The sequence below is a fragment of the Xanthomonas sp. CFBP 7698 genome, from assembly GCF_003600855.1.
Classification (GTDB): Bacteria; Pseudomonadota; Gammaproteobacteria; order Xanthomonadales; family Xanthomonadaceae; genus Xanthomonas; species Xanthomonas cannabis.
The window spans coordinates 1014192-1071167 of the sequence record NZ_PRDN01000002.1 but is presented as its reverse complement, the minus strand read 5'-3'; the positions used below and the strand labels follow the sequence as shown (position 1 = coordinate 1071167).

Below are 56976 nucleotides of genomic sequence, written 5' to 3'. Positions count from 1 at the left end.
CAGCGTTCCGGTTTGCAGCCCACGCTCAAGGTGCATGTCTGGATACCCGGCCACTGGGCCGGCGAGGTGGCGCCCGGCGATCAGGCCGCCTGGTTTGCGGCGTATCAACGGGCGCTGCTGCCGCTGGCGCAATTGGCCGAAGACGAACACGCCGAGGCGCTGGTGGTCGGCACCGAACTGCGCAAGCTGCAGGAGGCGCCTCACTGGCCCGAGCTGGTGGCCGCGGTACGCAAGGTCTACCACGGCAAGCTGCTCTACGTGGCCGATGGCATGGAGCATGCGGAGAGCTTCCGTTACTGGTCGCTGTTCGATGCGGTCGGCACCAGCCTGTATCCGCGCCTGTCCGAGGCGGGCGATGCCCGCACGGCAGAAATGAACGCCGCCGCGCAGCGCCTGCAGCAGCTGGGCCAGCGCGTCGGCAAGCCGGTGTGGGTGGCCGAGCTGGGCCTGCGCTCGGCACGTGGCAGCCTGGCCGCACCCTGGGAAAGCCCGGAGCAACGTGCCGCCGCAGTGGACACGCAGCTGCAGCTGCAGGTGCTGCAGCAATGGCGCAAGGTGCTGCAGGCGCATGGCATCGACGGGATTGCGCTGTGGTGCTGGTACACCGACCCCAAGGCCGGCGGCCCGGGCGACAGCGACTTCACCGTGCAAGGCAAGCCGGCCCAGCAGGTGCTGGCGCGCTGAGGCGACCAGCTGCGCCTGCGGACGGCGTGCGCGGCGGTGGATCGAGTGGGAGGCTTGGCGCGCAGCTGCCTGCGGCAGCGGCGGCAACGGCCGATGGTCGGCACGCTGGGCGGGGCGCGTGCGCGTGGCAGCCGGCGCGTTGGAGGCCCTGCACGTCCCGCCAGCGCCGCTGCGGGCATAATCCGGCGGCATGATCATCCATTCGCTGCTCGACACCGACCTGTACAAATTCACCATGATGCAGGCGGTGCTGCATCAGCACCCGGCCGCGCAGGTGGAGTACCGCTTCAAGTGCCGCACCCCTGGCGTGAACCTGGCGCGGTTCATCGATGAGATATCGCGCGAGATCGATGCGCTGTGCCGGCTGCGCCTGCGCGAGGATGAAGTGGATTACCTGCGCAGCCTGCGCTTCATCAAGCCGGACTTTGCCGACTTCCTGGTGCTGTTCCATCTGGACCGCAAGTACCTGCAGCTGTCGGCATCGACCACCCATCCGGGCGAGATCGAGCTGACCATCCGTGGCCCGTGGCTGCACACCATCCTGTTCGAAGTACCGCTGCTGGCGATCATCAACGAGGTGTGGTTTCGCAACACGTCCGAGCCGGATTTCGAGGAAGGCCGCAGCCGCCTGCGCGCCAAGGTCAGCAGCCTGCGCAGCATGCCGGCCGGCTGCAAGATCGCCGATTACGGCACCCGGCGGCGTTATTCGCGGCACTGGCACGGCGAGCTGCTGCCGCTGCTGCGCGATGGCCTGGGCGAGCAGTTCGTGGGTACCAGCAACGTGTATTTCGCCAAGCACTACGGGTTGACCCCGCTGGGCACGATGGCGCACGAATACCTGCAGGCATTTCAGGCGCTGGGGCCGCGGCTGCGCGATTCGCAGGTCGCGGCGCTGGAGTCCTGGGCGCGCGAATACCGCGGCGACCTGGGCATTGCGTTGTCGGATGTGGTGGGGCTGGATGCGTTCCTGCGCGATTTCGACCTGTACTTCTGCAAGCTGTTCGACGGCATGCGCCACGATTCCGGCGACCCGTTCGAATGGGGCGAGCGGGTGATCGCGCACCTGGAGGCGCACCGCATCGATCCCCGGACCAAGGTGCTGGTGTTCAGCGACGGCCTCAATATCGACAAGGTGATGCAGCTGTACCAGCACTTCCACACGCGCTGCCGGCTGGCCTTCGGGGTGGGCACCAGCCTGACCAACGACCTGGGGCCGACCCCGCTGCAGATCGTGATCAAGATGGTCCGCTGCAACGGCCAACCGGTGGCCAAACTCAGCGACTCGCCCGGCAAGAGCATGTGCGAGGACGTCGGCTACCTGCGCTACCTGCGTGATGTGTTCGGCCTGCCGCCAATGCCGGGCGACAGTGGCACTGCGCGTCAATAGGTGACGCCCGCCGGCAGGCAGAACGGTGGACAAGCCACCCTGGTGTAGGGGAATCGCCAGAAAAAATGAGAACCCCATCGCGCTTGCACGTTGGCTGACGTTAACATTGGCATCACGCCGCCATCACATTTGATGCGGCGGTCGCTTCTGACGTCCCACCTTGCGAAGTCCGTTGATGCCCGCACTCGACCCGTTATCGCTGTACCGCGCGCGTCGCTGCTCCCGGCAGTGGCTGGGCTTCGTCCGCGCCATGGCCGAGGAGTTCGGCGCCGAGTTGCCCGAGCACGATCTGGCCACGTTGATGGCGCGGATCGGCCGTCGGTTTGCGCGCGAGCACAGGCTGGCGCCCTGCAACGCGCTGGCCGAGGTGCAACAGGCCGCCAACGCGATCTGGGACGGCTGCGACTGGGGCCAGTGCGCGATGGACGAGCACGCCGACCATGTACAGATCCGGCACGGCGGTGCGCCGCTGGGCGTGGCGCTGGATGGCGCCGCCTGGAGCGACGGATTCCTGCAGGGCGTCTACGAAGGCTGGTTCCAGCAACTGGGGATGCTGGCGGGCCTGTCCGTACAGGCCGTGCCGGGAGAGAGCGTCGACCTGCGCCTGTTGGTGCTGGCGCGGACGCCATGAACAGCGGTCATCGGACAAGGAGAATGTGATGGCGCCAAAGAACACCAGAAACACACCGGGACACGACGATGTGTCCGGCCTGTTCGCACGTCTGGGGACGCAGGCGAGTCAGGGGTACCAGGATTTCGCCTATCCCCAGTTGCCGCCGCGCAAACCCGGCGGCCTGCCTGCCGGCGCGCCGGTCGCTGGCGCAGCGGTGCCGGATGCGACCGACGCGGTGGCGCCGCCCGCGCCAGCATCGCCAGCTGTACCGGTAGCCGGCACGCCACCTGCTGCGCCGCCGTCACCGGTGCTGCAAGCAGCTGCGGCGGCGGAACAGACCGCAAGCCTGCAGCGCAGCGATGCGCTGGCACCGTTACGCAAGCTGCGCCAGCTCGACGAGCCCGGCCCGCGGGGCCTGCCATCGCCGTCGCGGCCTGCGCAGACGCCACTGGAGCAGCTGTTTCAGCGCCTGCTGCAGGCCGACGCCCGCAGCAACGCGCACAGCCCGCTCAAGCGCCTGCGTTCGCGTTGATGCCTGCCCACCCGTAACGCCCGGCACGCGTAGCGCGCGTATCCCGGTGCCGTACCGCACGTCTGCCATGTTTTTCAGGATTGCCCGATGACCGTTGCCCACCGTCGTTCCGTCTCGCCGCTGCCCACGCTGGCAACCTGGGCGCTGTGGCTGCTGGGCGCGCTGCTGCTGGTCTTCGTGGTGGCCGTGCCGATGGACGTCACCCAGCAGCTGGTGTTCTCCGGCGTGCTGTTCGCCGTGGCGCTGGCGGTGCGCAAGCGCGGCGGGCGCGTGGTGGTCCTGATGATGATGGGCATGTCGCTGGCAGTGTCGTGCCGCTACATCTGGTGGCGCATGACCCAGACCATGGGCCTGGGCAGTGCAGGGGATTTCATCCTCGGGCTGGGCCTGCTCGGCGCCGAGCTGTATGCCTTCGTGATCCTGGTGCTGGGTTACTTCCAGGTGCTGTGGCCGCTCGATCGCAAGCCGGTGCCGCTGCCGGCCGACCAGCGCCTGTGGCCGAGCGTGGATGTCTTCATTCCCACCTACAACGAGCCGCTGTCGGTGGTGCGCACCACGGTGTTGGCCGCCAGCGTGATCGATTGGCCGGCCGGCAAGATCACCATCCATCTGCTCGACGACGGCCGCCGCGACGCGTTCCGCGAGTTCTGCGCCGAGGTCGGCATCAACTACGTCACCCGTACCAACAACGCGCATGCCAAGGCCGGCAACATCAATGCCGCGTTGAAGAAATGCAGCGGCGAATATGTGGCCATCTTCGACTGCGACCACATTCCCACCCGCAGTTTTCTGCAGGTGGCGATGGGCTGGTTCCTGCGCGACACCGGGCTGGCACTGGTGCAGATGCCGCACTATTTCTTCTCGCCGGATCCGTTCGAACGCAACCTCGACACGCATGGCAAGGTGCCCAACGAGGGCGAGCTGTTCTACGGGTTGCTGCAGGATGGCAACGACCAGTGGAATGCCACGTTCTTCTGCGGTTCGTGCGCGGTGATCAAGCGCAGCGCACTGGAAGAAGTGGGTGGGGTGGCGGTGGAAACCGTCACCGAAGATGCGCACACCGCGCTCAAGCTGCAGCGCCGCGGCTATCGCACCGCGTATCTGGCGGTGCCGCAGGCCGCAGGTCTGGCAACGGAGAGCCTGTCCGGGCATGTGGCGCAGCGCATCCGCTGGGCGCGCGGCATGGCGCAGATTGCGCGCATCGACAATCCCTTGCTGGGGCGCGGGCTCAAGCTGTCGCAGCGGTTGTGCTATCTCAACGCGATGCTGCATTTTTTCTACGGGCTGCCGCGCATCATCTATCTCACGGCGCCGCTGGCCTATCTGTTCTTCGGTGCGCACGTGATCCAGGCGTCGGCGCTGATGATCCTGGCCTACGCGTTGCCGCACCTTCTGCAGGCCAACCTGACCAACCTGCGCGTGCAGAGCCGCTTTCGGCACCTGCTGTGGAACGAGGTCTACGAGACCACGCTGGCCTGGTACATCTTCCGCCCGACGCTGGTGGCCTTGCTCAATCCCAAGCTGGGCAAGTTCAACGTCACCCCCAAGGGTGGGCTGGTGGCGCGCGGTTATTTCGATGCGCAGATCGCCAAGCCCTATCTGTTCCTGCTGCTGCTCAACCTGGCCGGTGTGGTGGCCGGCGTGCTGCGTCTGGTGTATGTCGGCGGCAGCGGCGAGCAGCAGACCATCTGGTTCAACCTGGCCTGGACGCTCTACAACATGGTGCTGCTGGGCGCCACGATCGCCACCGCCAGCGAGACCCGCCAGGTGCGCAGCGCGCATCGAGTGCCGTTGGATATCCCGGTCACCCTGTATCTGCCCGACGGCAGCGTGTTGCCGAGCCGTTCGGTGAATTTTTCCACCGGCGGCATGGCGATCAAGCTCGCGCAGCCGCAGCCGATCGAGCCCGGGTCGGCGGTGCAGATTGGCCTCAGTCACCGCGGTGTAGAGCAGACCTTGCCGGCGGTGGTGCGCCAGGACCGCGACGGCCAGGTCAGCATCCAGTTCACCGCGATGTCGATGGAACAGGAACGCTGGCTGGTGGCATCGACCTTTGCGCGCGCCGACATCTGGCTGTCGCAATGGGGCCAGCACGACCGCGATTCGTTCTGGCGTTCGATGGGCCAGGTGCTGGCCGCCAGTGCGCGCGGGTTCGGGCGCCTGGGCCGGCATATGGCCGACAGCGCACGCCAGGGCTTCCGCCCGGCACGTGCTGTGGATCTGGAGTCGTGAGCGTGATGCCTGGTGTTTCCCTTTCCCTTGCCAAGAAACCACTGATGCGAATTTCTCCGCCGCTGTTGACCTGCGCGCTGACGTTGCTGGCGGGCCTGGCGCAAGCGCAGCAGGCTGCGCCCACCTCCACCGACGGACCGGCCGGCAGCACTGCACAGACCGCCACCGCAGCGCCGCTGGCACCTGCCGCACTGGCGCCGCTGCCAGGCGGCAGCACGCGCGCGGCCTCGCTGCGCGATCTGGGTATCGACTACGAAATCACCTTGCGTGGTGTGCAGGGCAGTGCCGGCGTGCCCTTCAGCGTGCGCAGCGACGAGATCGTCACCGCCGCCACGCTCAATCTGCGATACAGCTACTCGCCGTCGTTGTTGCCGGACCTGTCGCACGTCAAAGTCACCGTCAACGGCGTGACCGTGGCGACCTTGCCCGCCGACAAGGCCAATGCCGGCAAGTTGCTCTCGGCCGATCTGCCGATCGACCCGCGCCTGATCACCGACTACAACCAGCTCAACCTGCAGTTGATCGGCCATTACACGCGCGAGTGCGAAGACCCGGACCACAGCAGCCTGTGGGCGAATGTGGATGCGGCCACCAGCCTGTCGCTGACGACCACGCCGCTGGCGCTGGCCAACAACCTGGCGTTGCTGCCGGTGCCGTTCTTCGATGTGCGCGACACGCGCCGGCTGGAACTGCCGTTCTACTTTCCGCAGCAGCCGGACCTGGCCACGCTGCAGGCGGCCGGCACGGTGGCCTCGTGGTTCGGCACCCTGGCCGGCTATCGCGGCGCGGTGTTTCCGGCATCGACCACCAGTCTGCCGGCGACCGGCAACGCGGTGGTCTTCGCCACGCCCGACACCTTGCCTGCGCAGTTCGCCACCGCCGACAGCGGTGTGGCCGATATCCGCGGTGCGACGGTAGCGGTGGTGGTCAACCCCACCGATCCCAACGGCAAGTTGTTGCTGGTGCTAGGCCGCAACACCGAGGACCTGCAACGCGCGGCCACGGCGCTGGCGCTGCACGCGCCGTTGAGTGGTGCGGTGGCGCGTATCGGCGAGCTGTCCGCGCCGGCGCCGCGCCAGCCCTACGATGCTCCCAAGTGGGTCTCCAGCGAGCGCCCGGTACGCTTCGGCGATCTGATCAGCCAGCCCGGCGCGCTCAACGTCACCGGCTATCACCCGGACCTGATCCGGGTTGGCCTGCAGCTGCCGCCGGACCTGTTCGTGTGGGAGCGCGACGGCATTCCGGTGGCTTTGAAATACCGCTACACGGTGCCGGAGGCAGACAACAAGTCCGCGCTCAATGTCAGCATCAACCGGTCGTTCGTGACCACGCTGCCGCTGACCGGCCGCCCGTTCGCCGAATCCACGCCGATGCGCTGGTGGAACAGCCTGGGCACGCGCGGCAGCATGCCGGTGCATCAGGACCTGACGCTGCCGGTGGGCGCGTTTTCGGCCAATAGCCAGCTGCGTTTCCACTTCTTCTTCGATCGCCCGCAAGGCGAGGCGTGCAAGAACTCCTTCCCTGATGTGTCGGGCGCGATCGATGCCGATTCCACCATCGACCTGAGCGGCTTCCATCACTACATGGCGATGCCCAACCTGGCGGCCTTCGCCAATGCCGGCTACCCGTTCACGCGCCTGGCCGACCTGTCCGAATCGGCGATCGTGCTGCCCGACAATCCGGGCGACCAGGATCTGGGCAACGTGCTGACCCTGCTCGGACGTTTCGGGGCCTCCACCGGCTACCCGGCGCTGCATGCGCAGATCATCGCCGCCAGTGCCGTGCAGCAGCATGCCGACCGCGATCTGCTGCTGCTCGGCAGCGCCGAGTCGCAGCCGTTGTTCAAGCAGTGGCGCGCGCAACTCCCGGTGAGCCAGGACGGGCAGAGCCGACGCGTCGGCCTGACCGACTGGCTGTTCGAGAAACTGCCCGGCTTCCTGTCCTTCGATGCGCGCCGCACCGACCTGCCCACCACCAGCGAGATCGCATTGCAGCCGCAGCCCGACGACGTGCTGTTGATGGGCTTCGAATCGCCGCTCAAATCCGGTCGCAGCGTGGTCGCGTTCCAGACCGAAGACCCCGCCAACATGGGCCGCCTGTTCGATGCCTGGTTTGACCCGACCTTGCTCAAGGACTTCCAGGGCAGCGTGGTGGTGCTGCAGCAGAAGAAGGTCACCAGCCTGGTCGGCAACCAGACCTATTACGTGGGCCACCTGCCGCTGCCGACCTGGCTGCGCTGGTACTTTTCGCACCATCCGGTGTGGCTGGCCTTCACCGTGGTGCTGCTGGCGCTGCTGCTGGCCCTGGCCGCGCGCGTCCTGCTGCGCCGGCACGCCGCCGAGCGCCTCAACGAAGGCGGCAGCGCATGAAGACCGGTGCCCACGTCACGACGATGACGCGCCGCTCCCTGCTGCGTGCCGGCGCACTGGCCGGCCTGGCCGCGGCGCTGCCGGCCGGCGCCAGGCCGGCAGCGGCGCAGTGCGGCAGCTGGCCGCTGTGGAATGCCTTCGTGTCCAGGCACATCCAGCCCGATGGCCGGGTGGTGGATTTCCTCAACGCCGATCAACGCTCCACCTCCGAAGGGCAGTCGTACGCACTGTTCTTCGCCCTGGTCGCCAACGACCAGGTGCTGTTCGACAAGGTGCTGGGCTGGACCCGCCACAACCTGTGCGGCGGGCGTCCGGACCTCAACCTGCCGGCCTGGCTGTGGGGCCGCGACGACAGCGGCAGCTGGCGCGTGCTCGACCCCAACACCGCCAGCGATGGTGAGCTGTGGATTGCCTACGCCCTGCTGGAAGCCGGCCGGCTGTGGAACCGCCCCGGCTACGTCAAGGCCGGCCAGCAGATCCTGCAGCTGATGCGCACGCAGGAAGTGGTTGCGCTGCCCGGCCTGGGGCCGATGCTGTTGCCCGGCCGCAGCGGATTCGTCGAGCCGGGCCGCTGGACCCTCAATCCCAGCTATCTGCCGATCCAGCTGCTGCACCGTTGCGCCAATGCCGATCCCAAGGGTCCGTGGGCGGCGATCGCCGGCAACGCGGCGCGCGTGCTGCGCGAGAGTGCACCGGTCGGCGTTGCGCCGGATTGGACGGTGTGGGACGGCAAGGCCTTCGGTGCCGATCCCAAACGCGGCAACCTCGGCAGCTACGACGCCATTCGCGTGTACCTGTGGGCCGGCATGCTCGATGCCGGCGAACCGCTGCGGGCGCGGTTGTTGCAGGACCTGTCCGGCCCGTCCGACCTGCTCGCCGCCGGCACCGGCTTTGCCGAAAAGACCGACACCGCGCGTGGCGTGGGCAGCGGCACGCTGCCGGTCGGGTTTTCCGCCGCGCTGCTGCCATACCTGAGCGCGCGGGGTCAGCCGGCACTGCTCAAGGCGCAGGCGCAGCGCATCCCCGCGGCCGCCGAGCCCGCGGCCGCCGCGCTGCCGTATTACGAACGCACGCTGGCCCTGTTCGGACAGGGCTGGCTTGAGAACCGCTACCGCTTTGCCGCAGACGGGCGCCTGCTGCCTGCCTGGAGAACCCCTACATGCTCCGCAAACACCTGACGCCGCTCTATCTCGCCGGCCTGCTCGACCTGTGCCTGCTCGCCTGCCCGGCGCAGGCGCAGACCAGCGCCACCCAGCAACTGGTGGGGCAGGGCAACTACTGGCACGACCAGGGCCGCGACGATCTGGCCGCCGATACCTGGAAGAAGCTGCTCGGCATCGACCCGGACCAGCCCGACGCCCTGCTCGGCCTGGCGCAGATCGATCTGGCACAGGGGCGCCAGTCCGAAGCGCGCAAGCGCCTGCAGCAACTGGACGCGGCCCACCCGCAATCGCCGCAGGCCCAGCGCCTGCGCGTGGCGATCGGCGCGCGCGGCACTGCCGCCGCTGGCGAAGACCCCAACCTGCGCAACGCCCGCCGCGCCGCCGCGGCCGGGCGCTACGTGGAAGCGGCGCGCAGCTACGAGGCCGTGTTCGCCGGCAAGCCGCCGCCGCCGAACCTGGCACTGGAGTACTACCAATCGCTGGCCGGTACGCCCACCGGCTGGGAACGCGCCCGCAACGGGCTGCGCACGCTGCAGGCCAGCGAACCGGGCAACCCGTCGCTGCAGCTGGCCCTGGCCCAGGTGCTCAGCTACCGCGAGCCCACCCGCCGCGAGGGCATCGCGCAATTGCGCGCGCTGGCCCAGCGAGCGGATGTGGGTGGCCCGGCGCGCACCAGTTGGCGTCAGGCGCTGCTGTGGCTCAATGCGAGCAGTGCCGATGCGCCGCTGTATCAGGCCTTTCTCGCCGGCACCCCGAACGATGCCGAAGTCACCGCCAAACTCGGCCAGCTACGCGAACAGCGCGCCGCTGCGGCCGCGGCACCCGCCGATCCCAATGGCATCGCGCTGGGCGAGGGCTTTCGCGCGCTGAGCGCCAACAATCTGAGCGTGGCCGAACAACGCTTCACCCAGGTGCTGCGTGCCCGTGCACGCGACCCGGAAGCGCTGGGCGGGCTGGGTTCGGTGCGCCTGCGTCAGCAGCGCTTTGCCGAAGCACAGGAATTGCTGCGCCCGGCCGCGGCCAGCAACGGCAAATGGAAAAGCGCACTCGACAGCGCCCGCTACTGGCAGCAGCTGCAGCAGGCCGAGGCTGCGCGTGCGCGTGGCGACATCGCCCAGGCACGCCAGCTGGTGGAGCAGTCGGTACAGTTGCTGCCCAACGAACCGGCCGGCCACGTGGCGCTGGGCGGCTTGCAGGCCGCCACCGACCCGGACGCGGCCGAGGCCAGTTATCGCAAGGCGCTGTCGCGCGATGCCGACAACGCCGGCGCCTTGCAGGGCCTGGTCGGGCTGTACAGCCGCCAGGGCCGCATGCAGGAAGCCAGCGACCTGTTCAATCGGCTGCCGGCGGTCGAACGCGCCAAATCCGGCGGCCAGGCGCTGTTGCGTTCCAACGTGCAGCGCGCCCGCGCCCGCCAGTCGCTGGAGGCCGGCGATGTCGTCAGCGCGCAGGCCGAGCTGGAAACGGCCATGGTCGAACGCCCGGGCGATGCCTGGATCCGCCTGGATCTGGCGCGTCTGTACCAGCAGGCCGGTCGCCCCGATCAGGCGCGCAGCGTCATGGACGGCCTGCTTGCCGTGCATGCCGATCAACCCGAAGCCCTGCATGCCAATGCCTTATTCGCCCAGGAAAGCGGTGACTGGCAGGGCGCCTACGACAGCCTGGAGCGCATCCCGGCCGCCGCGCGCACGCCGGAGATGACCCAGCTGCGCACCACCGCCTGGATCGAACTGCAGGCGCGTCAGGCGCGCCTGCTGGTGGAACAGGGCCGGGTGGGCGAGGCGCAGCAATTGCTCGCGCGCACCGAAACCGCGCTCGGCAACCAGCTCGACGACCCGCAACTGCTGGCCGCCCTGGCCGGCGCACACGCCGACGCCGGCAACACCCAGCGCGCGCTGGTGCTGGCGCAGCGCCTGGTCACCGGTGCCAATCCGCGCACCGAAGACCGCCTGCAATACGCGGGCGTGCTGCTGCGCGCACATCAGGACGCCGAACTGTCGGCCGTGTTGCGCCAGCTGCAATCCACCACCATGACGCCGGCGCAGCTGCGCCGCGCCCAAGCGCTGCGCAGCGCCTACACGCTGCGTCAGGTGGATGCGTTACGCGAGCTGGGCAATCTGGAAGCTGCCTACGATGCGCTGTCGCCGATCCTGGCGCAGCAGCCGGACAACCGCGATGCGCAGGCCGCATTGGCCCGCCTGTACGCGGCCTCCGGCGATCAGCGCCAGGCCCTGGCGATCTATCAGCAGATCCTGCAGCGTCATCCCGACGATCTGGACGCGCTCACCGCCGCCGCCAACAGCGCGGCCGCGCAGTCGGATCTGCGCAATGCCGAGCGCTATCTGCAACGCGCACTGGCGCAGGCACCGCAGTCGCCGGATGTGCTGGCGGCTGCGGGCCGGGTGTATCGCAGTGCCGGCAAGAACCGCGAGGCCGAGCAGTATTTCCGCGCCGCGTTGGCCGCGCAGCAACGCCAGGCCGGGCAGCTCGACAACGGCCTGCCGGCCGCGCGCGGCCCGGCTGCAGTGGCCAGTTCCGGCCGCCCGCTCAATCCGTTCTCCGGCATGACCGGCGCCATGCCGCGCTCGCCGGCGCTGGTGTCCGAGCGCATGGACGCCGGCAGTGCCTATCCGCAGACCGCGTTGGCGCCGCTGCCCGCGCAACCGGCCGCTGCCCGCTTCGCTGCGCCCGTTCCCGCGCCTGTGACTGCCGACGCGTATGCCTACGCCGGCAACAGCGCCGATCCCCTGCCGCCGCCGGTGAGCGACAGCGCAGCGCCGGCTGGCCGTTCGCGCCTGCCCGCACGCAGCACGCCGACGCTGGCACCGGCCGACGACCTGCGCCCGCGCGGCGTCGCGGCGCAGGCACTGCTGCCGGCCAGCAGCGGCAATAGCGTGCTCGACGAATTGCGCGCCGTGCAATCGGAAAACAGCGACAACCTGGCCGGTGGCGCGCTGTACCGTTCGCGCGATGGCGAAGACGGCCTGGGCCGCCTGGACGACATCGAAATGCCGCTGCAGGCCGAGTTCGCGGTGGGCGAGGGCAAGCTCGGCGTCACGCTCACGCCCACCGTGGTCGATGCCGGCACGCTGACCACCGACTACGCGACCGCCAGCCGCTTTGGCGCCGGCCCGCAGAGTGCAGTGAACGATGCGCTGGCCGCCGATCGCAGCCCGATCGATGCATTGGTCAGCTCGTCGGTGTACCAACTGCTTGCCACCCAGGGCGACACCGCGGCCACGCGCGAGCGCCTGCGCCGGTATGCCTTGGGTACCGGCCTGTTCGGCGAGCTGCTCACCGAAAACAACAACAGCACACCCGCCGCCCTGGCCGCCCTGGCCAATCAACCGTTGCCGGCGTATCTGCTCAGCGTCAACGCGTCCAACACGTCGATCGCGCAGCTGGCACGCGACATCCTCGGCAACACCGCCATCAGCGCGCAACTGGCCGCCGGCGATGGCGCCGCACTGCAGGCGCTGGCCAGCAGCAGCGCCGCCGCGCAGCAGACGCCCGCAGCGCTGGCGGCCACCCTCAACAGCATGGCCGCCACCGGCAACGGCGCGCGCCGGCTCAGCCAGGACGACACCGGCGTGGGCGTCGGCGTGCGCTACCGCAACGGTGGGTTCAGCGCCGACGTGGGCAGCACGCCAATCGGCTTCCAGGAGCAGAACGTGGTGGGCGGGCTTGGCTATCGCGGCGAACTCGGCGAAGCGGCGGGCTGGTCGGCCGATGTATCGCGGCGCGCCGTCACCGACAGCGTGCTCTCGTTCGCCGGCGCGCAGGATGCACGCAGTGGTCGCGAGTGGGGTGGGGTGACCAGCAACGGCATCGCCCTGTCGGCCAACGCCGACAACGGCCTGCTCGGCGGCTACGCCAATCTTGCCGCGCATCGGGTGACCGGCACTCACGTGGCCGACAACGACCACCGTCAGGCCGATCTCGGTTTCTACGTGCACGCGCTGGAAACGCAGAATCAGTCGCTCACGGCCGGCGTCAATCTGACCGCCATGCAGTACGACAAGAACCTCAGCGGCTTCACCTACGGCCACGGCGGTTACTTCAGCCCGCAGGAGTATCTGGATCTCGGCTTCCCGGTGCACTGGAGCGGGCGCAGCGCGGGGCAGAGCGTCAACTGGAAGCTCGATGCCAGCATCGGCGTGCAGCATTTCAAGACCGACCCCACGCCGTACTTCCCCACCGACCCGGGCCTGCAGCAGGCCGCCTACGACGCCGCATCGCTGGCCGCGCTGCTCGGTCTGGTCGACCGTTACACCGACCCGGTGTACGCGGGCGAAAGCCGCACCGGGGTGTCCTACAACCTCAGTGGCGCCGCCGAATGGCAAGTGGCCCCGCAGTTGTTCCTGGGTGGGCGCATGACCTTCAACAACGCACGCGACTACAACCAGTTCAGCAGCAATCTCTATCTGCGCTTCGTGATGGATCGCCTGGGCGCTGCGCTGGGCCGCGCACCGCAGGTGCTGACCTCGCCATATGCTGCGGATCGCTGAGTCAGGCAACGAGGTAAGGCGAGTGAGGCCAGGCGTCTTGTGATGCCATGCAACCGGGCGTGTGCGCATCAGTGAAGCACGCACCGGTTGCCGTCGCGCAGCCGTATCGCATCGCGGCCCGTAGGTGACCTGCCATCAATGCCGTGCATCGGCGCGCGTTGCCGCAGGCAATGCCGTTCTGATCGCGGATAAACGAACGGCGCCTCGCGGCGCCGTTCGCATCTTCTCCAGCCACATGCGCCTAGCTTACGGGCGCACCTTGGTCGCGCAGACGAACGTGGCAGCCTGCTGCACACGACTGATCGCACCCTGGTCTTCCAGCTCACGGATGTGGTCGTTCATGCAGGTCAGGTAACCGAGGCGGTTGCCTGCGTTCTGCGTCTTGCACAGGCTGCTTTCGGCCGTCAGGTTGGCGCCGACGATCAAGCCGCCCGGCTCCACGGTGGGCACCAGCGTGTTGCAGCTGCCCAGCCGGGTCAGGCCACGGTTCAAGGTCCAGCCGATATCGGCAAACATCGCCGGGGTCAGGTCGATATTCAGGTGTGCCTGCACCTCCGGCGTGTCGAACGGCTCCATCAACGCATTCGGCTGCAGATCGGTATCGAAGTGCGAGAACGTCGACCCGCCGGCCACCACGCTGGGGGCGTACAGGCGGGTGCGGCCCGCGGTGTCGGTGCCCTGCAGCAGCTCCGGGTCCTCGTACAGCCCGGCTACCACGGCGGCGCTGCCCTTCAGGCGTGCGCCGTCGGCCTGCGAGACCATGATCGCCGGAATGGTGATGTCGGTGATCGGTGGCGCGGCATTGCCCATGGTCTGCACGCCGGCGACGTTGTTGGCCACGATCACGCCCACCGCACCGTTGAGCTGGGCGTTCTTGACCTTGATGGCGAAGGCGCAGGTGCCGCGGTCGATCAACGCCACCTTGCCGGCCACCGCCGCCGCATTGACGAATGGCGTTTCGCAGCCATCGCTGCTCGATGCGGCGGCAACGCCGTCATCGACGGTGACGACTGCACGCGCCGGGAAGTTGCCCGCGGTGGCCAGCGGCCCGAAGCTGGCAAAGCCCACCTCGAACTTGCCCGCCGCAGCGCTGGGCGCGGTCACCCGCAGCAGGGTGCGCGGATCCAGGATCAAGGCCGCCTCGCGATTGACGCCGGTCCCGGCCCACACCGTGCGGCCCGGCGTGCGCATCGCTTCGGCGCGCAGGGCATTGGTCATGGCCGGGTCGTCGAAGCGCTTGTTCTGCACGTTGTCGAAGGCCTGCGAGGTGTAGACGTCGGTCAGGCCGCTGCCCGAGCCGAGCACACCGGTGGTCTTGTTGAGGAAACCGGCAGCACCCAGGCCATGGCCGATCTCGTGCATCACCACGTTGAGGAAGTTGATCTGGCCTTCCGGCGTCTTGCCGTCCAGACCCAGGTACCAGCCGGAGCCGGCCAGGCAGTCGTCCTTGCCCAGGTCGCCGTTGAACTGCGAGAACACGTCGGCCGGATCGGCCGGGTCGGGCACCAGGTCCTGTCCGGCGATTGCATCGCCAAGCGCAGACGGGTACAGCGTGTTCGGCTTGGCGCCGGGGAAATTGTTGACGATCCAGTTCGGGCCGGCCTGGCCCAGCGTGCCGCCGGTGGCAGTGCAGTTGAGGCGCGCGAACGAGGCATAGACCTTGATCTCCACGTTGCTCTGCAGCACCGCACCCCACAGGTCCATCGCGTACTGGTAGGCGATCCGGCGCTGCTCGCCCACCGAGCGCCCGGGATTGCCGCCCAGCGGCGTGGCGGCGGTCGGGTCGTTCAAGCCGACCACGGTGCCGGCATCGCCATTGATCAGCGTGACGGTGGCAGCCGAGGCCTGCAGCGGAGCGAGCGCCGCACCCACCGCCAGGGACAATAGCAACAAGGGCTTATTCATGCGGCAGCGCTCCGTGCTCGGCGTGGGCAGGTTGGGTCTGGGCGTCATCACTGTGTTCGATCACGACACGGCCATCTGCCTGGCGGGTGGCGGTCAGCGAACTCATTTGCGTGGCCGGCAACTTGCGCGCCACGGTGCCGTTGGGCAGGCGGCGTTCGGTGGCGCGGGCGGCCGCTTCGGTCTGCGGCAGCGTCGGGCGGGTCGTCGCACGACGGGACGCCGCACCGGTCTGCTGGGCCTGTTGATCCAGCGCCGCGCTTTCGGCATCGGTCAGTGGGCGCAACTTGCCGGTGACCGGGTCGATGCCGACCTTGGAACTGGCGGCGACGTCCTGCGCCCCGGCCACAGCCGGCAGGCAGGCAACGCACAAGAGGCCGGACAACATCCATCCGGGCTTGCGAAAGCTCATCATTGTTGGGGTTTCCTTGGGGTCCAACCAGAGAAAGAACGCCGTGCAACAACCGGTGTTCGGGAGAATCCTTCCGATTTAGTCTGTTCATGACTGAATCATGAATCCGTGACTTGTGTCAATCTTTTGACAGCCGGGGCGCTGGAAGCGAAGGTGTGGCCTGAAAAAGTCAGCTTGCGGCTTGTGTTTTGCTGGTTTTCAAAGTCAAGCAAGCAATGCTGGGCGGGCCGGGTCAGAAATTTGGCGCCAAGGCCGGCCGACGCGCGCGTGTTACCCAGGTGCAAGACGGCTGCGCGGTGGCTCTGGCACTTTACGGATCAGGCTGATCGCGGCGTGTGGTTTTCTGAGAGGGCGCCAGGAGCACTCCGAGCACGACCCGGAGGATGAGTGAAGAGCGCCGGAGCAGGGGGCGCGAACTCCGCCGGCGCCCCGTCTTCAACTACGCGAAGACGGGAGAGGAGCAAGGGCGAAAAAAGGAGGGCGCCCGGCGCATCAACGGATCCGCAACGGCTCCCTTCTCCCATCGGGGAGAGGCGCCCCGCATGGCATCAACGGATCTGCATCGGCTTCCTTCTCCCATCGGGAGAAGGTGCCCCTCAGGGCGTCAACGGATCCGCAACGGCTCCCTTCTCCCATCGGGAGAAGGTGCCCCGCAGGGGCGGATGAGGGTACGGGCGAAGCACTATTGGAGTTCGGGGACACGTGGGCTTCGCCCCGTACCCTCACCCCAACCCCTCTCCCGCAGGAGAGGGGCCTGCAGTCCTGCTGCATCGAGACCTTCGGCATTGAGACAGTGGGCTGGAAACAGCAAACAGCAAACAGCAAACAGCAAACAGCAAGCAGCTACTAGCCAACGAGCTAACAAGCGAAAGCAGACTTCAGAACGCAGACAGCAACAGCAAGCAGCAAAGAGCAAAGCGATCAAGTCCCAAGCTGACAAGTGCCCTTAAAAAGTGTTGGTGTTGGCGCTCAGCGCTTAGCGCTACGAGCTACGAGCTAAGCGATAAGCGATAAGCGATGGTGCTGAGTGCTAACTACTGAGCACCAGTGCGCGTAGCTCACGCATCCCCGTACACTGCGCGTTGAGCGTGTCGCTGCGTCATCAGCGATCGCAAATCCAGTCTTTATCGAACCAGTCAAGCCGCGCATGCACGTCGTCATCTATCACAACCCTGCCTGCGGCACGTCCCGCAATACCCTGGCCTTGATCCGGCATGTCGGTATCGAACCGCAGATCGTCCACTACCTGCAGCAGCCGCCGGACCGGCAGACGCTGCGTTCGTTGATTGCCGACGCTGGTCTGTCGGTACGCGAGGCCATCCGCCAGAAGGGCACGCCGTATCTGGAACTGGGGCTCGACGACCCCGCGCTGGACGAGGCGGCCCTGCTGAGCGCCATGCTGGCGCATCCGATCCTGATCAATCGCCCGTTCGTGCAGTCGCCGCTGGGCACGCGCCTGTGTCGTCCATCCGAGCAGGTGCTGGAGATATTGCCGCCGGCCACCGGCCCCTTCGTCAAGGAAGACGGCGAGCGCGTGCTGGACGACACCGGGCAGCGGATCGTGCGCTGAACGCTGCGGTGCCCGGCAGGAGCGCGGCAATCGAGTCGCGGTGTGACGTCCAGGCCGTCATGTACCTCGCCGTGGCATGGCGGCACCGCATGCAGCACTGTGTTCGGCGACCGTCGCCGGACAAGGCGGCATCTGTGTCTTGAGGAGGCAGGCCGCTCCGCTCACCTCAAGGTACGCCACACGCCCTAAGATCGCTGCACCGTTTATCAGGAGCATCCGCATGATTCGCGAGATCATCCGCATGGGCGACAAGCGCCTGCTGCGTGTCGCGCCCCCGGTGACCAACCTCGGCAGTGCCGAGTTGCAGGCTTTGGTGGCCGATATGTTCGAGACCATGGACGATGCGCGCGGCGTGGGCCTGGCCGCGCCGCAGATCGCGGTGGACCTGCAGTTGATGGTGTTCGGTTTCGAGGCCAGCGAGCGTTATCCCGAGGCGCCCGCGGTGCCGCGCACGGCGTTGGCCAATGCGCAGATCGAGCCGTTGTCCGAGGAGATGGAAAACGGCTGGGAAGGCTGCCTGTCGATCCCCGGCCTGCGCGCGGTGATCCCGCGTTACCGCTACATCCGCTATCGCGGTTTTGCGCCTGACGGCAGCCCGATCGCGCGTGAGGCCGAGGGCTTCCATGCGCGCGTGGTCCAGCACGAGTACGACCATCTGGTCGGCCGCCTATACCCCTCGCGCATCGAAAACTTCGACACCTTCGGGTTCGAAGATGTGCTGTCGTACGAGCTGTAACATCTGGGGCGACCGCCGCAGCTTGCGGTGTTGCCGCAGGCAGTACCTGGCGGCCGGCTTCATCGATCCAGGCGCGCAGCATCCACAACCGCGCAGCCGCCGGGACGGAAAACGACAAGGGCGCCTGACGGCGCCCTTGTCGTGCTTACTTCAGCGCCTTGAAGCGCAGGCGTTTCGGGCCGGCGTCATCGCCCATGCGGCGACGCTTGTCTTCTTCGTACTCGCGGTAGTTGCCCTGGAAGAACTCCACGTGCGAGTCGCCTTCGAACGCCAGGATGTGCGTGGCGATGCGATCCAGGAACCAGCGATCGTGCGAAATCACGAAGGTGTTGCCGGGGAATTCCAGCAAGGCGTCTTCCAGCGCACGCAGGGTTTCGATGTCCAGGTCGTTGGACGGTTCGTCGAGCAGCAGCACGTTGCCGCCCTGCAGCAGCGTCTTGGCCATGTGCAGGCGACCGCGCTCACCGCCGGACAGCGAGCCGACCATCTTCTGCTGGTCCTGACCCTTGAAGTTGAAGCGGCCGATGTAGGCGCGCGACTGGATCTCCACGCCATTGATGTTGAGGATGTCCAGCCCGCCAGCGATCTCCTGGAAGACGTTGTGGTTGCCCTCCAGCGCGTCGCGGCTCTGGTCCACGTAGGACAGCTGCACGGTGGGGCCGACCACGATCTCGCCGGAATCGGGCTTCTCCTGCCCGGTGATCATCTTGAACAGGGTCGACTTACCGGCACCGTTGGGGCCGATGATGCCCACGATGGCGCCGGGCGGCACGATCATCGACAGGTTGTCGATCAGCAAGCGGTCGCCGAACTTCTTGGAGACGTTCTTGAACTCCATCACCGAGTTGCCCAGGCGCTCGCCCGGCGGGATGAAGATTTCATTGGTCTCGTTGCGGCGCTGGTAATCCACCGACTGCAGTTCTTCCAGGCGCGCCAGGCGTGCCTTGCCCTTGGTGCGGCCGCCCTTGGCGTTCTGCCGCGACCATTCCAGTTCCTTCTGGATCGCCTTCTGGCGTGACTTTTCCTGGTTGTCTTCCTGCTTGAGGCGCTCGTCCTTCTGGGTCAGCCAGTCGGTGTAGTTGCCCTTCCACGGAATGCCGCGGCCGCGGTCCAGTTCCAGGATCCACTCGGCGGCATTGTCCAGGAAGTAGCGATCATGCGTCACCGCCACCACGGTGCCGGTGTAACGCGCCAGGAACTGTTCCAGCCATTCCACCGACTCGGCGTCCAGGTGGTTGGTGGGTTCGTCGAGCAGCAGCATGTCCGGCTTCTGCAGCAGCAGGCGGCACAGCGCCACACGGCGCTTCTCGCCGCCGGAGAGCTTGCCCACGATCGCTTCCCACGGCGGCAGGCGCAGCGCATCGGCGGCCACGTCCAGCTGGTTTTCCAGGGTGTGCGCATCGCCGGCGGCCAGAATCGCCTCCAGGCGCTCCTGTTCCTTGGCCAGCGCGTCGAAATCGGCGCCTTCCTCGGCATAGGCCAGATACACCGCATCCAGCGCGGCCTGGGCCTGCAACACGTCGCCCACGCCTTCTTCCACCGCTTCGCGCACGGTGTGCTCGGGGTTGAGTTGCGGTTCCTGGGCCAGGTAGCCGACCTTGATGCCGGCCTGCGGGCGGGCTTCGCCCTCGAAGTCGGTGTCCACGCCGGCCATGATCTTGAGCACCGTCGACTTGCCCGCGCCGTTCAGGCCCAGCAGGCCGATCTTGGCGCCCGGGAAAAAGCTCAGCGAGATGTCCTTGATGATCTGCCGCTTGGGCGGGACCACCTTGCTGACGCGGTTCATGGTGTAGATGTATTGCGACATGGGTGCTCCGTGGACGCAGGCAGCCCGCCGGCCGAGGCCGGAGGCAGCGGAAAAGGGATTGCGCCGATTATACCGGCAAGTGCCGCGAGCCCGGCAGGCGACAGCGCAGCTAAACGGCAGCCTACCTATTACCTGAATAGGCGTTTTCGTAACCGATTCCAGCAAGAATGCGTTAAGGCGAGCGGCGTCTTAATGAAATTGCGACATCGCAAACAGGAGCTGGGCCATGAACCGCAAACGCATCGTTACCGCTGTGCTTTCCTCCATCCTGGCGCTGGGCTGCGTGGCCCCGGCGGCGTTTGCCGGCGACTGGGACCGCGACCACGACCGCCGCGGACATGACCGTGGCCATCGCGATCACCGTGGTGACCGCGGTGACTGGCGCAACGATCGCCGCGAGTGGCGGGATAACCGCCGGGCCGACCGTCGCGAATGGCGCGACGACCGCCGTTACTACAGCAACGGCTACCGCGAGGGGTATCGCGACGCCCGCTACCAGGACCGTCGCTACGACCGCAACCGGGTCTATGTCTACGACCGCCCGGCGTACTACCGCGCCGGCCCGCCGCCGCGTCCGTACTGGGCGCGCGGTCAGCGCTATCACGGCCCGGTCTACGTGATCAATGACTACGACCGCTACGATCTGCGCCGCCCACCGTACGGCTACCGCTGGCAGCGCGATGACCGCGGCAACCTGCTGCTGGTCGCGATTGCCTCCGGCATCATTGCCGACCTGGTGCTCAACAACTAAGCCGCTAACAACGCTGCTGCGCAGCCGTCAGGCGGGCGCGGCCGGCGTTCGGAATCCTCGTGTACCAAGCGTACACATCGGCTGCGGCGCGTCGCCACACCCACCTGACGACTGCCGGCGACGTTCTGTTAGCCGCTCTAGGCCGGCGGTGCCCGGTTCGCCTGTTGGGCAATCGGGCCGGTCATCACACAAGGGCGCACGTCGGTGCGCCCTTGCTGTTTCGCGGCGCATGCGTGGCGCCGGCCGCGCGCCAGGCGCCAGGCATGCGATTGGTCACCCGTGCGGCGGGGGCTTACAATCGGCGGCCCTACTGGCTGCAGCTGCTCCGGAGCTTTGCATGTTCTCGCGCGACGTCCGACTGGAAACCTACGACCCCGAACTGGCCAAGGCCATCGCCGCTGAAGTCGGCCGCCAGGAGGATCACGTCGAGCTGATCGCCAGCGAAAACTACTGCAGCCCGCTGGTGATGGAAGCGCAGGGCAGCCAGCTGACCAACAAGTACGCCGAAGGCTATCCGGGCAAGCGCTACTACGGTGGCTGCGAATACGTCGACATCGCCGAGCAGCTGGCGATCGACCGCATCAAGCAGGTGTTTGGCGCGGGCTCCACGGAAGATATGTATGCAAATGTGCAGCCGCATAGCGGCTCGCAGGCCAACCAGGCGGTGTATCTGGCGCTGCTGCAGCCGGGCGACACCATCCTGGGCATGAGCCTGGCCCATGGCGGCCACCTGACCCACGGCGCCAAGGTCAATGTCTCCGGCAAGCTGTTCAACGCCGTGCAGTACGGCGTCAACGAGCAGGGCCTGATCGATTACGACGAGGTGCAGCGCCTGGCCACCGAGCACAAGCCGAAGATGGTCGTGGCCGGTTTCTCTGCGTATTCGCAGAAGATCGACTGGGCGCGCTTCCGTGCCATCGCCGACAGCGTCGGTGCCTACCTGTTCGTGGACATGGCGCACATCGCCGGCCTGGTGGCTGCCGGTGTGTACCCCAGCCCGATGGAGCACGCGCACGTGGTCACCTCGACTACCCACAAGACCCTGCGCGGCCCGCGCGGCGGCATCATCGTGGCCAAGGGCGCGAGCGAGGAGTTGCAGAAGAAGCTGCAGTCGATCGTGTTCCCCGGCATCCAGGGCGGCCCGCTGATGCACGTCATCGCGGCCAAGGCCGTGGCCTTCAAGGAAGCGCTGGAGCCGGCCTTCAAGACCTACCAGCAGCAGGTCGTCAAGAATGCCCAGGCCATGGCCAACACGCTCATTGCACGCGGCTACAAGATCGTCTCCGGTGGCACCGAAAATCACCTGATGCTGGTGGACATGATCGGCCGCGATGTCTCCGGCAAGGAGGCAGAAGCTGCGCTCGGCACGGCCCACATCACCGTCAACAAGAACTCGGTGCCCAACGACCCGCGCTCGCCGTTCGTGACCTCGGGCCTGCGCCTGGGGACCCCGGCCATCACCACGCGCGGCTACAAGGAACAGGACAGCATCGACCTGGCCAACTGGATCGCCGACGTGCTGGACGCACCAACCGACGAAGCAGTGCTCGCCAAGGTCCGCGATGCGGTGACCGCGCAGTGCAAGAAATATCCGGTGTATGGCTGAGATGGGAATGGGGAATAGGGAGACGAGAATGGTAGAAGCGACGCTGCGATAGCTTTGCTGTTCCGATTCCCTATTCCCCTTTCCCCATTCCCGGACGTCTGATGCACTGCCCCTTCTGCCAGCACAACGACACCCGGGTGATTGATTCGCGCGTGTCCGAAGACGGCACGACGATCCGTCGGCGGCGCGAGTGCGAGGCCTGCGGCGAGCGTTTCAGCACCCTGGAAACGATCGAACTCAAGTTGCCCACCGTGGTCAAGAGCGACGGTGGGCGCGAGGCGTTCGATGCGCGCAAGTTGCGCACCAGCTTCGACCGCGCGCTGCAGAAGCGCCCTGTCGCCGAAGAACAGATCGAAGCGGCGGTGCGGGCGGTCGTGCATCAGCTGCGCATGTCCGGCGAACGCGAAGTGGGTTCGCTGCGGGTAGGCGAATACGTGATGGTCGAGCTGCGCAAGCTCGATCACGTCGGCTACGTACGCTTTGCCTCGGTGTATCGCAGTTTTCAGGACGTGGCGGATTTTCGCGAAGAGATCGAAAAGCTCGAACGCGAACTGCCGGTCGGCAGCGAACAACTGCCGCTGCTGGAAGCGGCACTGGAACGCGCCGGCAAACCCGGCAAGCGGTGAGCGCGATGCGCATCGCCTGCGTTGCAGAAACGCCGGACGATCTGCCTGCGATTGCGCAAGCGCATCTACAGGCCTTCGGCGCGTTGTTGCCGGAGTGGAACCTCGGTGAGGCGCTGAGCGAACTGCGCAGCCATACACGTGATGGCGTCATCCCGACGACCTGGGTGGCGCTGGATCGGACGCAGTGGCTCGGCTCGGTGAGCCTGCTCGAAAACGACGACGCCCGTATGCGGCAATGGTCTCCCTGGCTGGCCTCGTTGTACGTGCGGCCGCAGGCACGCGGGCAGGGCATCGGCGAGGCACTGGTGGCGCATTGCGTGCAGGCCGCCGCGCGTCTGGGCGTGCCGCTGCTGTACCTGTACTGCCAGCCGGCCCTGGTGCCGTTCTACCAGAGGCTGGGATGGCAGACGCATACCGAATTCTTGCTGGGGCCGATGCAGATCGTGGTGATGTGCATTGCGCCGGGAGTGCAACGCAATGACTGAGACCACGACGGGCGCGAGTGCCGACGACCACCGCTGGATGGCGCAGGCCTTGCGCCTGGCCGAGCGCGGCGCCTACACCACGCGCCCCAATCCGATGGTGGGCTGCGTGATCGTGCGCGACGGCGTGTGCGTGGGCGAAGGCTTCCACCAACGCGCCGGCGGCCCGCATGCCGAAGTGTTCGCATTGCGCGCAGCCGGCGAGCTGGCGCGCGGGGCGACCGCCTATGTCACCCTGGAGCCGTGCGCGCATTACGGGCGCACGCCGCCGTGTGCGTTGGCGTTGATCGAGGCAGGCGTCACGCGTGTGGTCGCGGCGATGGCCGACCCGTTTCCACAGGTCAATGGCGGCGGTTTCGCGCTGCTGCGCGAGGCTGGAATCGCGGTGCTGAGCGGGGTGATGCAAGCCCAGGCGCGCCTGCTCAACCAGGGCTTCCTGTCGCGCGTGGAGCGTGGCCGGCCGTGGCTACGGGTCAAACTCGGCGCCAGTCTGGATGGACGCACCGCGCTGGCCAGCGGCGAATCCAAATGGATCACCGGAAGCGACGCGCGCGCCGATGTGCAACGTTGGCGCGCACGTGCCGGCGCGATCCTGACCGGTGCCGGCACCGTGCTGGCCGACGATCCGTCGATGACGGTGCGGCTCGGCGACGACACTCCGTTCATGCCGCCGTTGCGGGTGGTACTGGATGCCGGCCTGCGCAGCTTGGCGTGCAGGAACATTCGCCACGGCGATGCACCGACGTTGTATCTGCATGGCGATGCCGTCGCGCCGACCGCGGTGGATGGTGCGGAGTACGCGGCATTGCCGCTGCACGCTGGTCGCTTCGATCTGGCTGCGGTGCTGGCCTTGCTGGCCCAGCGTGGCATCAACGAAGTGCACGTGGAAGCCGGCGCCACGCTGGGCGGTGCGCTGTTTCAGGCCGGGTTGGTCGATGAGCTGTTGGTCTATCTGGCCCCGGTGTTGCTGGGCGACACCGCACGGCCGCTGCTCGCTGGCCTTGGCATCGAAACGATGGCGCAGCGGCATGCATTGCAGCTACGCGATGTGCGTCAGCTCGGGCAGGATCTGCGTCTGCGCTATACGCCGCTCGCGATGGCGTGAGCGCCGCAAAAAGGAAGGCCCCGCATGCGGGGCCTTTCATTGCCGGCAACGCGCGTGATCAGAAGCTGGCGCGGACACCGACGCGGTACTGGTTGGCGTTGTCGATGAACTCGACTTCGCCGACCAGGCCCCAGGTGGTGGTGAAGTTGACCTGGCCGCCGAGGGTGCCGACGAATTCGCCTTCGTCCACGTCGCTGCCGTCGATGTAGCCGGCCTTGATCCAGGCTTCGGTACGCGGCGAGGGCTTGCCACGCAGGCCCAGGTTGCCGAAGCCCAGGGTGCTGGTATCGGACGAATCGCCAAGCGAACGACCGCCGCGACGCAGATCGGATTCGACCTTGGAGCGCAGCACGCTGATGTCGGCGGTAAATTCGACGCGCTCGGTCATTTCCTGGCGGTAACCGATACCCAGATTCGCCTGCTGCAGTGTGCCTTCGAGCACGAAGCCGGCGCCCAGGTTGAAGTCCTTCTCGGCACGCTGGTAGCCAGCGAACACGTAGACGGGCTCTGCGATCTGCCACGAACCGCGGATGTAGCCGCCATCCAGGTCGTCCGAATCTTCGTTGACGCTGATCTCGGTACGGTTCCAGCCGCCTTCGACGTAGCTATAGCTCAGGCCTTCAGCAGACGCGGCAAACGGGGCGGCGGCCAGCAGGGCAGCCAGAATCAGGGTAGTGCGCATTGAGTGGTCTCTCCGAAATGATGTCCGTGTCTCCACCCCGTTGCGGGGCGGGAGGGCGACGTCTCCCGTCGCGGGGCGCAATTTAACAGACTCTTCACAAAGCTGGCTATGGGGGATTTCCTGACATGACGCAGCGTCCTGTCAGCCATGGCTTTTCAGACAGCTGAGGGCAGAACAGGCGCTGCTAAACTGCGGGGGCCGGTTCGCCGGCACTTACGAACGTCTTCAGGGCGGGGTGCGATTCCCCACCGGCGGTAGGCACGCGCAAGCGTGCGAGCCCGCGAGCGCTTCGCCGCGATGGTTGGCACTGCATGTGTCGGGCATCGCGCGAAGGTCAGCAGATCCGGTCCAATGCCGGAGCCGACGGTATAGTCCGGATGAAAGAAGACGGCCACCGCGCAGCCTTGCGGCTGTGCGCGCGCCTGTTTGCTTTGCCTTGTGGCGTTTTTCGCTCAACTCCTGCGAGAAACGACTATGTCTTTGCATCACCCGCTGCGCTGTAATGCACCTGTCCACCGCCCGACTTCCGCGCAGCGCTCGCTGCAGAAGGGGGCGCGCTGATGTTCACCGGAATCATTGAAGGCGTCGGCCGCCTGGCCGCGCGCCAGCCGCAGGGCGGCGATGTGCGTTTCACCTTCGCCACCGGCAGCCTGCCGTTCGAAGCCGTGCAGCTGGGCGAGAGCATCGCGGTCAATGGCGTGTGCCTGACCGTGATCGCGTTCGACGCAACCAGCTTCCAGGCCGATGCGTCCACCGAAACCCTGTCGCTGACCACATTGGGTGCGTTGCCCGAAGGCGCGGTGCTCAACCTCGAACGCGCGATGCGGCCCACCGACCGGCTCGGTGGGCATCTGGTCAGCGGGCATGTGGATGGTCTGGGCCAGGTGCAGTCGGTGCATGGCGATGCACGTGCGCAGCGCTGGCGGTTTGCCGCCCCATCATCGGTACTGCGCTATGTGGCCAAAAAAGGCTCGATCTGCGTGGACGGCGTCAGCCTGACCGTCAATGAGGTGGACGAAGACGGGTTCGAGGTTGCGCTGATCCCGCATACGGTGGCCAACACGGCGTTTTCCGCGACCGCGGTGGGCGCGGCGGTGAATCTGGAAATCGACCTGGTGGCGCGCTATGTCGAGCGCCTGCTCGGCGCGCGGGGTGCGGCATGAACTTCGCACCGGTTCCAGAGCTGATCGAAGAGTTGCGTGCCGGGCGCATGGTGGTGATCGTCGACGACGAGGACCGCGAAAACGAAGGCGACCTCATCATGGCCGCCGAGCTGGTCAAGCCGTCGGACATCAACTTCATGGTGACCCACGCACGCGGGCTTGTGTGCCTGTCGCTGACCCGCGAGCGCTGTGCGCAGCTTGGGCTGGCGCCGATGGTGCGCAACAACACCGCGCAGTTCCAGACCAACTTCACCGTCAGCATCGAGGCGGCCGAGGGCGTGACCACGGGTATTTCAGCCTACGATCGTGCGCACACCGTGCGTACCGCAGTGCGCCCGGATGCCCGGCCGCAGGATCTGAGCCAGCCGGGCCACATTTTCCCGCTGATTTCCCAACCCGGCGGCGTGCTGACCCGTGCCGGCCACACCGAGGCCGCCAGCGACCTGCCGATGCTGGCCGGGCTGGAGCCGGCCGGCGTGCTGGTGGAAGTGCTCAACCCGGACGGCAGCATGGCGCGCCGCCCGCAGCTGGAAGTGTTCGCACGCGAGCATGGGCTGAAGATGGGCTCGATCGCCGACCTGATCGCCTACCGCCTGGCCAACGAGCACACCGTCGAGCGTGTGGACGCGCGCGAGATCAGTACCGAATTCGGCCCGTTCCAGCTGGTGACCTACCGCGACCGCATCGCCCACGACCTGCACTTCGCCCTGGTGCGCGGCGCTGCTGATCCGGCCACGCCCACGCTGGTCCGGGTGCAGGTGGAAAACCCGCTGGCCGACCTGCTGCACTGGCAGCGCGAGGATTTCGGCGTGGCCGCCACCGATGCCTTGCGCGCGATCGCCGCCGAAGGGCAGGGGGTGATGGTGGTGCTGTCGGCCCCGCGCGACAGCGAATCGTTGTTGGCACGGCTGCGCCAGCAGCCCGAAGCTGCGGCCAACGCCAAGGACGTCAGCCAGTGGCGGCGCAATGGCGCTGGTGCGCAGATCCTGGCCGAGCTGGGCCTGGGCAAGCTGCGCGTGCTCGGCACCCCGCGCCGGCAGGTGGGTCTGGCCGGGTTCGGGCTGGAGGTGGTGGAGTACCTGGAGTGCCATCCCGGCGAGGGCGTGCGCTCGGTGCCGCCGTCTGCGGTCCCCTGAGCTGGCGGCGAGCCATTGCCGCCGTCAGCTCATCCGCCCCAAACACCCCGGCCGCTGCCGGTGCTGGCCGGGCTGACGGCGCGCAGCCGCCAGTTGTGTCGCGGCCCGGCGTCGGCGGCCGGTTCCCACCGTGGGCTGCGCCAGCTGGCGGATCGGCGGCGAGTCGTCGCCCCGTCTGTTCTTGCATCGGAAGGCCGGGTCTGCTTGGGCGGACCCGGCCTGCACGCGGCGGCCGGGCCTGGCGCGGCAGCTGTTAAACTTCCCGCCCCCTCGAGTTGCCGACCCGCATGACCCACTACGAAGGCGATCTCCGCCCCACCACCGCGCGCTTTGCGATCATCGCCAGCCGCTGGAACGCCCGCATCACCGACGTGCTGGTTGCCGGTGCGCGCCAGAGCCTGGCCGGCAACGGCATCGGCGAGGACGCCATCGACGTGATCCGCGTGCCCGGCGCCTGGGAAATCCCGATCGCCGCCAACCGCGTGGCGCAGTCCGGCCAGCATGGCGCGATCATCGCGCTGGGCTGCGTGATCCGTGGCGACACCCGCCACTACGAGCACGTAGCCGACCTGTGCGCCGAAGGCCTGATGAGCGTGCAGTTGCAGACCGGCGTGCCGGTGCTCAACGGCGTGCTGGCGGTGGAGCGCGTGGAAGATGCCGAGGCGCGTGCCGGCGGCAGCCACGGCAACAAGGGCGAGGAATGCGCGCTTGCGGCGCTGGAACTGGTGAATTTGATGGAGTTGTTGCCATGAGCAAGTCCGGTGGACATGCCCGCCACGGCCGTCGCGACGGCATCGACCCGGTGCTGCGTTCGCGCGCGCGCCGCCGCGCCCTGCAGGCGGTGTATGCGTGGCAGATTTCCGGCGGATTCGCCAAGCAGGTGATCGCCCAGTTTGCGCATGAGCAGGCGCACGAGGTGGCCGATCTGGCGTACTTCGAAAGCCTGGTCGATGGCGTGATTGCCAATCGCGTGGAGCTGGATACCGCGCTGACGCCGTATCTTGACCGCGGCGTGGAAGAGGTCGATGCGATCGAGCGTGCAGTGCTGCGCCTGGCGGCCTACGAGTTGCTGTACCGGCAGGACGTGCCGTACCGCGTGGTGATCAACGAAGCGATCGAAACCGCCAAGCGCTTCGGCTCCGAACATGGGCACACCTACGTCAATGGCGTGCTCGATCGCGCGGCGGTGGAGTGGCGCAAGGTGGAGTCGGGTGCCAGCGGCGCCTGAGCGCCGCGAGAATCGGGAGTGGGGAATCGGGAATCGTAAAAGCCTGCGTTCCCGCGATGTCCCGATGCATTTGCGATTCCCAATTCTCGATTCCCTATTCCCGTCCCGATGCCTGAATTCGATCTGATTGCCCGTCTGCGCGCGCGCATTGCCACGCGGGCCGACGTGCCGTTGGGCATTGGTGACGACGCGGCATTGCTGCAACCGCCGGCAGGCGAGCAACTGGCCATCACGGCCGATACGCTCAATGCCGGGGTGCATTTTCCGCTTGAGACGCGCGCCGACGATCTCGGCTGGAAAACGCTGGCCGTCAATCTGTCCGATCTTGCCGCGATGGGCGCGCAACCGCGCTGGTGCACGTTGTCGCTGTCGTTGCCACACGACGATCTGGCCTGGGTGGAGGCATTTGCCGATGGCTTCTTCGCGCTGGCCGATGCGCACGAGATTGCCTTGGTCGGCGGCGATACCACGCGCGGGCCGCTGTCGTGTGCGGTGACTGCCATCGGCAGCGTGCCGCCGGGTGCGGCGCTGCGTCGCGACGGCGCGCGCGTGGGCGATGACGTGTGGGTGACCGGTGCACTCGGCGAGGCGGCGGCGGCGTTGTCGTTATGGCAGGCGGGTCAGTTGGATGTCACGCGCGTGGCGGCTGATCCGGTGCACGAACGCTGGCGCGGCCGGCTGCTGCGTCCGCAACCACGGGTGCTGGCCGGCCTGCGCTTGCGGGGTCTTGCGCACGCCTGCGTGGATGTCTCGGACGGTCTGCTGGCCGATCTGGGCCACTTGTGCGAGCGCAGCGGTGTGGGCGCACAGTTGGCGTCAGCGGCCTTGCCGGCGATGTCGCGCAGCGCGGGAATCAGCGCACTGCAATGCACCGGCTGGCAATTGGGCGGCGGCGACGATTACGAGCTGTGTTTCACCGCCGCGCCACAGCACCGCGACGCCGTGCTGCAGGCGCTGGCATTTGCCGACGTCGCGGCCACACGCCTCGGCCGGATCACGGCCGCGCCTGGCGTGGTGGTGCACGACGCCGAGGGCCGTGCCTGGCAACCGCCGCAGCGCGGATACCAGCATTTCGTCGGCTGACCCGTAAGGATTGCTGCAGGCGCGAATGCTGCGCTGCGGCGCGCAGCAGCGGGTGCTTCGATCATCGGACCGAGTGACGTTGTCTCGACGATTTCGTGGCCCTCATCGCGCAGCTGCAGCGCCAATTTCTCTGCTGCTTGCGCAGCAACCGCAGGCACGATCGCCCCGGCAGCGACGCGCGTGCGCATCGAGTCGGGCCGGGATTCGAGAATTGCGAATGCCGTGTTCGCCACATCCGCTCGTTGACACTTCTCCCGCAGGCGAGAAGTGGACGTGCCCTGCCGTGCCGATCCGGATCTGAGACAGGCGATTGCCTGCGCCAACGGGGACCAGGCTGGCCCTTATCTTCGCCTCCCCATTCCCCATTCCCGATTCCCGATTCCCGATTCCCGATTCCCGATTCCCGGCCCTTGAGCCCCACCGTACCGTCTGGTACGTTCGCTCGGCGCTCTCCCCCGAACCACGGATGCATGGCAATCGCCGCTGGGCCATCCCGGCCCGGCCTCGCGTGGGAGAGAGCAGCATGAACAGGGTTTGGATCCGAGGCATCGCCGCCATCGCGTTGCTGGTGGCGGCGGCGTCAGCAACTGCGGGCGCTTTCAGCAAGACCTACGAACGCATCCCCGGCTGGGACGGGGCGCCGATGGGCGCACTGGTGCTGGTGCCGCAAGGACAGGGGAGCGGGTCGTTTCCGCTGATCGTGATGCCGGCCAGCTGGTCGTTGCCCAACCTGGAATACCTCGGCCGGGCTACCCAGCTGGCCAGCGATGGCTACGTGGTCGTCAGCTACACCTCGCGCGGGTTCTGGGACTCGGCCGGGCAGATCGACATTGCCGGGCAGGACACCGTGGAAGACGTCAGTGCGGTGATCGATTGGGCATTGGCGCACACGCCCTCCGATCCCGATGCGATCGGTGCGTCGGGCATCTCCTACGGCGCGGTCATCAGCCTGCTGGCCGCCGAGCGCGACCCGCGCATCAAGGCAGTGGCGGCGCTCAGCGGCTGGGCGGACCTGGAGGCGTCGCTGTATTCCAATCGCACCGTCAGCCAGCAGGGTGTCGGTCTGTTGGTGGGCGCAGGCGCGCTGACCGGGCGGCCGGGGCCGGATCTGGCGCAGATCGGCGCACGCGTTGCGCAAGGCGATTACGACGGCGCGGTGCAGGGCTTCCTGCCGCGGGCCGCCTCGCGCAGCCCGGCCACCGACGTGGCGGCCCTCAACGCGCGCGGCACCGCCGTGCTGCTGGGCAATGCCTTCAACGACGGGCTGTTCCCGCCGAACCAGACGATTGCCTTCTTCAATCAGCTGCGCGGTCCCAAGCAGTTGCTGCTCAGCCAGGGCGATCACGCCACCACGGAGTTGCCCGGCGCGCTGGGGCTGCCGAACGAGGTCTATACGGCGGCCACGCGCTGGTTCGATCGCCATCTCAAACAGCTGCGGAACGGCGTGGACGCCGAGGCACCGGTGCGGCTGTCGCCGCGCGCCGGACAATGGCTGGCATATGCGGATTGGGCGGCGGTGCAGCAGGGCAGCACGCGCCTGGGACTGTCCGCACCGACCGGCGTGCTCAGTCCGACCGGTGGGTTGATCGGCGGCACTGCCAGTGGCTGGCAGTCGCGCATCGCCACTGATGTGCCGACGGTGGCAGACTCCGGCGTGGTGCTGGTCAGCGGCCTGCTGCAGGGCATCGGCGTGCCGGTGACCACCTCGATTCCGCTGGTCAACCGCGCCGGTGCTGCGGTATGGGTAGGCTCGCCATCGAGCGGTACGCGGCGGCTGGCGGGCAGCCCGTCATTGCGAGTGACCGTAGTGCCCAGCCAACCGAAGGTGAGCCTGTTCGCGTATCTGTATCGCATGGACGCCCTGGGCGTGGCGCACCTGATCACGCATGCGCCGTATTCGCTGCGCGATGCAACGCCCGGCCGCGCGGTGACGCTGGACTGGCAGCTGCAAGCGGCAGCAACAGAGATTCCTGCGGGGCAGCGGCTGGTACTGGTGATCGATACCCGCGATGCGCGTTACACGGATGCCAGCGACGGCGGCGGCACGGTGACATTCTCCTCGCCGGTGGCGACGCCTTCGGTGTTGAACCTGCCGCTGCGTTAATGCGTCGACCAGCGTGCGGCGCATGGCGTTTTCGTGGAGTGGGGTGGGCCTGGGTTCCGCATGCGGAGGTATCGGATGACACGCCAGGGTTCGGAGCCAGGCAACGCCATGACCTCAAGAACCTTCCGCTGGCGAATGATTGCTAGCCTGGAGGATTGAGCTTCAGAGCTTCAGAGCTTCAGAGCTTCAGAGCTTTAGAGCTTTAGAGCGTCAAAGCTGCAGCTCTGCACCGTTGCTGCAGGGCCCTTGCCCGCCCACCATCGCGGGACACGCTGCAAGTACGTCCATGTAAGCTCCGTGGCGGCATCCATGCCGCCAAGGGTCCCGCGACGGTGGGCGGGCAAGGACCAGTCAAGTTGGCTGGTTCGCAAAGTTCTCAACAAGCAACGGTAAGCCGCGACACGCTGTCTTGATTCTTCAACAAAACCACCAGCTAACTGTTTGGCGTGGTGTCCTCGCCGCTTGCGGGACCGTGTGGCGGCATGGATGCCGCCACCGAGCCTCCACGGACGGATTCACGGCGTGTCCCGCAAGCGGTGAGGGCGCCGCGCATTCGACCAGACGTGAAGACAGCCAAGCGATCGCGATGCGCACAGTGCAGCCGTCTCGAGCTGACTGCTCAATACCGGCAGATCAGGTGGAAAGCGGATCATCTTCGCCTTTGCTGCAGGGCCCTTGCCCGCCCGCCATCGCGGGACACGCTGCAAGTACGTCCATGTAGCTCCGTGGCGGCATCCATGCCGCTCAAGGTCCCGCGACGGTGGGCGGGCAAGGACCAGTCGCGTTGGTCGGCATGCAGGCTTTCGACAGAGCAACCAGCCAATTGTGCGACGCGGTGTCTTCGCTCTTCAGTGAAACCACCAACCAACTGTCTGGCGTGGTGTCCTCGCCGCTTGCGGGACCGTGTGGCGGCATGGATGCCGCCACCGAGCCTCCACGGACGGATTCACGGCGTGTCCCGCAAGCGGTGAGGGCGCCGCGCATTCGACCAGACGTGAAGACAGCCAAGCGATCGCGATACGCACAGTGCAGCCGTCTCGACCTGACTGCTCAATACCGGCAGATCAGGTGGAAAGCGGATCATCTTCGCCTTTGCTGCAGGGCCCTTGCCCGCGCACCATCGCGGGACACGCTGCAAGTACGTCCATGTAGCTCCGTGGCGGCATCCATGCCGCCAAGGATCCCGCGACGGTGGGCGGGCAAGACCAGTCAAGTTGGTCGGTGTGCAGGCTTTCAACAGAGCAACCAGCCAACCGTGCGACGCGGTGTCTTCGCTCTTCAGTGAAACCACCAACCAAGTGTCTGGCTTGGTGTCCTCATGGGTTGCTGGACCGTTGGCGGCATGGATGCCGCCACCGAGCCTTCTCTGTTCGGAATGTGGCAGCGTAGGTGTCCAGGGCCTGCGTGGGCACCGCACGCTCGCAGGCCTCGGCTCGACCTGGCAGGAACGTGCCTGCAGCTCATCCGCATTGCATGATTTATGCGGAATTTACGCGGCGGCCAATTCAGGTCCATAGCGACTTTACGCCGGGCAGGCAGAGACTGCGCGCAGTGGCGGAGCGGTTCCGCCGTGGACGATCCTGATGCATCCCTTGACCTGTCTGCTCCATCGGCGCGGCGCGCACGGTGCGGCAGCGCTTTGCCGTGTTGGCACGCGCCCGTTGCCTACGCCGTCGCACCTCGCATCCAACGCGACGCGCTGTGCGCGTCTGGGGGAGTAGCCCATGCCTGCCTGGATGTCCCTGTTGTGCGGCGTGGCCGTACTCGTTGCTGCGGCCTACCTGTTGTACGTGGTGCTGCGGCCCGAAGACTTCTGATGCGAGTGCGCTCCAATGAGTGAAACCTTTCTTGTCTATGCGCTGGCCATCGTGCTGGCGTGGCCCCTGGGCCGTTATCTGGCTGCGGTGATGCGCGGCGCGCCGATGCGCGGCGATGCGTTATTCGGCTGGATCGAGCGTCCGCTGTATGCCTTGCTCGGCACGCGTCCGCAGCAGGGCATGTCGTGGCGCGGCTACAGCGTGGCCTTTCTGCTCAGCAATCTGGCCGTCGGCGTGCTGACCTGGGTGGTGTTCATGACCCAGGCCTGGCTGCCGTTCAACCCGGACGGCATCGCGAACCTGCGCTGGGATACGGCGCTGCACACCATGGTGTCGTTCGTCACCAACACCAACCAGCAGCATTATTCCGGCCAGGCGCAGCTGTCGTATCTGGCGCAGATGACCGGCATCGTCGGTCTGCAAGTGGTGACGCCGATGATGGGCCTGGCGTTGGCGGTGGCCACCTTGCGCGCGTTGTTCGGTGGGCGAGTGGCCGCGGGTTTGCCCGATGCCTTGCCGGTATTGGATACGACGGCGACCACGCGGATGCAGATGGTCGCTCAGCCCGATCCGGACGCAGCAGCAATGCGGCAGGGATGGCAGCAGCCGACGCCTGACGCAGCGCTTTCGCCTGACGCCGACGTGGGCAATTATTGGGCCGACGTCATCCGCGCCAGCGTGCGCGTGCTGTTGCCGCTGTGCCTGTTGTGGAGCGTGCTGCTCGGCTGGCAAGGCGTGCCGTCCACCTTGCAGGGCGCGGCGACCGCAACGCCCCTGGATGGCAGTGCCAGCATGCCCAGCCAGACCATTCCGGTCGGCCCGGTGGCGGCGATGGTGGCGGCCAAGCAGCTCGGTACCAACGGCGGTGGCTGGTATGGCCCCAACAGTTCAGTGGCGCTGGAAAACCCCACGCCGTTGAGCAATCTGCTTGAAACGCTCGCATTGGTATTGCTGCCGATGAGCGTGGTGTTCATGGTCGGCTCTCTGACCGGGCGCAAGCGCCTCACTGCGTTGGTGTTCGGCACCATGCTGACGATGTCGGCCGCGTCCACTGCATTGTTGCTGTGGTCCGAAGCGCACTCGGCCAGCGCGGGCTCGCCCGCACTGATGGAAGGCAAGGAAGTGCGCATCGGTGCCGATGCTTCGGCGTTGTGGGCGGCATTGACCACGCAGACCTCCAACGGCTCGGTCAACGCGATGCACGATTCGCTGGCGCCGTTGAGCGGCCTGGTCACGTTGGTCGACATGCTGATCAACGCCATCTGGGGCGGCATTGGCTGTGGCTTGCAGCAGTTCGTGGTGTATCTGTTGCTGAGCGTGTTTCTGGCCGGGTTGATGACCGGACGTACGCCGGAATTGTTCGGCCGCAAGATCGAAGCACGCGAAGTGCAGTTGCTTGCGTTGTTGATTCTGCTGCAGCCGCTGGTGGTCTTGGGCTTCACCGCAGTGGCGCTGGCGGTGCCGGCATTCACGGCCAATTCCAATCCTGGTTTCCATGGCATCAGCCAGGTGTTCTACGAGTACACCTCGGCGTTCGCCAACAACGGGTCCGGTTTTGAAGGCCTGGGCGATGCAACGTATTGGTGGAATCTGAGCTGCTCGGCGGTGTTGGCGCTGGGGCGCTATCCGGCCTTGATCCTGCCGCTGATGGTGGCCGCGCGCATGGCAGTGAAGCGGCGCGCGCCGGAGTCGGCTGGCAGCCTGCAGGTCGAGACGCCTACCTTTGCGCTGACCCTGATGGCCATCGTGCTGGTGCTGACCGTGCTGCAGTTCATGCCGGCACTGGTGCTGGGCCCTATCGCTGAACACCTCGCCCTGGCGGCGTCCTGAGAGTCTTGAGCAATGTCTACGATCGATACGACTGAAAAACGCGCGCGCGGCGACGCGGCGTTGTTCGACGCTGCCGTGCTGATGGCGGCGATGCGCGCGGCCTTCATCAAGCTGTCGCCGCGGCATCTGCTGCGCAGCCCGGTGATGGCGGTGGTGATGGGCGGCACGGCGCTGGCGGCGGTGATCACCGCCAGCGGGCATGGCAATGCCGGCTTCGGCTGGGCGGTGACGGCGATCCTGTTCGTCACCGTGCTGTTCGGCAATTTCGCCGAGGCCATTGCAGAAGCGCGTGGCCGCGGCCAGGCCGCCTCGTTGCGGCGTGCGCGCAAGGATCTGGTGGCACGCCGGGTGGAAACCGCACTGGGCGGGCGCGAGACGCGCGTGCCCGCCGCCGAGCTGCGACCGGGCGATTATGTGATGGTGTCCGAAGGTGAATTCGTACCGGCCGATGGCGAGATCGTGCGTGGCGTTGCAACGATCAACGAAGCAGCGGTGACCGGCGAATCGGCACCGGTGCTGCGCGAGGCGGGCACCGACCGCAGCGGTGTGATCGGCGGCACGCGGGTGCTCTCCGACGAGATCGTGTTCAAGGTCACCGCCGAACCCGGCCAGAGTTTCCTGGATCGCATGATCGCGCTGGTGGAAGGCGCCAATCGGCAGAAGACGCCGAACGAAATCGCGCTGACCTTGTTGCTGGCCGCGATGACGCTGACCTTCCTGATCGTGGTGGCCTCGTTGCCGGCGATTGCCGGATTTGTCGGCGTCACGCTGGATCCGTTGCTGCTGATCGCGCTGCTGGTGTGCCTGATCCCGACCACCATCGGCGGCTTGTTGCCGGCGATCGGCATTGCCGGCATGAACCGCGCGCTGTCGGCCAATGTGCTGGCCAAATCCGGCAAGGCAGTGGAGGTGGCCGGCGACGTGGATGTGTTGCTGCTCGACAAGACCGGCACCATCACCTACGGCGATCGGCAGGCCACTGCGTTTCATCCGTTGGCCGGCATCGACCGTGCGCAACTGCGCGATGTGGCGATGCTGGCCTCGTTGGCCGATCCGACGCCGGAAGGCAAATCCATCGTCAAGCTGGCACGCCAGCAAGGTGCCGTGGCGGTCGAGCCGGAGGGCGCGCATTTCATCGGCTTCACCGCGCAGACGCGCATGTCCGGCGTGGATCTTGCCGGGCGCAGCATCCGCAAGGGCGCCGGCGATGCGATCGTGGCCTATGTGCAGGCGCAGGGCGCCACGGTGTCGCCGGAATTGCAGGGCCGTATCGAAGAAGTCGCGCGTGGCGGTGCCACCCCGCTGGTGGTGGCCGAAGGCCGGCATGTACTCGGTGTGGTCGAACTGAGCGATGTGGTCAAGCAAGGCATCAAGGAAAAGTTCGCGCAGCTGCGTGCGATGGGCATCAAGACGGTAATGATTACCGGCGACAACCCGCTCACCGCCGCTGCCATTGCCGCCGAAGCCGGCGTGGACGACTACATCGCCCAGGCGCGTCCGGAAGACAAGCTGGCCCGCATCCGCGCCGAGCAGGCCGGTGGGCGGCTGGTGGCGATGGTGGGCGACGGCACCAACGATGCACCGGCGCTTGCCCAGGCCGACGTGGGCCTGGCGATGAACTCCGGCACGCAGGCGGCCAAGGAGGCCGGCAACATGGTCGACCTGGATTCGGATCCGGCCAAGCTGCTGGCGGTGGTGGAAGTGGGCAAGCAGCAACTGATCACGCGCGGCGCGTTGACCACGTTCTCGCTGGCCAACGACGTCTCCAAGTATTTCGCGATCCTGCCGGCGCTGTTTGCAGCAGCGATTCCATCGATGGCCGCGCTCAACGTGATGCAGTTATCGAGCCCACGTCACGCGGTGCTGGCAGCGTTGATCTTCAATGCCCTGATCATTCCGGCGTTGATTCCGCTGGCCTTGCGCGGCGTGCGGTTTCGTCCGTCCAGCGCCACCGCCTTGTTGCGCCGGAACATGCTGATCTACGGGCTGGGCGGCGTCTTGCTGCCGTTTGCCGCCATCAAATTGATCGACCTGGCGCTTGCCGCCACCCTGGGTGCCTGAGCCATGACCACATCTTCCATCACCACTGCCACCACGCTGCCCTTGCGCGATGACGGCGCAGTACGCGCATCGATCGTGCTGGCGCTGTTTATCTTGTTGGGATTGGGCCTGGCCTACTCGCTGATCGCCACCGGCATCACCGGTGCGCTGTTTCCGGCCCAGGCGCACGGCTCGCTGCTGCGCCAGGACACGCGCGTGATCGGGTCGGCCCTGGTCGCCCAGCCCTTCAGCGATGTGCGCTACTTTCAGCCGCGCCCATCGGCGGCCAAGTACGACCTCACCGCCGCCGCCGGCAGCAACCAGGCGCGCTCCAACCCGGACCTGCAGGCGCGCATTGCCGCCACCCGGGCCGAGGTCGCCGCGCGCGACGGCATCGCCCCGGACGCAGTGCCCGGCGAACTGCTGACCCAGTCCGGCAGCGGCCTGGACCCGCACCTGAGCCCGGCCGGCGCACAGGTGCAGGTCCGCCGCGTCGCCGCCGCCCGCGGCTGGCCGGAACCACGCGTCAGCGCGCTGCTGCAGGCTGCGATCGAGCCACCCCAGTTCGGCCTGCTCGGCCAGCCGCGAGTGAATGTGCTGGCGCTGAACCTCGCATTGGATGCGGCGGGAAGTGGCGAAGCTGGAAGCGACGGCGAAGCAAAGCACCCGCACTAGAAGCGATGCTTGTAGCCTTTACGAATCTCCAATCACCAATCTCCAATCCCGGCCTCCATGCCCGACGCCCGCACCCAGCAAGCCGACGCGCTGATCGGCGAATTACAGCGCGAACACGGCGGGCGCCTGACGGTGTTCCTGGGCGCCGCACCCGGCGTGGGCAAGACCTACGCCATGTTGTCGCGGGCGCGCGAGCGGCTGCGCCAGGGCATGGATGTGGTGGCCGGGGTGGTGGAAACCCACGGGCGTAGTGAAACGGCCGCCTTGCTGGACGGCTTGCCGCTGCTGCCGCGCGCCCGCGTGAGCTATCAGGGGAGGGTGCTGGAAGAACTGGACCTGGATGCACTGCTGGCGCGCAAGCCGCAGCTGGCGCTGATCGACGAGCTGGCCCACCGCAATGTGCCGGGCAGCCGCCACGAGCGGCGCTGGCAGGACATCGTAGAACTGCTCGATGCCGGGATCGACGTCTATACCACGGTCAACATCCAGCACCTGGAAAGCCTCAACGACATCGTGCTGCGCATCACCGGCGTGCGCGTGTCCGAAACGGTGCCCGATGCCGTGTTCGACCGCCTGCGCGATATCGTGCTGGTAGACCTGCCGCCACGCGAACTGATCGAGCGCCTGCAGCAGGGCAAGGTGTATCTGCCCGAACAGGCCACGCAGGCGCTGCAGGCGTTTTTCTCGCCTTCCAACCTCACTGCATTGCGCGAGCTGGCGATGCAGACCGCCGCCGACCGTGTCGACAGCGATCTGCGCGACACCCAGGCCGCACGCGGCCTGCCCGGCACCGCTGCGTTGCGGCGACGCGTGGTGGTGGCGATCGATGGGCGTGGCAGCTCGGATTATCTGGTGCGGGTGGCGCGGCGGCTGTCGGAGCGCCGCGATGCGCCCTGGACGGTGGTGACGGTGCAGACACGCACCGTGGCCGATGCCCACTGGCAGCTGGAGATCGACCGCGCCTTCGCGCTCACGCGCCGCCTCGGCGGCGATACCGCGCTGCTGCATGGCGCCAACGTCGCCGATGCCCTGCTGGATTTCGCCGCGCAAAACGGCATCTCCACCCTGGTGCTGGGGCGCACCCGCGAACGCCCGCTGGCGCGCATGTTCAACCGCACCCTGACCCAGCAACTGCTGCAACGTGGCGCGCATTACGAGCTGGTCATCGTCAGCTCTGCCGACGCGCGCGCACGTGCGCGGCAGCGCTGGCGTAACCCGCGCCAATGGCTGCAGCGTTACGACCTGGCGTTCGCCGCAATCGCTGCGGCTGGCGCGGTGGCGGTGGCGTGGTTGCTGCAACGCTGGACCGACATCGACGACCTGTCGATGGTGTTCATCGTGGCGGTGGTGTTGGTGGCATCGCGCACGCGCATGGCGGCCGCCGTGATCGCGGCGCTGCTGAGTTTTGTCGCCTACAACTTCTTCTTCATCGAACCACGCTTCACCCTGCACATCAGCGCGCGCCAGGGCGTGGTGACGGTGTGTTTGTTCCTGATTGCCGCGCTGGTCGCCGGCCGGCTGGCCTCGCGCCTGCGCAGCCAGGTGCTGGCCTTGCGCGCGGCCAATGCGCACGCCAACGCGCTGCAAGCGCTGGGCCGCCAGCTCAGCACCGCCGCCGATCTGGGCCAGGTGCTCGAAGCCGGCCGTCGCGCCCTGGCCACCGCGCTGGATGCCGAGGTCTGGCTGCGCCTGGAGCAGAGCGAAAGCGAGGTGCCCACCAGCTTCGGTGCGCTCGATCGCAGCGCGGCAGACTGGACCCAACGCCATGGCCAACCGGCTGGCCGTTTCACCGACACCCTGGCCGGCGCGCAGTGGTGGTGCCTGCCGGTGCGCCACGAGCGGGGCACCCTGGGCGTGGCCGCGCTGCGCTTTCGGCAGGCCGTACAGCGGCCCGGCCTGGAGCAACGCCGCCTGGCCGAAGCGATGGTGGAAGACATCGGGCAGGCCGCGCTGCGCACGCGCCTGGTGGCCGATCTGGAAGGCGCACGCGTCAGCGGCGAAACCGAGCGGCTGCGCTCGGCCTTGTTGTCGTCGGTCTCGCACGATCTGCGCTCGCCGCTGGCCTCGATGATCGGCTCGGCCAGCAGCCTGGCCAGCTACGGCGATGCGATGGACGCGCAGGATCGCCACGCGCTGCTCGACACCATCCAGCTCGAAGGCGAGCGGCTGGATCGCTACATCCAGAACCTGCTCGACATGACCAAGCTCGGCCACACCGGGCTCACCTTGAATCGCGACTGGATTGGCGTGGACGAGTTGATCGGCTCGGCTACCCGCCGCCTGCAGCGCTACCAGCCGGAGGTCCGCCTGCAACTGGATCTGGCCGCCGAGCTGCCGGCCATCTGGGTCCACCCGGCGCTGGTGGAACAGGCCATCTTCAACGTGCTGGAGAATGCGGCGAAATTTTCGCCAGCCGGTGCGGCAGTCACCGTGCACGCGCGCCTGCAGGCCGGCGCCTTGCAGATCGATATCGGCGACCAGGGCCCGGGCATTCCCGAGGACGAGCGTGCGCGCATCTTCGACATGTTCTACAGCGTGGAGCGCGGCGACCGCGGGCGCAACGGCACCGGGCTGGGCCTTGCCATCTGCCAGGGCATGATCGGCGCACATGGCGGCAGCGTGCAGGCATTGGCCGGCGCACATGGTCACGGCACCACGATCCGCATTACGCTGCCGTTGCTCGTCCCTGCCGCGCCACCTCGCCCCGATGCCGACTGACACTACTGCCATCCCGCCCGCCCGCGTGCTGATCGTCGACGACGAGCCGCAGATCCGTCGCTTTCTGGACATCAGCCTGCGTGCGCAGGGCTACCGCGTGCTGCAGGCCGGCACCGCCGAAGAAGGCCTGGCCACGCTGGCCGGGCAGGGCGCCGAACTGGTGGTGCTGGACATCGGTCTGCCCGACCGCGATGGGCACGAGGTGCTGCGCGAGATCCGCCAGTGGTCCAACGTGCCGGTGATCATGCTCACCGTGCGCGCCGGCGAAACCGAAAAGGTCGCCGCCCTCGACGCCGGCGCCAACGACTACGTGACCAAACCGTTCGGCGTGCAGGAACTGATGGCACGCATCCGCGCCTTGCTGCGCCAGGCCGGCGCCGGCAGCACGGTGGAAGAAAGCGTGTTCGACGATGGCCGCCTGCATATCCATCTGGGCCTGCGCGAAGTCACGCTGGCAGGCGAGCCCGTGCCGCTGAGTCGCAAGGAATACGCCTTGCTCGCATTGCTGCTCAAGCACGCAGGCCGCGTGGTTACCCAGCCGCAACTGCTACGCGAAGTGTGGGGTCCCACCCACGAAGAAGACACCCACTACCTGCGCATCCTGGTCGGCAAACTGCGCCAGAAACTGCACGACGATGCCGCCGATCCGCATTACATCGTCACCGAACCCGGCGTGGGGCTACGCTTTATCGGTGTGACGCGCTGAGGCAGGTGTACTGCCATCCCTGCCGCGCCAAGTTGCTGCAAGCAGCAAGGTGGCGTCTTTCCCGGTGCTGTCACTGCGAGTGAGCCGATGCGAGCGGCGCAGTGTGGTGCGTCGATAGCGGCACCAACACGGACGCCGTGTGCATCGCGAGCGCATAGCTCCGCGCTTGCCGGTACGCGCTGCAGTGTCGCAGGCGCGCAACCTCATTCCAGCGGCGGCAGCACCTTGCCCGGATTCAAGATCCCATCCGGATCCAGCGCGGCCTTGATCGCGCGCATCGCTGCCAGCGTGGGTGCGCTGAACGCCTGCGTCATGAAATCGCGCTTGGCCACGCCGATACCGTGTTCGCCGGAGAGCGTGCCTTCCAGCGACAGCACCAGTGCGAACAGCCGCGGCAATGCCGCGTGCGCGCGTGCGTCTTCGCTGGCATCGGCCGGGTCGTACATGATGTTGACGTGCAGGTTGCCGTTGCCTGCGTGGCCGAAGGCGACGATGGGCAGCGCGAATTCCGCAGCCAGCGCTTCCACGCCGGCCACCAGCGCGGGAATGCGCGACACCGGCACCACCACGTCTTCGTTGATCTTGCCGGGCTTGATCGTGCGTAGTGCGGGCGACAGCGCGCGCCGCGCGGCCCACAATTTGTCGCGCGCGCTGCCGTCGGCGGCGATGTCCAGACTCAGCACGCCCTCGCCATTGGCGGCGTCATGCAGTGCCTGCAATGCGTAGGGCAGGGTGTCGTGATCGCCGTCGGCTTCGATCAGCAACATCGCGCCGGCTTCGGGCACATCGCTGCCATTGCGGCGTAGCAGTGCAATGGCGCTGGCATCCATGAATTCCAGCATGGTCGGCGTGGTCGGCTGCGCCATGATGCGCGACACCGCAGCCGCAGCGCTGGACGCATCGCGGTACAGCGCGCGCAAGCCGGCCTGTGCAACTGCGCGCGGTGTCAGCTTCAAGGTCGCTTCGACGATGATCGCCAGGGTACCTTCGCTGCCCAACAACAGATGGGTAAGGTCGTAGCCGGTGGAATTCTTGGTGTATGCGCCGCCGCAGCGGATCACCTCGCCGGTGCCGGTCACCGCCACCAGGCCGAGCACGTTGTCGCGGGTGGCGCCGTACTTCACTGCGCGCGGGCCGCCGGCGTTGGTGGATAAATTGCCGCCAACGCTGCAGATCTCCGCACTGGAAGGATCCGGTGGCCAGAACAGGCCGTGCGGCTGCAACGCCTGTTGCAGGTCGCCATTGAGCACGCCGGGCTGCACCACCGCGCAGCGGTCTTCCGGACGTAGCGCCAGAATCTGGTTCATGCGCGCCATCGACACCACCACGCCGCCGGAAAACGGCACTGCCGCGCCGGTGGTGCCGGTGCCGGCGCCGCGCGCCACGATCGGCACGCCGTGCGCGCGGCAGGCCTGCACGATCGCCACCACATCCTCGGTATCGCGCGGCAGGGCGACGGCGGCGGGCAATGCCCAGCGGCGCGAATCGTCTTCGCCATAGCGGCGGCGCGCATCGTCGCCGGTCAACCAGCCCTCGGCGCCGAGGCGCGTGGCCAGCAGATCGGCCAGTGCAGCGGGAAGTACGTCGGTCATCGCATCTGATCCTGTGGTGTCGTGCGCTGGATGCATCTCCAACCCAGCACTGCGACTGTGAGCGGCAGCCAGACCCAGCGCAGCTCGGAGCGCAGCGTGTCCAGGCCGCGCGCGTTGAAAAAACCGCTGGCGAACGGCGACACGCGAATGGGTCGCCACGGTGCGAACCAGCGTGTCTGGTCCCACGGCCAGCCCAGTGCCACGCCCAGGCCACCGGAGGTCAGCGCATCCAGCAACGGGTGCGATGCGGCGCAGACGAACAAAAACACAGCCGCCTGCACGGCATCGGCACGCAACAGGCGATGCGCCGCGCCCCCGAGTAACGCCATCACTGCGGCGAACAACAGCGAGTGGCTGGCACCGCGATGGCCGAACGCATCGGCATACGGGATGTGCAACGCAAAGGCCGCCACGTCGGCGTCGGGCAGCATCGCCGCCAGCACACCGGCAGCCAGCAGGCGTGGCGAGACGCGGCCGCGTTCACTGGCGCACCAGAGCGCCAGCGGCACCGCAGCGTGGGTCATGATGGTCGGCATCGAACGTCGGTAATGGCGTGGGTAGCGAGCGTCGGGCGTGGTCAGCAATCGTCGGCGCGGAACGCGTCGCGGATCCAGTGCAACACCGGCGGTTCGCCACTGGCGTCGACCACGTCGAAGCGGCACGGCAGCGCCGCCAGCGCGGGGTGATAGACAAGAAACAATTGCGCGGCCAACACCAGCTTGCGGCGCTTGCGCACATCCACCGAAGCCGCGCCGCCGCCGAAGCGGTCGTCGCGCCGGTAACGCACTTCCACAAATACCAGCGATTGCCCGTCGCGCATCACCAGATCCAGTTCGCCGCCGCGGTAGTTGGCATTACTCACCACCAGCCGCAAACCGGCCTGCTCCAGCATGACGCGTGCAGCCGCTTCCACTGCCGCACCGCGCCGCTGACGCGCCGCCGGCATGGCCTCAGCGGCCGTCGGCGATCGGCGTCGGGCGGCCACCGTTGAAGGTGGACCAGGCGGGCGTGCGCAACACATTGCCGAAGCCGTCCAGATGCAGGGTGCCGGTGGCGCCGCGCAGGCCGCCATCGGTGCCGGTGGCGAGTTTTTCCAGATACGCACTGATCTTCCAGGCGTCGTAGCCGAACGCGAACAGGCGGGCGGCCGGGCCGCGTGCGCTGGGCAGGGTGCTGGCCACCTGGCTGGCTGCCGGCAGGCCGGACACGCCCAGGGCGGTCCAGGTTTCGCTCGGGTAGACGATGCCATCCAGCGCTAGGTCGTCTTCGACCTTGCCGGTACCGGCCACCAACTGCGAGGTGCCCACGCGCGATTTGCCGGCAAACCCGGCCAGCGCCAGCTGTGGGGCCAGCGCACGCGCGGTGTTGCCGCGTACCGCCAGGAACACCGCATCGGCGGTGCCGTAGTTGCGCAGCTGCGCGCCGATGTCGCCCGGCGCATCGGCCACGCTGATGCTGCCGGCCACCGTGCCGCCGCGTTCGCTGAAGCGGTCGCGGAAGGCCTTGATGGTGCGCTTGCCGTTGTCGTCGCTGGTGCCGACGATCAGCACGTTGCGGCGCTCGCGCGAGAGCAGGTATTCGGCGGCCATGATGCCGTCGTCTTCCGGCGCCAGCGAGAAGCCGGCGCTGCCGGTGGGCGGCGCCTTGTTGTCGGTGGGGCGGTTGAGCGCCAGCACCGGCACGGCGAGCTGGCCGCGTGCGAACAGGGCGCTCACTTCATCGCGCCCCAGCGGGCCGACCACATAATCCACTCCTGCGCTCACCGCTTTGTCGTACGCGGCATTGGCACCGGCCGCAGTGCCGGCGGTGTCGAAGAACTGCACTTCCGGGCGGCGGCGGGTCTCGGCGTAATAGCCGGCCAGCAGGCCGTCACGCACCGGTGCCGAAGCGGTGGCCAGGTTGCCGGTGAGCGGCAACAGCACGCCCAGCTTGACCGGTGGGCGGTAGCCGTCGCGTTCGGCGGGCGGGCGCTTGCTGGTGTCGAAGCCCCACTGCGCATCCCGCTCGAACGCGCGCGGCAGCCCCAGTCCACGGCTGATCAGCGCGCGGCCGGCGAAGTTGTACAGCGGGTCGCCGGCCGGCAGCGCGGCGGTACGGCCCTTGAGGGTGGCATCGTCCAGTGCGGCCAGCAGGCGCACGATGGCGCGCTGGTTGTCGCTGCGCGCGGCGCCGGTCAGGCTGGCATCGGCGCGCGCGCGGTCGGCGGCGGCGCCGAACAGGTCGCCGGTGGCTTCCAGCGCGGCGGCGCGGGCCACCAGCCAGCGCGTCTGCAGCGGCTGCGGCAATCCGTGCGGGCTGTCGCCCAACGCCTCCAACGCCTGCGCGCCCTGCTTGTCGAGCACCGCCAGCTCGCCGGTGAGCAGCCCGAAGCGGGCACGCTCTTCGCCGCTGAGATGGCGTGCGTTGACCTGCGCCAGCAGCGTGCGGGCACGCGCATCGTCGCCGGCGTCGTGCCAGCCGAACGCGGCGGCAGCCAGCAGCCGGCTGCGCTGCGCGCCACTGGCACCGGCGGCTTCGGCTTCCAGCTGCTGCGCCGCTTCGCGCGGCTTGCCCTGGTCCAGCAGCGCCAGCGCCGCGCTCTGCGTGGGCGAGGCGGTCTGGGTCACGCTGCTGGTGGCGCAGCCGGCGGCCAGCATCACCAGCAGCGACAGGGCGGAGATCCTTGCAACACGCTTGTTCATTTCAGATCCATTGGACAGGGGCCGCCTGGGCGGCCCGTTGAAAACCGCTACGATTCTACCCTTTGCCCCCGGAAGACCGCTGATGACGTCCCCTGGAACCCTGCACGTGGTCGCCACGCCGATCGGCAACCTGGCCGACCTGTCGCCGCGCGCGCAGGAGGTGCTGCGTGGCGTGGCCGCGATCTGCGCCGAAGACACCCGCCACACCCGACAACTGCTCAGCCATTTCGGGATCGACCGCCCGCTGCTGGCCCTGCACGACCACAACGAAGAAGCGATGTCCGAGCGCATCGTGGCGCGCCTGGGCGAGGGCGAATCGCTGGCCATCGTCAGCGACGCCGGCACCCCGCTGGTCAGCGACCCCGGTTTCAAGCTGGTGCGCGCCGCCCGTGCCGCCGGCATCAAGGTCAGCCCGGTGCCGGGCGCCTGCGCGGCGATCGCCGCGTTGAGCGTGGCCGGCCTGCCCAGCGACCGCTTCGGCTTCGAAGGCTTCCTGCCGGCCAAGAGCGCCGCGCGCCGCGAGCGCCTGGCGCGGCTGGCCGGCGAGACCCGCACCCTGGTGTTCTACGAGTCGTCCCACCGCATCGTCGAGTCGCTGGCCGACCTGCGCCTTGCGTTCGGCGACGAGCGCCCGGCGGTGATCGCCCGCGAGTTGACCAAGCTGTTCGAAACCGTGCTCGACGGCAGCCTGGCCGAGCTGCAGGCCCGGGTCGAAGCCGACGACAACCAGCGCAAGGGCGAATTCGTGGTGATGGTGCAGGGCGCCGCCGACGCCGCCGACGGCCAGCTCGCCGAAGGCCGCCGCGTCTACGCCAAGCTCGCCGAACACCTGCCGCCGTCCACTGCCGCCAAGCTGGCTGCCGAATTGACCGGCGCGCCGCGTAAGGCGTTGTATGGCGGCTGATGCAGTCCTCGCAGGAGCATGCCTGGAAGCGACGGTGGTCGGTACCGCCTCTCGCGCCCGGGTGCGCTCCTACAAGGCAATGGTCAGCTGGAAATCGCCGTGCCGTTTCGCATGGCGGCGATAGCGTAGAATGCGCCCCGGCGGAGTCGGCCAGACAGTCGCGTCACTCGCAAGAGTGCCGAGGAAAGTCCGGGCTCCATAGGGCAAGGTGCCAGGTAACGCCTGGGCGGCGCAAGCCGACGGAAAGTGCAACAGAAAGATACCGCCTACGTCCCTCGTCACCCCTCTGCCGCCACTAAAGCATGTCGGCGATGCGCAGCATCGCCAATTGCGTTCGGAGGCTGCAGAGGGGTGGCGAGGGGCCGGTAAGGGTGAAATGGTGCGGTAAGAGCGCACCGCGAGTCCGGTAACGGACCGGCACGGCAAACCCCACCTGGAGCAAGACCAAATAGGGATCCATTGGCGTGGCCCGCGCTGGATCCGGGTAGGTTGCTTGAGCGCTGCGGTGACGTAGCGCCTAGACGAATGACTGTCCACGACAGAACCCGGCTTATCGGCCGACTCCGCCACCTTCGTTCGGGCGTTCGCCCTTCTCGAAGGTGCCCACGTTTCGTACCGCCTACGGCGGTACAAAACGCGGGTCCCGCTCCGGGCACGCCACATCCCCCGCGGCTGTCGCCGCGCCCCCTTGACTCAAGGGGGCTTGCAGATGGGTGGTTGGCTGGGGCGCTGCGCACCAAGTGATCAACTCCCTCCGACCGCTTGCAGCGGTAGGTGCTCGGCTCCCTTCCACCGCTCGCGGGGGAAGGTGCCCGAAGGGCGGATGGGGGCAGCATTCCGTGCCGCCTGTAGCGGTACACAACGCAGGTCCCGCTCCGGGCATGCCACATCCCCGCGGCTGTCGCCGCGCCCCTTGACTCAAGGGGGCTTGCAGACAGGTGCTTGGCCGGGTGCTCGCGCAACCTGATCGGCTCCCTTCCACCGCTTGCGGGGGAAGGTGCCCGAAGGGCGGATGGGGGCAGCATTTCGTGCCGTCTGCGGCGATACACAACGTAGGTCCCGCTCCGGGCATGCCACATCCCCGCGGCTGTCGCCGCGCCCCCTTGACTCAAGGGGGCTTGCAGACAGGTGGTTGGCCGCGGTGCCTGCACGTGACCTGGATCAACTTCCTTCCACCGCTTGCAGCGGTAGGTGCTCAGCTCCCTTCCACCGCTTGCGGGGGAAGGTGCCCGAAGGGCGGATGGGGCGAGCTTTTCGCTCTGGCGTATGGCGGCAAATCGGGCGTCACGCGCTGAGATGCTGGACCAGCCGGTGCTTCAGCGTGCGCAACCTGCCGCGATCTGCGTCATGGGCGTCTCGCTCACGCTGCAGTTGCCAGCGTGCTACCTAACCGAACGAGCGGGTGAACAGCTCGTCCAGGGCGTCGACGATGCGTTGTCCTTCGTCCCTCAACGAACCCGCCAGGTGGGTGAGTACCGAGAGCGGTACCGAGGTCATTTCCAGTGGTTGCAGCACGACGCGCTGGCCGGCGACGACGAATTTGGGGGTGAAGCGGGAGGGGGTCGGGGAGTGGGCGGAGGCGATGACCAACGGGACGACGACGCGGCGGGGGGAGGCATCGAAGATTTTCGATTGGACGACCACAACATAAGGAATGTTCTTGTTGCGTCCGACGTTGGCGTAGATATCGAACTGGTCGGTCACAGGGTGGAGAACTCGTCGGCGAAGGCGCCGTGCGCGTCGGTGAAGGCCTTCCATTCGCTTGCGGCGCGTTGCAACTCCATCGCCCGGGCGCTGTGGCTGTCGCGCTCCTTCGTCACGTACTCGGCCAGCAGTTCCTCCACCTTTGCCGACAGGTTGCCGGTCATGGCGCGGGCCTGGGCGGCCAGGTCGGCATTGATGGTCAGGTTGAGGGGTTTTTTTGGTGCGGAGCTATCGTAATAACGGCTCATGACGGGCCTCCTGCGGTCATGCGCACGCTATGCGCATGATTCCGGGCTGTCAATGCGTGCCAGCGATGTCCAGCCGTGTTTCGCCTTGGAAGATGCCGTTCGGGCCGAAGCGGCGTTCGTGGATGAAGCCGCGGCCATGGTGATCCACGGCAACGATCGTACTGGCGCGGGTGCCGTAGCTGGCGCCACCGATAAAGGCCGCCGAGAGCAGGCGCTCGGTGGCCAGGTCCACGCCGGTGTGGGGAAGGGCGTGGTCGGGCGCAGTGTCCGGGTTGCCCAGGGCCGTCCACAGCGGCTGCAGATCGCCGCTGGCGTCGTCGCACCAGGCGCGAAGGGCATCGGTCAGGGCATTGGTCTTGGGCCAGTGCGCGTCCAGCGGCCCGTTGGACATGCCGTGGATACCGGGTGCCAGGTGGCGCGCCAGCGGCGGATGGTTGCTGAGGTGCTCGCAGTGCTCGGCATCGCACAGCAGCAGGTTGAACGGTGGGAACTCGTGCGCCGCGGCGGCCAGGTCGCCCGCGTAGGCGCGGGCATCCAGGGTGCCGCCCAGGTAGTCGGCAATCAGATGTCCGCGCGAGCGTCCCGAGCTGCTGGCCAGCGGGTCGCGCACATTGGTCACCACTGCGACACGGCCGTCGCTGCCCAGCCCGACCCAGCTGCCGCCCGAGCGCAGGTCGCGACCGGCCAGCACGCCGTCGGCCGGTGCGGCCCAGCGCGCCAGGGCCGCAGTGGGACGCTCATGGAATTCATCGCGGTTGCCAGCCAGCAGCAGGCGCCAGCGCGGGTGGGTTTTCCAGGCGAGAGCGACCAGGCACATGGCACCGATTGTCCTTTGTTTGCGCAGTTGAGATATGCAGCTGGCGCAATGTGAAGTGAGACGAGGGTCGGGTTTACATGCCCTTCACGCCCCTGAATTTTTGTTCAATCTCAAAATCTGAGACGAAACAGCAACTTGTGGATAAGCTTTGAACAAGTCTCTAAAGAGTGCTGCAACTCATTGATGCGACTGGCGATTTGTGGCCCGGAAAACTGTTGACAACCTTTGACGCGCTGCTAAGGTGGGCATCGGAGGGAAAACCAGGTGTTTTGTGGTTTTTCGTGGTTCAATGATCCCCCAGCGGGTATTCGAGGTTGCATTCGGTGTTTCAGGGCGAGACTGCCATCACGGTGGACGACAAGGGACGCATGGCGGTGCCAACCGCATATCGCGACCTGGTCACGCGCGTGAGCGGCAACCGCCTGGTACTCACCTACAACCCGTTCGAAGCCGGTTGCCTGTGGCTGTACGCGGAGAAGGAGTGGGAGCGGGTGCGCGACGATGTGATGTCCAAGCCCAACACCCAGCGCGTGGTCCGCACGCTGCAGCAGAAACTGGTGGGTTCCTCGGCCGTGCTGGAGCTGGACGCCAATGGCCGTCTGAGCATCCCGGCCAGCCACCGCAACGCGGTCGGCATCGAAAAAAAGGCCGTGCTGCTGGGCATGGGCGACAAGTTCGAACTCTGGAGCGAGCAGGCACATCGCGCACTGATCCAGCAGACATTGTCTGACGGGGATCTGGGCGATGAATTGCTCGATCTCAGGTTGTGAGCCGGGGTGCCCGGATGCGCGGTGAAGCGCAGCCCGGTCACCCGGTGTCGCAGCCGCCGGCGGCCCATGTGCCGGTGCTGTACACGCAGGTTCTGGATGGCCTGCAGGTGACCGAAGGCGGAACCTATCTCGATGGCACGTTCGGGCGTGGCGGACACGCACGCGGCGTGCTGGAACACCTTGGCCCGGGAGGTCGACTGCTGGTGATGGACAAGGACCCTGAAGCGATCGCAGTGGCCGAACAGGCGTTCGGTGGCGATGCACGCGTGTCCATCCATCGCGGCAGCTTCGCCGGCCTTGGCCAGGTGGTCGCCGCAGCGACCGTCGACGGCATTCTGCTGGACCTGGGCGTGTCCTCGCCGCAGCTGGACGTGGCCGGGCGCGGTTTCAGTTTCGGCAAGGACGGCCCGCTGGACATGCGCATGGACCCGGATAGCGGCCAGAGCGCGGCCGAGTGGCTGGCGCATGCCAGCGACCGCGAGATCGCCGATGTGCTGTGGACCTATGGCGAAGAACGCCAGAGCCGCCGCATCGCGCGCGCCATCGTGGCGCGTCGTGCCGAACAGCCGCTGCTGCGCACCGCGCAGTTGGCCGACCTGATCGCCTCGGTGATGCCGCGCGGCGACAGCAAGACCCACCCGGCAACGCGCAGCTTCCAGGCGATCCGCATCCACATCAATCGTGAACTGGCCGACCTGGAAGCCGGGCTGGACGCTGCCCTGAGCGCACTCAAGCCGGGCGGCCGGCTGGCGGTGATCAGCTTCCATTCGCTGGAAGACCGCATCGTCAAGCAGTTCATGGCCCGCTACGCCAAGGCCCCGCCAAGCAACCGCCGCCTGCCCGAAGCGCAACCCTTCGTACCGACGCTGCAACTGGTCAGCGGCGCGATCAAGGCCGACGACGCCGAACTGGGCATCAACCCGCGCGCGCGCAGCGCGGTGTTGCGGGTAGCCGAGAAGCTGGGAATGGAGAATCGGGAATCGGGAATGGGCAAAGGCACCAGCGCCGCTGCTTCCCGATTCCCGAATCCCGATTCCCGATTCCCGGCGTCTCCGAACGGAGACGCCGCATGAGCCGTTTGCTGCTCATCGTGCTGCTGGCCTGCAGCATCGCCTCGGCGATCGGGGTGGTGTACATGCGCCACATGCATCGCAAGCTGTTCGTGCAGCTGTCTAAGCTCGAACACACGCGCGATGAATTGAACATCGAATTCGGCCGGCTGCAGCTGGAGCAGGCCACCTGGGCGGAAAGCAATCGTGTCGATCAGGTCGCGCGTGCGCGCATCGGGATGAAGTTCCCGGAGACCAACGACATCGTGGTGGTGCGCCCATGACGAATTCGCGCGACGGCCGTTTTGCACGGCCAAGCTTTCTGCAGGGAGGTATGCGGTGAAGGCTGGTCGCAACCGCCCTCGCAGCAATTTCAACCTGCGCGGCCGCCTCACCTTGGTGGGCGTGGCGCTGGGGCTGTGCTCGGTCACTCTGATCGGCCGGGCGGCCTATGTGCAGCTGGTCAACCGCGATTTCTATCAGCGCCAGGGCGAAGCGCGTTACCTGCGTGAACTGCCCATCGCCACTTCGCGCGGCATGATCACCGACCGCAACGGCGAGCCGCTGGCGGTGTCCACGCCGGTGGAATCGATCTGGGTCAATCCGCAGGAACTGCTGCGCAACCCGGACCGCATTCCCGAGCTGGCCAAGGCGCTCGGCCAGCCGCTGGACGAGCTGAACGCCAAGCTGGCGCAGAAGGCCGGCAAGGAGTTCATGTACCTGCAGCGCCGGATCAATCCGGACAAGGCGCATGCGATCGTCGATCTGAAGATCCCGGGCGTGTTTTCGCAGCGCGAGTTCCGTCGTTTCTATCCGCAAGGCGAAGCGATGGCCCACGTGCTGGGCTTCACCAACATCGACGACCGCGGCCAGGAAGGTCTGGAGCTGGCGTTCGACGAGTGGTTGCGCGGCAAGCCGGGCTCCAAGAAGGTGGTGCGCGATGCGCGCGGCGCCATCGTGGAGAGCGTGGACCTGGTGCGTCCGGCGCAGCCGGGCAAGGACCTGACCCTGAGCATCGACCGGCGCATCCAGTTCCTGGCCTACAAGGAGCTGCGTAACGCGCTGGTCGAAAACAATGCGGCCGGCGGGTCGATGGTGGTGATGGACGTGGCCACCGGCGAAGTGCTGGCCATGGTCAACCTGCCGACCTACAACCCCAATTCGGTGACCGGGATCAACCCGTCGGCGCGGCGCAATCGCGCCGTCACCGACCTGGTGGAGCCGGGATCGACGATGAAGCCGCTGACCGTGGCTACCGCGCTGACCGCCGGCGTGGTGACCAAGGACACCGTCATCGACACCAACCCCGGCTTCATGTCGGTGGGGCGCTTCACCATCCGCGATGTGCCGCGCAACAACGGCGTGCTCAACGTCACCGGCGTGATCACCCGCAGCTCCAACATCGGTGCGGCCAAGATTGCCGCCAAGGTGCCGGACCAGACCTTCTATCAGTCGATCCGCAACTTCGGGTATGGCAGCGCACCGCACAGCGGGTTCCCCGGCGAATCGTCCGGTGTGGTGCTGCAGCCGGCACGCTGGAGCGGCCCGTCCAAGACCACGATGTCGTACGGCTACGGCCTGTCGGTGACGCCGCTGCAGATCGCGCAGGCCTACGCCACGCTGGGCAACGGCGGCAAACTGACGCCGCCGACCTTCGTGCGCGGCCAGCACAACGAAACCCGCCAGGTGGTGACGCCGGAAGTAGCGCGGCAGGTCATCGACATGATGGAAACCGTGGTCACCCAGGGCGGCGCCAAGGGCGCGGCGATCCTGGGCTATCACGTAGCCGGCAAGACCGGTACGGCACGCAAGAACGGCGCCAACGGCTACGAGCGCGGGCACTACAACGCGCTGTTTGCCGGCCTGGTGCCGGCGACGCGCCCGCGCTTTGCCACGGTGATCGTGATCAACGATCCGCAGGGCAAGGTGTATTACGGCGGCCTGGTCTCCGCACCGGTCTTCCATCGCGTGATGGAAGGTGCGCTGCGCCTGATGGACGTGCCGCCGGACGATATCCAGTCGTGGCTGGCCGCGCAGGCCGCCGGCAAGACCGGCCAGCCGATCGTCAAGCCGCAGCCGGTCGATCTGGATCCGGCGCTGGTACCTGACCCGGTGGACGAAGTTTCGGCCGGTATTCCGACCGCCGCCGCGCCGCCGCCGGCCGCGCCTGCATCCGCGCAGCCCGCGCCGCTGCAGGAGAGCCGCCAGTGAGCCGCTCGCTGCCGCTGTCGCAGCTGTTGCCGGACCTGACGCTGGCGCACGACGTGCAGGTGTCGGGCCTGGTGATGGACAGCCGCGCGGTACGCCCGGGCGATGCCTTCGTGGCCATCGCCGGTTTCGGCGCACACGGGCTGGGCTTTGTCGAACAGGCGCGTGCCAACGGCGCGGTAGCGGTGTTGTTCGAGCCGCCCGCACCGGCCGATCTGCCGGCGCCGGCCGATGCGATCGCCGTGCCGGGCCTGCGCGCGCGGCTGGGCCGCCTGGCCGACCAGTTCCATGGCCATCCGTCGCGCGCGCTGCGCATGCTTGGCGTCACCGGCACCAACGGCAAGACCTCCACCGTGCAGCTGTTGGCGCAGGCGCTGACCCTGCTCGGCACACCCACCGGCACGCTCGGTACGCTGGGCGTCGGCCTGTACGGCGCTGCCGTGCCGACCGGCTTCACCACGCCGCTGGTGCTGTCCACGCATGCGCTGCTGGCGCAGCTGCGTGATGACGGTGCGCAGGCGGTGGCCATGGAAGTCAGCTCGCACGCGCTCGACCAGGGCCGCGTGGATGCGGTGCATTTCGACGTGGCGGTGTTCACCAATCTCACCCGCGACCATCTCGATTACCACGGCGACATGGCGCAGTACGGCGCCGCCAAGGCCAGGCTGTTCATCCGTGCCGGGCTGAAGGCGGCGGTGGTGAATCTGGACGATGGCTTCGGCCGCACGCTGTTTGCCTCGCTCGATCCTGCGCTGCGCGCGATCGGTGTGAGTTCACGCGGGCAGGCCGATGCCGGCGTAAGCGCCAGCGATCTGCAGCTGGACCACACCGGCATCAATTTCGCGCTGCACATCGCCGGTGAGGCGCATGCGGTGCGCTCGCCGTTGCTGGGGCGCTTCAATGTGGACAACCTGCTGGCAGTGGCTGGTGCGTTGTCTGCGCTGGACTATGCGCCGGCGCGGATCGCCGATGTGCTTGGGCAGCTGCAGCCGATCCACGGCCGCATGAACCGGCTCGGTGGCGCGCACGGCGCACCGCTGGTGGTGGTGGATTACGCGCACACCCCCGATGCGCTGGAACAGGCCTTGGCCAGCCTGCGCTCGCATGCGCAGGACCGGTTGATCTGCGTCTTTGGTTGCGGTGGCGAACGCGATACCGGCAAGCGTCCGCAGATGGCGGCGATTGCCGAGCTCAATGCCGATGTGGCGATCGTCACCGACGACAATCCGCGCGGCGAAGACGGCGATGCGATCGTGGCCGACATCCTGCGCGGCTTTGCGCACCCGGACGCGGCCATCGTGCAGCGCGATCGCGCCGCCGCGATCCATCAGGCCATCGCCATGGCCAGCGCCGCCGACATCGTCTTGATCGCCGGCAAGGGCCACGAGCCCTACCAGGAAGTCGCCGGCGTGCGGCATGCGTTCGACGATGCCGCCGTGGCCGCGCAAGCCTTGCTGCCGCGCACCACGCTGGGAGTGCGCGCATGAAGCTCACCCCGTTGTCGTTGATTGCGCACTGGGCGGGCGGCGAGCTGCAGGGCGACGACGCCATGATCGATGCGGTGAGCAACGACACGCGCACGCTGTCCAACGGCAGCCTGTATGTGGCGCTGCGTGGCGAGCGTTTCGATGGGCACGACTTTGCCGCAGACGCAGTGGCGCACGGCGCCAGCGGGTTGCTGGTGGAGCGCCTGTTGCCGGCGCTGAGCGTGCCGCAGGTGGTGGTGGAAAATGCCGAGCTGGCGTTGGCGCGGATCGCCGCCGGGATGCAGCGCGACCGCGCCACCCGCGTGGTAGCGCTGACCGGTTCCAACGGCAAGACCAGCGTCAAGGCCTTGCTGCTGTCGATCCTGACCGAAGCCGGGCGCGTGGATGGCACCACCGTCTATGCCACGCCGGGCAACCGCAACAACGAAATCGGCCTGCCGCTGGCGGTGATCGCCGCGCCGGACGATGCCGACGTGGCGATCTACGAAATGGGTGCCGGCAAGCCTGGCGATATCGCCTATCTCACCGATATCGCGCGGCCGCAGGTCGCGTTGGTCAACAACATCGCGCCGGCGCATCTGGAGCGCCTGGGCAGCCTGCTCGGCGTGGCACAGACCAAGGGCGCCATCTACGCCGCGCTGCCGGCCGATGGCGTGGCGGTCATCAACGCCGACGACGCCTTCGGCGCCTGGTTCGAGCAGCAGCTGCTGGCGCAGCCGCTGCAGGGCCGTCGCGTGTTGCGCTATGGCTTGCAGGCCAGCGCCGACATCAGTGCACGCCAGCTGCGGCTGCAGGCCGACGGCGCACAGTTCACGCTGGTGACGCCGCAGGGCGAGGCGCAGATTGCGCTGCCGCTGCCTGGTCGCCACAACGTACTCAACGCCCTGGCGGCCACCGGGCTGGCGCTCGGTGCCTGCATCGCGTTGCCGGTCATTGCCGCAGGCCTGGCGCAGGCGCGCCCGGTGGCCGGCCGGCAGATCGCGCATCGGCTGCCCGGCGGCGCGTTGTTGATCGACGACAGTTACAACGCCAACCCCGGCTCGCTGGACGCGGCCATCGATGCACTGGCCGCCGCGCCGGGCGATGGCTGGCTGGTGCTGGGCGACATGCGCGAACTCGGCCCGGAAGGTGCCGCCTTGCATGCCGCTGCCGGGCGGCGCGCACGCGCGGCCAAGTTGCAGCGTCTGTATGCATTGGGCGAACTCAGTGCAGCCGCCGCGCAGGCGTTCGGTGACGGTGGCCGGGTGTTTGCCACGCATGTGGAGCTGATCGAGGCGTTGCGGGCGGATCTCTTGGAAGCCGGAGCCCGTGAAGCCGGCGCCCGGAACCCGGGGCCCGGTGAGAAGCAAAAGCAACAGCAGGTATCGGCAAGTACGCAGGAACACGTTTTGATTCAAGAACACCAATCGCAATCCGCAGCGGCTCTTGCGGGTCCCGAGTCCCGGGTCCCGGGTCCCGGCACCATCACGCTGCTGGTGAAGGGCTCGCGCGGCAGCGCCATGGACCGCATCGTCACCGCGCTGCTCGCACCGGCGGAGGATGCCTCCCATGCTGCTTGAGTTGGCGCGTTGGCTGCAGCAACTGGAGAGCCTGTTCGGGCTGTTCAACTATCTGACCTTCCGCGGCATCCTGGCCGCGCTGACCGCACTGTTCCTGTCGTTGTGGATGGGCCCGGCGGTGATCCGCAAGCTGGCGCAGTTCAAGGGTGGCCAGCCGATCCGCCAGGACGGCCCGCAGACGCATTTCTCCAAGGCCGGCACGCCGACCATGGGCGGCTCGCTGATCCTGCTCACCGTCACCTTGTCGGTGCTGCTGTGGGGCGACCTGCGCAACCGTTACGTGTGGCTGG

Annotated in this window: 46 protein-coding genes, 2 other RNA genes and 1 riboswitch (2 of these 49 running past the window's edge); of the genes, 37 read left to right on the top strand and 11 right to left on the bottom strand. The window is 67.4% G+C overall.

All coding sequences use genetic code 11. The features are described 5' to 3' along the window. The 8 genes from XnspCFBP7698_RS12745 to XnspCFBP7698_RS12710 form a co-directional block, all read left to right on the top strand. Positions 1-684: the 3' portion of a hypothetical protein gene (locus XnspCFBP7698_RS12745; protein WP_047697677.1), read on the top strand. It extends 285 nt beyond the left edge of the window; 684 of the gene's 969 nt are visible here — the last part of the coding sequence; its start codon lies beyond the left edge, outside the window; the stop codon is at positions 682-684. Positions 685-874: 190 nt separating this feature from the next. Then, positions 875-2071 (top strand): nicotinate phosphoribosyltransferase, encoded by a 1197-nt coding sequence (pncB, locus tag XnspCFBP7698_RS12740; protein WP_047697676.1) that lies wholly within the window; start codon positions 875-877, stop codon positions 2069-2071. Positions 2072-2246: 175 nt separating this feature from the next. Further along, on the top strand, positions 2247-2702 hold the full coding sequence (locus XnspCFBP7698_RS12735) for a hypothetical protein (RefSeq protein WP_047697674.1): 456 nt from the start codon (positions 2247-2249) through the stop codon (positions 2700-2702). A 28-nt stretch (positions 2703-2730) separates the two neighbouring features. Next, positions 2731-3216, top strand: coding sequence for a hypothetical protein (locus tag XnspCFBP7698_RS12730; protein WP_047697673.1), 486 nt, complete (start codon positions 2731-2733; stop codon positions 3214-3216). An 87-nt stretch (positions 3217-3303) separates the two neighbouring features. After that, positions 3304-5448: a UDP-forming cellulose synthase catalytic subunit gene (bcsA, locus tag XnspCFBP7698_RS12725; protein ID WP_047697671.1), complete on the top strand. Its 2145-nt coding sequence runs from the start codon at positions 3304-3306 to the stop codon at positions 5446-5448. A 44-nt stretch (positions 5449-5492) separates the two neighbouring features. After that, positions 5493-7817: a cellulose biosynthesis cyclic di-GMP-binding regulatory protein BcsB gene (gene bcsB / locus XnspCFBP7698_RS12720; RefSeq protein WP_123137443.1), complete on the top strand. Its 2325-nt coding sequence runs from the start codon at positions 5493-5495 to the stop codon at positions 7815-7817. Between the two features lie 23 nt (positions 7818-7840). Continuing rightward, the gene (gene bcsZ, locus XnspCFBP7698_RS12715; protein WP_123137485.1) at positions 7841-8995 is read left to right on the top strand and encodes a cellulose synthase complex periplasmic endoglucanase BcsZ; all 1155 of its coding nucleotides are present in this window, start codon (positions 7841-7843) and stop codon (positions 8993-8995) included. After that, entirely contained in the window at positions 8977-13488 is a 4512-nt protein-coding gene (locus XnspCFBP7698_RS12710; RefSeq protein ID WP_123137442.1) for a cellulose biosynthesis protein BcsC, read from the top strand. The genes bcsZ and XnspCFBP7698_RS12710 overlap by 19 nt, the downstream gene beginning before the upstream one ends. A gap of 246 nt (positions 13489-13734) precedes the next feature. Here the strand turns inward: XnspCFBP7698_RS12710 and XnspCFBP7698_RS12705 are convergent, their stop codons facing one another. Continuing rightward, positions 13735-15393 (bottom strand): PA domain-containing protein, encoded by a 1659-nt coding sequence (locus XnspCFBP7698_RS12705; protein ID WP_123137441.1) that lies wholly within the window; start codon positions 15391-15393, stop codon positions 13735-13737. After that, the gene (locus tag XnspCFBP7698_RS12700) at positions 15386-15805 is read right to left on the bottom strand and encodes a hypothetical protein (RefSeq protein WP_147423594.1); all 420 of its coding nucleotides are present in this window, start codon (positions 15803-15805) and stop codon (positions 15386-15388) included. Before XnspCFBP7698_RS12700 ends, XnspCFBP7698_RS12705 begins: the two co-directional genes overlap by 8 nt. A 1144-nt stretch (positions 15806-16949) precedes the next feature. Between XnspCFBP7698_RS12700 and arsC the strand changes: the two genes are divergently transcribed. Both arsC and def read left to right on the top strand, forming a co-directional pair. After that, complete coding sequence (arsC, locus tag XnspCFBP7698_RS12695) at positions 16950-17372, top strand: arsenate reductase (glutaredoxin) (RefSeq protein WP_123137439.1); 423 nt, start codon at positions 16950-16952, stop codon at positions 17370-17372. 220 nt (positions 17373-17592) lie between these two features. Then, positions 17593-18108, top strand: coding sequence for a peptide deformylase (def, locus tag XnspCFBP7698_RS12690; RefSeq protein ID WP_047697660.1), 516 nt, complete (start codon positions 17593-17595; stop codon positions 18106-18108). A gap of 145 nt (positions 18109-18253) precedes the next feature. On the opposite strand, the gene ettA is transcribed toward def, so the two are convergent. Continuing rightward, positions 18254-19915, bottom strand: coding sequence for an energy-dependent translational throttle protein EttA (gene ettA / locus XnspCFBP7698_RS12685; protein WP_039408257.1), 1662 nt, complete (start codon positions 19913-19915; stop codon positions 18254-18256). Positions 19916-20141: 226 nt separating this feature from the next. Here ettA and XnspCFBP7698_RS12680 point away from each other — a divergent pair, with 226 nt between their 5' ends. From XnspCFBP7698_RS12680 to ribD, 6 genes are all read left to right on the top strand, one after another. Further along, positions 20142-20666: an RcnB family protein gene (locus XnspCFBP7698_RS12680; protein WP_104579085.1), complete on the top strand. Its 525-nt coding sequence runs from the start codon at positions 20142-20144 to the stop codon at positions 20664-20666. A 59-nt stretch (positions 20667-20725) separates the two neighbouring features. Beyond that, positions 20726-20800, top strand: a non-coding RNA gene (locus tag XnspCFBP7698_RS12675) — sX9 sRNA. Positions 20801-21003: 203 nt separating this feature from the next. Further along, positions 21004-22272: a serine hydroxymethyltransferase gene (gene glyA, locus XnspCFBP7698_RS12670; protein WP_104579084.1), complete on the top strand. Its 1269-nt coding sequence runs from the start codon at positions 21004-21006 to the stop codon at positions 22270-22272. A gap of 101 nt (positions 22273-22373) precedes the next feature. Further along, positions 22374-22898, top strand: a complete 525-nt coding sequence (gene nrdR / locus XnspCFBP7698_RS12665) for a transcriptional regulator NrdR (protein WP_003490311.1) — start codon at positions 22374-22376, stop codon at positions 22896-22898. Beyond that, positions 22895-23383 carry a GNAT family N-acetyltransferase gene (locus tag XnspCFBP7698_RS12660; RefSeq protein ID WP_146093132.1) on the top strand — a complete coding sequence of 163 codons (489 nt, stop codon included), beginning with the start codon at positions 22895-22897 and terminating at the stop codon, positions 23381-23383. Before nrdR ends, XnspCFBP7698_RS12660 begins: the two co-directional genes overlap by 4 nt. Further along, complete coding sequence (gene ribD / locus XnspCFBP7698_RS12655) at positions 23376-24485, top strand: bifunctional diaminohydroxyphosphoribosylaminopyrimidine deaminase/5-amino-6-(5-phosphoribosylamino)uracil reductase RibD (RefSeq protein ID WP_104579083.1); 1110 nt, start codon at positions 23376-23378, stop codon at positions 24483-24485. Before XnspCFBP7698_RS12660 ends, ribD begins: the two co-directional genes overlap by 8 nt. 58 nt (positions 24486-24543) lie before the next feature. Here the strand turns inward: ribD and XnspCFBP7698_RS12650 are convergent, their stop codons facing one another. Then, the gene (locus XnspCFBP7698_RS12650) at positions 24544-25167 is read right to left on the bottom strand and encodes a hypothetical protein (protein ID WP_104579082.1); all 624 of its coding nucleotides are present in this window, start codon (positions 25165-25167) and stop codon (positions 24544-24546) included. Between the two features lie 217 nt (positions 25168-25384). After that, positions 25385-25560, top strand: a riboswitch (FMN riboswitch). Positions 25561-25727: 167 nt separating this feature from the next. Between XnspCFBP7698_RS12650 and XnspCFBP7698_RS12645 the strand changes: the two genes are divergently transcribed. From XnspCFBP7698_RS12645 to XnspCFBP7698_RS12570, 12 genes are all read left to right on the top strand, one after another. Beyond that, entirely contained in the window at positions 25728-26330 is a 603-nt protein-coding gene (locus tag XnspCFBP7698_RS12645; protein ID WP_104579081.1) for a riboflavin synthase, read from the top strand. After that, positions 26327-27466, top strand: a complete 1140-nt coding sequence (gene ribB, locus XnspCFBP7698_RS12640; RefSeq protein WP_104579080.1) for a 3,4-dihydroxy-2-butanone-4-phosphate synthase — start codon at positions 26327-26329, stop codon at positions 27464-27466. The genes XnspCFBP7698_RS12645 and ribB overlap by 4 nt, the downstream gene beginning before the upstream one ends. Before the next feature lie 287 nt (positions 27467-27753). Continuing rightward, the gene (ribH, locus tag XnspCFBP7698_RS12635; protein ID WP_003490334.1) at positions 27754-28218 is read left to right on the top strand and encodes a 6,7-dimethyl-8-ribityllumazine synthase; all 465 of its coding nucleotides are present in this window, start codon (positions 27754-27756) and stop codon (positions 28216-28218) included. After that, positions 28215-28694, top strand: a complete 480-nt coding sequence (gene nusB, locus XnspCFBP7698_RS12630) for a transcription antitermination factor NusB (protein WP_047697643.1) — start codon at positions 28215-28217, stop codon at positions 28692-28694. The genes ribH and nusB overlap by 4 nt, the downstream gene beginning before the upstream one ends. A 108-nt stretch (positions 28695-28802) precedes the next feature. Next, positions 28803-29777 (top strand): thiamine-phosphate kinase, encoded by a 975-nt coding sequence (gene thiL / locus XnspCFBP7698_RS12625; protein WP_104579079.1) that lies wholly within the window; start codon positions 28803-28805, stop codon positions 29775-29777. A 523-nt stretch (positions 29778-30300) separates the two neighbouring features. Continuing rightward, positions 30301-31881, top strand: coding sequence for a CocE/NonD family hydrolase (locus XnspCFBP7698_RS12615; protein ID WP_104579078.1), 1581 nt, complete (start codon positions 30301-30303; stop codon positions 31879-31881). Positions 31882-33605: 1724 nt separating this feature from the next. Further along, the gene (locus tag XnspCFBP7698_RS12595; protein WP_039408212.1) at positions 33606-33698 is read left to right on the top strand and encodes a potassium-transporting ATPase subunit F; all 93 of its coding nucleotides are present in this window, start codon (positions 33606-33608) and stop codon (positions 33696-33698) included. A 15-nt stretch (positions 33699-33713) separates the two neighbouring features. Beyond that, on the top strand, positions 33714-35528 hold the full coding sequence (gene kdpA, locus XnspCFBP7698_RS12590; RefSeq protein ID WP_104580970.1) for a potassium-transporting ATPase subunit KdpA: 1815 nt from the start codon (positions 33714-33716) through the stop codon (positions 35526-35528). Positions 35529-35540: 12 nt separating this feature from the next. Continuing rightward, a complete protein-coding gene (gene kdpB / locus XnspCFBP7698_RS12585; protein WP_104580969.1) occupies positions 35541-37589 on the top strand; it encodes a potassium-transporting ATPase subunit KdpB in 2049 nt (682 codons plus the stop codon). Positions 37590-37592: 3 nt separating this feature from the next. Next, the gene (gene kdpC, locus XnspCFBP7698_RS12580; protein ID WP_104580968.1) at positions 37593-38243 is read left to right on the top strand and encodes a potassium-transporting ATPase subunit KdpC; all 651 of its coding nucleotides are present in this window, start codon (positions 37593-37595) and stop codon (positions 38241-38243) included. Positions 38244-38300: 57 nt separating this feature from the next. Next, positions 38301-40961 carry a sensor histidine kinase KdpD gene (locus XnspCFBP7698_RS12575; RefSeq protein WP_123137437.1) on the top strand — a complete coding sequence of 887 codons (2661 nt, stop codon included), beginning with the start codon at positions 38301-38303 and terminating at the stop codon, positions 40959-40961. After that, positions 40951-41667 carry a response regulator transcription factor gene (locus XnspCFBP7698_RS12570; RefSeq protein ID WP_047697629.1) on the top strand — a complete coding sequence of 239 codons (717 nt, stop codon included), beginning with the start codon at positions 40951-40953 and terminating at the stop codon, positions 41665-41667. Before XnspCFBP7698_RS12575 ends, XnspCFBP7698_RS12570 begins: the two co-directional genes overlap by 11 nt. A gap of 203 nt (positions 41668-41870) precedes the next feature. Here XnspCFBP7698_RS12570 and XnspCFBP7698_RS12565 read toward each other — a convergent pair whose 3' ends face one another. Genes XnspCFBP7698_RS12565 through XnspCFBP7698_RS12550 form a run of 4 tightly spaced genes read right to left on the bottom strand, consistent with a single transcriptional unit; the run spans position 41871 to position 45940 of the window. Further along, positions 41871-43259, bottom strand: coding sequence for an FAD-linked oxidase C-terminal domain-containing protein (locus XnspCFBP7698_RS12565; protein ID WP_123137436.1), 1389 nt, complete (start codon positions 43257-43259; stop codon positions 41871-41873). After that, complete coding sequence (locus XnspCFBP7698_RS12560) at positions 43256-43795, bottom strand: metal-dependent hydrolase (protein WP_123137484.1); 540 nt, start codon at positions 43793-43795, stop codon at positions 43256-43258. Before XnspCFBP7698_RS12560 ends, XnspCFBP7698_RS12565 begins: the two co-directional genes overlap by 4 nt. Positions 43796-43836: 41 nt before the next feature. Next, entirely contained in the window at positions 43837-44205 is a 369-nt protein-coding gene (locus XnspCFBP7698_RS12555; RefSeq protein WP_104580976.1) for a YraN family protein, read from the bottom strand. Positions 44206-44209: 4 nt separating this feature from the next. Continuing rightward, positions 44210-45940, bottom strand: a complete 1731-nt coding sequence (locus tag XnspCFBP7698_RS12550; RefSeq protein WP_039566234.1) for a penicillin-binding protein activator — start codon at positions 45938-45940, stop codon at positions 44210-44212. Between the two features lie 82 nt (positions 45941-46022). Here XnspCFBP7698_RS12550 and rsmI point away from each other — a divergent pair, with 82 nt between their 5' ends. Both rsmI and rnpB read left to right on the top strand, forming a co-directional pair. Further along, a complete protein-coding gene (gene rsmI, locus XnspCFBP7698_RS12545; RefSeq protein WP_123137435.1) occupies positions 46023-46844 on the top strand; it encodes a 16S rRNA (cytidine(1402)-2'-O)-methyltransferase in 822 nt (273 codons plus the stop codon). Positions 46845-46986: 142 nt separating this feature from the next. Next, an RNA gene (gene rnpB, locus XnspCFBP7698_RS12540) (RNase P RNA component class A) lies at positions 46987-47413 on the top strand. Positions 47414-48230: 817 nt separating this feature from the next. Here the strand turns inward: rnpB and XnspCFBP7698_RS12535 are convergent. Genes XnspCFBP7698_RS12535 through XnspCFBP7698_RS12525 form a run of 3 tightly spaced genes read right to left on the bottom strand, consistent with a single transcriptional unit; the run spans position 48231 to position 49613 of the window. Beyond that, positions 48231-48548, bottom strand: coding sequence for a CcdB family protein (locus XnspCFBP7698_RS12535; protein WP_123137434.1), 318 nt, complete (start codon positions 48546-48548; stop codon positions 48231-48233). Next, complete coding sequence (locus tag XnspCFBP7698_RS12530) at positions 48545-48796, bottom strand: type II toxin-antitoxin system CcdA family antitoxin (RefSeq protein ID WP_047697619.1); 252 nt, start codon at positions 48794-48796, stop codon at positions 48545-48547. The genes XnspCFBP7698_RS12535 and XnspCFBP7698_RS12530 overlap by 4 nt, the downstream gene beginning before the upstream one ends. A gap of 49 nt (positions 48797-48845) precedes the next feature. Continuing rightward, positions 48846-49613 carry an NRDE family protein gene (locus XnspCFBP7698_RS12525; protein WP_123137433.1) on the bottom strand — a complete coding sequence of 256 codons (768 nt, stop codon included), beginning with the start codon at positions 49611-49613 and terminating at the stop codon, positions 48846-48848. Positions 49614-49927: 314 nt separating this feature from the next. Here XnspCFBP7698_RS12525 and mraZ point away from each other — a divergent pair, with 314 nt between their 5' ends. The 7 genes in view from mraZ to mraY are tightly spaced (at most 55 nt apart) and all read left to right on the top strand, a layout consistent with a single transcriptional unit that may run on beyond the window. Beyond that, positions 49928-50383 (top strand): division/cell wall cluster transcriptional repressor MraZ, encoded by a 456-nt coding sequence (gene mraZ, locus XnspCFBP7698_RS12520; RefSeq protein ID WP_010367651.1) that lies wholly within the window; start codon positions 49928-49930, stop codon positions 50381-50383. A 14-nt stretch (positions 50384-50397) separates the two neighbouring features. After that, complete coding sequence (gene rsmH / locus XnspCFBP7698_RS12515; RefSeq protein ID WP_199680168.1) at positions 50398-51456, top strand: 16S rRNA (cytosine(1402)-N(4))-methyltransferase RsmH; 1059 nt, start codon at positions 50398-50400, stop codon at positions 51454-51456. Then, positions 51453-51716, top strand: a complete 264-nt coding sequence (ftsL, locus tag XnspCFBP7698_RS12510; RefSeq protein WP_005991913.1) for a cell division protein FtsL — start codon at positions 51453-51455, stop codon at positions 51714-51716. Before rsmH ends, ftsL begins: the two co-directional genes overlap by 4 nt. Positions 51717-51771: 55 nt before the next feature. Further along, positions 51772-53643 (top strand): penicillin-binding protein 2, encoded by a 1872-nt coding sequence (locus tag XnspCFBP7698_RS12505; RefSeq protein ID WP_047697612.1) that lies wholly within the window; start codon positions 51772-51774, stop codon positions 53641-53643. Between the two features lie 8 nt (positions 53644-53651). Further along, positions 53652-55127, top strand: a complete 1476-nt coding sequence (locus XnspCFBP7698_RS12500) for a UDP-N-acetylmuramoyl-L-alanyl-D-glutamate--2,6-diaminopimelate ligase (RefSeq protein ID WP_199680167.1) — start codon at positions 53652-53654, stop codon at positions 55125-55127. Next, positions 55124-56686, top strand: coding sequence for a UDP-N-acetylmuramoyl-tripeptide--D-alanyl-D-alanine ligase (gene murF / locus XnspCFBP7698_RS12495; protein WP_104580962.1), 1563 nt, complete (start codon positions 55124-55126; stop codon positions 56684-56686). Before XnspCFBP7698_RS12500 ends, murF begins: the two co-directional genes overlap by 4 nt. After that, positions 56676-56976, top strand: partial view of a phospho-N-acetylmuramoyl-pentapeptide-transferase gene (gene mraY / locus XnspCFBP7698_RS12490; RefSeq protein ID WP_010367638.1) — the start only. 785 nt of this gene lie beyond the right edge of the window; only the first 301 of its 1086 coding nucleotides appear in the window; its start codon is at positions 56676-56678; its stop codon lies beyond the right edge, outside the window. Before murF ends, mraY begins: the two co-directional genes overlap by 11 nt.

What these genes read in the sequence shown, in the direction of transcription:
- rsmI (WP_123137435.1), top strand. Translation starts at nt 46,023, where the DNA reads ATGACGTCCCCTGGAACCCTGCACGTGGTCGCCACGCCGATCGGCAAC.
- XnspCFBP7698_RS12705 (WP_123137441.1), bottom strand. Translation starts at nt 15,393, where the DNA reads ATGAATAAGCCCTTGTTGCTATTGTCCCTGGCGGTGGGTGCGGCGCTC.
- nrdR (WP_003490311.1), top strand. Translation starts at nt 22,374, where the DNA reads ATGCACTGCCCCTTCTGCCAGCACAACGACACCCGGGTGATTGATTCG.
- XnspCFBP7698_RS12645 (WP_104579081.1), top strand. Translation starts at nt 25,728, where the DNA reads ATGTTCACCGGAATCATTGAAGGCGTCGGCCGCCTGGCCGCGCGCCAG.
- thiL (WP_104579079.1), top strand. Translation starts at nt 28,803, where the DNA reads ATGCCTGAATTCGATCTGATTGCCCGTCTGCGCGCGCGCATTGCCACG.
- bcsA (WP_047697671.1), top strand. Translation starts at nt 3,304, where the DNA reads ATGACCGTTGCCCACCGTCGTTCCGTCTCGCCGCTGCCCACGCTGGCA.
- kdpB (WP_104580969.1), top strand. Translation starts at nt 35,541, where the DNA reads ATGTCTACGATCGATACGACTGAAAAACGCGCGCGCGGCGACGCGGCG.
- ribH (WP_003490334.1), top strand. Translation starts at nt 27,754, where the DNA reads ATGACCCACTACGAAGGCGATCTCCGCCCCACCACCGCGCGCTTTGCG.
- XnspCFBP7698_RS12615 (WP_104579078.1), top strand. Translation starts at nt 30,301, where the DNA reads ATGAACAGGGTTTGGATCCGAGGCATCGCCGCCATCGCGTTGCTGGTG.
- glyA (WP_104579084.1), top strand. Translation starts at nt 21,004, where the DNA reads ATGTTCTCGCGCGACGTCCGACTGGAAACCTACGACCCCGAACTGGCC.
- XnspCFBP7698_RS12565 (WP_123137436.1), bottom strand. Translation starts at nt 43,259, where the DNA reads ATGACCGACGTACTTCCCGCTGCACTGGCCGATCTGCTGGCCACGCGC.
- XnspCFBP7698_RS12730 (WP_047697673.1), top strand. Translation starts at nt 2,731, where the DNA reads ATGGCGCCAAAGAACACCAGAAACACACCGGGACACGACGATGTGTCC.
- XnspCFBP7698_RS12570 (WP_047697629.1), top strand. Translation starts at nt 40,951, where the DNA reads ATGCCGACTGACACTACTGCCATCCCGCCCGCCCGCGTGCTGATCGTC.
- pncB (WP_047697676.1), top strand. Translation starts at nt 875, where the DNA reads ATGATCATCCATTCGCTGCTCGACACCGACCTGTACAAATTCACCATG.
- bcsZ (WP_123137485.1), top strand. Translation starts at nt 7,841, where the DNA reads ATGACGCGCCGCTCCCTGCTGCGTGCCGGCGCACTGGCCGGCCTGGCC.
- XnspCFBP7698_RS12700 (WP_147423594.1), bottom strand. Translation starts at nt 15,805, where the DNA reads ATGATGAGCTTTCGCAAGCCCGGATGGATGTTGTCCGGCCTCTTGTGC.
- XnspCFBP7698_RS12735 (WP_047697674.1), top strand. Translation starts at nt 2,247, where the DNA reads ATGCCCGCACTCGACCCGTTATCGCTGTACCGCGCGCGTCGCTGCTCC.
- XnspCFBP7698_RS12555 (WP_104580976.1), bottom strand. Translation starts at nt 44,205, where the DNA reads ATGCCGGCGGCGCGTCAGCGGCGCGGTGCGGCAGTGGAAGCGGCTGCA.
- XnspCFBP7698_RS12530 (WP_047697619.1), bottom strand. Translation starts at nt 48,796, where the DNA reads ATGAGCCGTTATTACGATAGCTCCGCACCAAAAAAACCCCTCAACCTG.
- XnspCFBP7698_RS12650 (WP_104579082.1), bottom strand. Translation starts at nt 25,167, where the DNA reads ATGCGCACTACCCTGATTCTGGCTGCCCTGCTGGCCGCCGCCCCGTTT.
- XnspCFBP7698_RS12710 (WP_123137442.1), top strand. Translation starts at nt 8,977, where the DNA reads ATGCTCCGCAAACACCTGACGCCGCTCTATCTCGCCGGCCTGCTCGAC.
- ftsL (WP_005991913.1), top strand. Translation starts at nt 51,453, where the DNA reads ATGAGCCGTTTGCTGCTCATCGTGCTGCTGGCCTGCAGCATCGCCTCG.
- XnspCFBP7698_RS12595 (WP_039408212.1), top strand. Translation starts at nt 33,606, where the DNA reads ATGCCTGCCTGGATGTCCCTGTTGTGCGGCGTGGCCGTACTCGTTGCT.
- XnspCFBP7698_RS12525 (WP_123137433.1), bottom strand. Translation starts at nt 49,613, where the DNA reads ATGTGCCTGGTCGCTCTCGCCTGGAAAACCCACCCGCGCTGGCGCCTG.
- XnspCFBP7698_RS12550 (WP_039566234.1), bottom strand. Translation starts at nt 45,940, where the DNA reads ATGAACAAGCGTGTTGCAAGGATCTCCGCCCTGTCGCTGCTGGTGATG.
- rsmH (WP_199680168.1), top strand. Translation starts at nt 50,398, where the DNA reads ATGCGCGGTGAAGCGCAGCCCGGTCACCCGGTGTCGCAGCCGCCGGCG.
- ribD (WP_104579083.1), top strand. Translation starts at nt 23,376, where the DNA reads ATGACTGAGACCACGACGGGCGCGAGTGCCGACGACCACCGCTGGATG.
- ribB (WP_104579080.1), top strand. Translation starts at nt 26,327, where the DNA reads ATGAACTTCGCACCGGTTCCAGAGCTGATCGAAGAGTTGCGTGCCGGG.
- kdpA (WP_104580970.1), top strand. Translation starts at nt 33,714, where the DNA reads ATGAGTGAAACCTTTCTTGTCTATGCGCTGGCCATCGTGCTGGCGTGG.
- def (WP_047697660.1), top strand. Translation starts at nt 17,593, where the DNA reads ATGATTCGCGAGATCATCCGCATGGGCGACAAGCGCCTGCTGCGTGTC.
- XnspCFBP7698_RS12680 (WP_104579085.1), top strand. Translation starts at nt 20,142, where the DNA reads ATGAACCGCAAACGCATCGTTACCGCTGTGCTTTCCTCCATCCTGGCG.
- kdpC (WP_104580968.1), top strand. Translation starts at nt 37,593, where the DNA reads ATGACCACATCTTCCATCACCACTGCCACCACGCTGCCCTTGCGCGAT.
- ettA (WP_039408257.1), bottom strand. Translation starts at nt 19,915, where the DNA reads ATGTCGCAATACATCTACACCATGAACCGCGTCAGCAAGGTGGTCCCG.
- arsC (WP_123137439.1), top strand. Translation starts at nt 16,950, where the DNA reads ATGCACGTCGTCATCTATCACAACCCTGCCTGCGGCACGTCCCGCAAT.
- bcsB (WP_123137443.1), top strand. Translation starts at nt 5,493, where the DNA reads ATGCGAATTTCTCCGCCGCTGTTGACCTGCGCGCTGACGTTGCTGGCG.
- murF (WP_104580962.1), top strand. Translation starts at nt 55,124, where the DNA reads ATGAAGCTCACCCCGTTGTCGTTGATTGCGCACTGGGCGGGCGGCGAG.
- XnspCFBP7698_RS12575 (WP_123137437.1), top strand. Translation starts at nt 38,301, where the DNA reads ATGCCCGACGCCCGCACCCAGCAAGCCGACGCGCTGATCGGCGAATTA.
- nusB (WP_047697643.1), top strand. Translation starts at nt 28,215, where the DNA reads ATGAGCAAGTCCGGTGGACATGCCCGCCACGGCCGTCGCGACGGCATC.
- XnspCFBP7698_RS12560 (WP_123137484.1), bottom strand. Translation starts at nt 43,795, where the DNA reads ATGCCGACCATCATGACCCACGCTGCGGTGCCGCTGGCGCTCTGGTGC.